Consider the following 56,140-nt stretch of genomic DNA (forward strand, 5'->3'; position numbering starts at 1 on the left):
CCTGAGCCTGTCGGTGGGACTGGTCATGGCCATGACCATGCTCGTGGCGACCCTGGCCGAGGAAGAAGACGCCAACGCCATTTCCGCCAGCTGCACCGTCACTACCGTCGGCCACGACGAGCAGGACGAGGTGGCCGGCGTGCCCAACGGTTGGACGCCGCTCGTGGAGGCGGCCGCCCAGGAGGCCGGACTGCCCACCAGCCTGGTGGCAGCGCAACTGGCTCAGGAATCCGGGTGGAACCCTGAGGTGCTGGGCCCGGTTCTCGAGGACGGGACACGCGCCCAGGGCCTGGCCCAGTTCACCCCCGGCACCTGGGCCACCTACGGCAACGGCGGAGACCCCTTCGACCCGCATGCCGCCATCGCCGCCCTGGGCCGCTACATGGCAGCCCTGAAGAACCAAGTTCAACCCATCGCCGGGAACGATCCGGACGAGCTCGTGCGCCTGACCCTGGCCGCCTACAACGCCGGACCCGGTGCGGTACAGCAGCACCACGGCGTCCCGCCCTACCCGGAGACCCAGCAGTACATCGCGAAAATCCTCGACGGCGCCCAGTCCACCTTCTCCACCGACTGCGAAGCTCCTACCGGTTCGAGGACCTGGGACGGCGACCTCGGTGACGGGCAATGGACGACCCCCCTGCCCGGCGGAGTCTTCACCTCCGGCTACGGCGGCCGCGCCCTGACCGGTGTCCCCTCCTGGGCCAACCAGCACGTGGGCGTGGACATCGCCACCCCCGGGGCCGGCAACGGCAACGGCGGAGTCGTCGTTGCCCCCACGTCCCTGCGCATCACCGGGTTCAACGCCACCGATGGCTGCGTCATCGCCAAGGAGAACGGGCCTGAACCCGACTTCGGCTTTGCCTTCTGCCACCTGCACTCCTGGGACGTGACCAAGGGCCAGAAACTCAAACGCGGGGACATCATCGGCATCGAGGGCAACCGCGGACGCTTCGGCATGGCCACCCACCTGCACTTCGAGATCTACAAACCTGACGCCCCCGATCTCGTCTTTCCCTACCAAGGGCACAACCTCGACCCCGAGCCCATCCTCAAAGAGAAAGGAGCGTGGCCGAGATGACGCGCCACCCGTACCGCCTCGCCGCAGCCCTGCTGCTGTGCGCGGTGCCGCTTGCCGCCTGCGACTCGCCCAGCGAGGCCCACCAGAATTCTCCAGAAACCACCGTCGTTACCGCGCCGCCGCAGCTGGGCGAAGGAGCTTTCACCACCCCGGACGATGCCGACCGCACCGATGTGGAATCCACCGCCGAAGTCGCCGCCCTGATGCTCCACTCCTGGGACACCACCACCGACCGCACCGAGACCGCTGCCGCGATCCGGACCAAGCCACTGATGTCCCCCGACTGGGCCGCGAACCAGATCGAGCCCGAACGCAACGCAGCAGGCGCCCCGTGGCTCGCGGCCGCTGAACACCAGGGGTACAGCGCGCCCAGCATCGTCCCCGTCCAAGGCGACCTCAATCAGGACGTCGCTCCGGACAAGGCCATCCGCGCTTACACCGTGGAATGGACCTGGAAGACCCGCGACGGGACCACCGTCCACGACGTCTGCCGTCGGCAGATCACCCTCTACCTCGAGGAGCACGATGGCCAGTGGGAAGTCGTCGGCCACCAGTCCCGCGACATGAGCAAAACCCCATAAGACCTGCCCTTACGCATCGTCGGCGCGGAACAGCCTTGGAGGTCGGTGATACTCAGAGTGTGATTTGGGGCGGGATTTCCCTCGGGATTCAGGTGGTGACGTGGCATGATGGTGGTATGTCCACCGCACCCATGGCACCCCGGGCGAACCTTCAGGCACACCGCGATTCGCACCGGTGGCCTCTTCCGCAGGTCGTTGAGGGGCTGCGCGAGATCCTCGGGGCGCGCCTGGTGGCTTATCTGGGCGGGGTCAAAGAGACCCGTGCGGTGCGGCAATGGATCGAGGGCACGCGCGAGCCCGGCTCGGAGGCGGTGAAGCAGCGCCTGCGCGATGCCTATTACATCGCCGCGCTGCTGGCCGAACGGGAAGCCCCTGGTGTCGTCCAGGCGTGGTTCGCCGGCATGAACCCGCAACTGGGCGACCGGGCCCCGGCGCGCCTGTTGCGCGAAGGCGATCCGGAGCAGACCGTCGCCGAGGTCACCGCCGCGGCCCGCGCCTTCGTAGCCACGGCCGGATGAGCGCCGGGCTGATCACCGCCCACGGTCCCCGGGGCCCGGTGTGGAGAGTCGGCTCCCGGCCCGAGCCGCTGGCCTGGAGCGGCTGGGAGCACGCCACGGACGGGCGCTTCCACGGGCGTTGGGACGACCCCGAGGGCAACTACCGCACCTTGTACCTGGGGGAGTCCCTACTGGCCTGCCTGCTCGAGGTCCTGGCCTTCGCCCGCAAGGACGCGCACCTGGCCGATGCTCTCGCCGAGATCGCCGAGGATCCCGAAGACGCCCAGAACCATCCCACTGCCGAACCGGGCACCCTGGACCCCCGGTGGCTGGGGCCGCGCCGCGCGGCCTCAGCGATCTTGAGCGGCCGGTACTGCCAGGTGACGACCGCCCGGACCGTGGCTGCCCTCTACCCACGGTTCATCGGCGCCGCCTTGGACGTCGGCTACGACGACTTCGACGCCGCACTGCTGAAAAACGGTGCGGCCCGCACGATCACTCAAGCCGTCTCGGAGTACCTGTATCTCCACGAGGACGTCGACGGCATCGCATTCGCCTCCCGCCACGGCGACGAGCTGCGCCTGTGGTGCCTGTTCGAGCAACCCCACGACGGACGGATCAGCCCCCACTTGCTGCCTCTGGGTGAGACCGACCTCGCCCTGGACACTCCGGAGCTGGTCCAGGCGCTCGAGCTGCTCGGACTGCGCTGGGCCACCGCCTTGTAGGACCGTCTGCGTCCATAGGCCAGGGAGGACGAGTTGTTGCATCAGATGCGAGAACTCCCCACTGACCGTTCGCCGATAATTATTCTTATGTAAAGTCATCAGTGCAAAGGGGCTGATGTGTGGTGTCCACGACCGGCTGGACCTACGCAGCGTCACCCCTGGACCTCGGCCCTCCTCCCCTATGGGCAGGGGGGGCACTGTCGCCTGATGGCGCGGTGGCCCCCCAGGGGTGACGCCGCTCCGCACGGTGGGTATAGTGAGGAAGGCGAGGGGCAGTAGCCCTGAGAAGTTAGCCAGGCAGTCATCCGGACGGTTCGACGAGCCTGGCTCGCGCATTTAAGAGACATCTCAGGTCAGCGTGCAGACCTCGGAGACCAGCGGGCTCGCCATCCCAACCCATGGTCCGCGCTTCTGGTAACACCAGGCCACCGCATCGGAGACCCACAGCAGCGGCTCCTCGTGCGCCTTCGGGAAGGCATAGTGGGGACGGTGCTCATGGCCGGCGAACGTGCGCGCCAGGATCTTCTTGTCGGTCTCGAACGAGGAATCGTCCTTCTCTAGGTAGAGGTGGTCGACCCGACAGACCGCGACGTCTTCGGCCAAGGCGGTCAAGCACAGCGGCCGGGCCTGTTTGTCCTTGAGCCCCCGGGCTACATACACGGACACCGCCAGGTCGAGCCGGGCGAAGTCCGTGAGCAGCTTCTTGCGCCGGTCATCGCGCTCGTCGGTGAAGTGAATCCGCTTCTGCCTCGGCAGCAACAGCGCCCGCACTGCTTTACGGGTGGCGTTTACATCTCCGGCGGCCACCACGCTGGCGGCGACGTAGTACCCGCCGACCTTGGACTCGTCGACGAACACATGCGAGTGGGGGGCATATTCGGGCACCGGGAAAGCCTATCGGTGCCCCAGACGCAGACCCACCAGGGCGAGATCGCGCTGGAAGAGGCTGATCGGTTGAACGGGGTGCGGCAGGACCCAACGGCGTCCGCGGGTCCTGCACCTTTAATCGTCCTGCTGCGAAGTCAGTCGACTGTCGCCTGCGTTTGTGCCGTTCCCACCTCCTATTGGGCCGGGGTCGTCATCTCGTTGAGCCCTGTCCGTCCCAGTCCTACCGTTGGTTGCACGCCACCGCGACGGGGTAGGAGGACGCCATGCTGGAGACCACGGTGCAGGCCGGCACCAATATCGTCACGCTCGAGGCTCACGGCGGGATCACCGCCGGGCAGATGCAGCACATGCGCGCGGTCCTCGACGAGGTGCTCCGCGATCACGAGCGTGTGCGGATGGTCGCGGTGCGCGGTGAGATCGATTTCGGCGACATCTCCCCGAAGGCGCTGTGGCTGGATCTGAAGTCCGCCGGCTACGTGACGAAGCTCGAGCGCCTGGCGGTGGTCACCGACGTGGATTGGGAGGCGAAGGTCTCCGAGTGGACCTCCGAGCTCCTGCACGTGCCCACCCGCCGGTTCCGCCTCGACGAACGCGCCGCGGCCCAGGCTTGGATCAGCCAGCCCTGAGTCCCGTGAGCGGGCAGGGCGTGTGCTCCTGCCGTGATTCGCCCTCGCCCTCCCTCCGCCCGGGTGGCGGTCGAGCGCAGACTTTGATGAGGTCGATCGCTGATCCGACGCCGAACGCCGAAGAGGGGCGATGCGACAGGAGTGCCCGGAAAGCCCCTGTGGCTCTCGCGTCTGAACGACCGACAGAAGGGGTGGGGTGGTGATCGCGGGCCCCGCCCCGCTGATGCCCCCGCCCGCAGGCGGGGGCATCCTCGCCCGTCGGTCAACGACGTACGAGTGGGCAGGCAGTGAGGCTCTGCGAGGGAGGCAGACCTCCATTGCCCGCGGCGCCGGGGGCGGGCCCGGCACCATTGCGAACGTACCGGCTGGTGATTATTACTTGTGGCCTACTCATTCTGGTCCCGTCATGGGCGGTCTTATTCGACCGGATATGCCACCTCACTTCCCCTGCCACCAGGCCGGTGCTACGGCGATCCTCGATCGGCCCAGCCCCGCGGCGGCCGTGAAAACAGCGGCGTTCCGAACGTCAAGGGGCCAGGCGCGGCTCAGCACTTGGCGGGTCAGGGGTGTTCGTTCCGTGGGGTGCCGGTGGCCAGCACCCCGGTGATGATCGCGGCTAGGACGATGATCAGGGGTAGCACTTGGTGGTTGCCGGTGTGCACCGCTGTGGTCAGGGCGATGGTCAGCAGCAGGGCTTCGACGAGCAGCAGCGCCCAGCCCACGACGCCGGGACCGTTGACCGGGGAGGTGACCTCGGGCGTGCCGGTCTCGAACGGGGCGCGGGTCATGCCGGGTCCTGGTCTCATGCCGGCGAGCTGCGGGTCGGTGAGGTTCATGCCGTCACCGCCCCGACGCGGGGCCCTGGGTGCTCTCGACCAGACGGTGCAGTGGTGGAGTGCAGCCCGTGGCCGGTGGCCGGTGCCGCTCCGGGGGCGAGGTGCAGGTCGGCCAGGTGCGCTCCTGGCAACAGGGGCAGGATCCGGTGGGCGAGCAAGTCCATGGCTGCCCGGCAGGCCTGGGCGGTGGTGGGCCCGTGCACGGACAGTTCGACGGTGAACGCCCCGGCGTCCCCGGCCTGCAGCACCGCCCCGGTCTGCCGGGCCACCCGTGCCAGGCCGGCCCTGGCCTGCGCCTCCACGGGGTGGGCCACCCGCACAGCGGCCCGGGCGGTCCAGGACAGGGTGAGCTCCCCACAGGGGGCGGGCCGGCTCACGAGGCCACCGCTGCCGGGACACCGGTGGTCTCCACCGGCTGGTGATGCTCGGCCGCCTCAACCAGTAGCTGGGCGGGCACTCCGTGGACGGTGGCCAGGCGCACGGCATCGGTCAGGTCGAGCTCGGCGGCATCCACGGCCCAGGCCGCGGACTCCTGATCGGCCTCGTACAGCCACTGCCCACCCGGCCCCTCGGGTGCGGGCTGGGTCAAGGCCAGCTGGTCGCAGGCCCACTGCACGGACTCCAACGCCCCGGCGGCGGCGTGCACCCGGCTCAGGAACAACTGCGCGAACACGGGCTGCTCCGCCACCGCGCACAAGGGCTCGGCGGGGTCGGCGGGCAGGGTCAGCAGGTAACCGCACGAGCAGGCGTGGACTCTCTCCCCGGCCAGGGCCGCCTCCACCACGGCCTGGTTGGCCCGGCACCCGGGCACCAACGGGTCCAGACGCCGCACGGCCATGGGCCGGCCACAGTGGGCCGGTTCCGCGTGCTGCCCGGTCCCGGCCGTGCCCGCCACCCCGGAACCGGGGCCTACCGGCGGGGCCGGCCACGCCGGGGTCGCGGCCAGGGGTCCCGGGTCGAGCTCGAGGGTGGGGGCGCGGTGTTCGTGGAGCACGGTCATGACGTACCTTCCGACGGCTTCTCCGCCCTCCACAGCGGTGAAGACCGGCAGAACCTACCCAACCACACTATCGATAGTCTGTCTAACAATTAGTTGATCTACTCGTTAGCTCGCCTATCATCTGGGTATGACGACGACGCCGCGTTCCTCTTCTGGCTACTGGTACGCCGCCGACGGCGCCCACCCGGGCCCGGTGGAGGTGCTCGAGGCCCTGCGCGCCTACCGCGGGGCGGAACAGGACCTGCGCCGGCGCACCCGGGAGTCCATGGGCATGGGTGAGAAGGACGTGCTGGCCTTGCGCTACCTCATGGAAGCCGACCGGGCCGGGGAGCCCATGACCCCGCGTGCCCTGGCGGGCAAGCTGGGGATCTCCTCGGCCTCGACCACTGCGCTGCTGGACCGCCTGGCGCGCAGCGGCCACATCGCCCGCCGCCCGCACCCCACCGACCGACGCTCCCTGGTCATCGTCGCCACCGAGGCCTCCCACGGTGAAGTGCGCGCCACCCTGGGTTCGATGCACGAGCGGATGCACGCCGCCGCCGCCCGGCTGACCCCCGAGCAGGCCGCCACCGTCATCGCCTTCCTGCAGGAGATGACGGCAGCCGTCCACCCGCACGAAACCCACCCCCACGAGGAGGACAGCACAGCACCGCACTCCCCCAGCCACCACAGCCACGACCCCTCCGCGGCGCCGCCCCGGACACACTCGGCCGCCATGTGAGTCGAGCCCCTGCTTGCGGTAAAGACCATGGGCGAAGGTGCGGGGGCCCTACCCCGTCGGGCCCCGGCCTGAGGCCGCGGTATGGCCCGGAATACCGGGGGCGCCGGAGCAGTTCTGGTCGGAGCCCACTCCCCTTGTTTCCCTTGTGAAGGAGCATGCTTCCGCGCATGGCCACCGATTACGACACCCCGCGCACCCGTCCTGAGGACGAGCCGGCCAACGAGTCCCTGGAAGCGATCCGCTCCCGGGCCGCCACGACCACGCAGGCCCCGGCGATCGACCTCGAGGACGCCGACACCGCCGAGGGCATCGACCTGCCCGGCGCCGACCTCTCCCACGAGGAGCTCACGGTGGCCGTGGTACCGCAGCAGGCCGACGAGTTCACCTGCGCCTCCTGTTTCCTGGTCCACCACCGCTCCCAGCTCGCCCGGGAGAAGAACGGGCTGAAGTACTGCACAGACTGCGAAGGCTGACCCCTCCAACCTGGTCCTGAACTGACGGCGCGGGCCCCGGCACCTCAAAGGTGCCGGGGCCCGCGCCGCCCTCGTTGGGCTGCCTGCTGCGGAGGAGACCGGCGGCGCTATGACCGGCCGGCGGCCTTCTTCCGAGCCAGCACCGCCTTGGGGTTGAGCTTGTCGGTGTAGGCGATCGAGCCGTAGCGGAACAGCTGCACCGCCACCCGCAGCACCACAATCCCGAGCACGAACAGTTCGGCGATCACGATCCCGGCCGTGACCGGTTCGAGGGTGCCGAAGGCGTTGCGCAGCATCGCAGTCACCGGGGCGGTCAGCGGGAAGTAGGTGAATACCCCGACGATCAACGCACCCGGGTCGGAGATGATGAGGCTGATGGCGTAGAAGGGAATGAACATCGAGAAGATCAGCGGCCCGAAGATCACCCCGGCGTCCTTGGCGGTGGGCATGATCGCCCCGATCGCCACCAACACCCCGGTGAACAGCACGAACCCACCGACCAACAGCAGCACCCCCACCACCATCGCCCACGGGTCCAGGCGCAGGTCAGACAGGTCGAGGTCGGGGATGGCCAACCGGTCGCGGAAGAACACGTAACCGGCCACCGCCGGGGCCAACGAGACCAGGATCTGCACCGCCCCGACCGCGAAGACCGCCAGGATCTTGCCCACCACCAAGGTGGTGGGATTGACCGTGGTCAGGATCATTTCGGTGACCCGGTTCTCCTTCTCCTCCAGGGTGGAGTTGAGCATCTGGTTGGAGAGCATCACGATCACCAGGAAGAACACCACCAGCAACGCCAGCGGCCCGATTGTCTCGGTAAACCCCCCGGTGACGTCCCCGTCGCGGTAGATCGTGGCCTCCACCGCCACCTCCCCGGCCGCCGCGGCAGCCAGGCCCGGGTCGCCGATGGCGGCCTGGGCGGAGGTTCTCAGCAGCGCTTCGGCCACCGCCTCATAGGCCCCGTTGTCGAACAGGCCCCGGTCGGCCCCGGAGACCTCGACCGGCTCCTCAGCAGGGTTGGCCGGGTAGGCGAAGTAGGCGTCCAATTCCCCGGACCGCACCGCGTCCACCGCGGCCTCCGGATCGGCGGCCTCGCGCCCACCGAAGGCTTGAGCGGCCTCGGCCGGGATGAGCCCGGAGGCATCCGTGTAGGCGAAGGAGATCTCGGCGTCGGCCTGGGCGTCCTCGGAGTCACTGATCGAGCTCCCGGAGACAAAGGACAGGGCGAAAATCAGCCCGATGACCACCGGCACCGCCAGGGTCGCCACCCAGAACCCGCGCTTGCGCAGCGTACGGGTCAGCTCGAAGACGAAAACGGTCTTGAGGTTGTGGCCGCCCATCAGGCACCCACCCCCGCTGCCGCCTCAGCTTCTTGGAGGCTGTCGGTGCCGTAGACGCGGATGAAGATCTCCTCCAGGGAGGTCCGCACCGTGGCGAACCCGGACACCGGCACCCCGGCCCCGACCAGCTCGGCCAGCACCACCGTCTCCCCCGCCCCGTCCGCGGGGGCCAGGTCGGTGACCTGCCCCTGTCCCGCCGGCTCGGTGGCGACCACCGTGTAGTGGTGTGAGTCTGGTACGACACCGGTGTGGTGGACCCGGTAGACGGTGCCGCCGAACTGCTCCTGGACCTCCCGGACCGTGCCGTAGGCGTGGCGTTTCCCGTCCTTGAGCAAGATCACCCGGTCACAGAGCCGCTCGACCTCCTCCATCTGGTGAGTCACCATCACCACCGTCGCCCCGGCCTTCTGCTGGTCCTCGATGATGTCCATCAACAGCCGCCGGTTGACCGGATCGAAGCCCTTCGTGGGCTCATCCAGGATCAACAACTCCGGGGTGTTCATGATCGTCACCCCCAGCTGCACCTTCTGCTGCTGCCCACCGGAGAGCTTGTCCAGGCGGGTACTGGCTTTGTCGGTCAACCCGACTCGCTCCAGATACTCCAGGGACCAGGCCCTCGCTGCGGTCTTGTCCAGGCCTTTGAGCTGGCCGAAGTAGACCATGGTGTCGACCACCGGTTCCTTCTTGTACAACCCCCGCTCCTCGGGCAGATACCCCAACCGGGCACCGTCAGCCGGGCTGAAGGGCCTCCCGTTGATGTGCAGGACCCCGGCGGTGGGCTGATAGATCCCCAGCAACGCCCGCAGGGTGGTGGTCTTGCCCGACCCGTTGGAGCCCAGGAACCCGAAGGTCTCCCCCGCGGCCACGTCGAAGGACAGGTCCTCGACCACCGTGGTGTCCCCGAAGACCATCTGGAACCCCTCGATATGGACGATCGGTTCACCCATGAGTTCTCTTTCGCATACTCACACCTTAGAGAGCCCCTCTTCCTCTTACGCCCAGGACGTGCTCACCCCACCTGGAGGGGTGACCCGACTCCGGTGCGCCAGGGGTCTGCGTCCTCTCCGGGATGGAAGGGACCGGGCGCCCGGGTCGCCAGGTCAAGTCCTTTTGAGTGGTGTACAGATTCGGCGTGATCCTTGTGGGGTCAGGCGCTGAGGGCGCCGAGGGCGGTGGTGTCCTCCTGATCGGTGTCGGCGGTATTGACGAGGGTCAGTCGGGACTTGGCCAGCACGTCCAGGCCCAGATAGCGGCGGCCTTCGGCCCACTCGTCGTGTTGCTCGGCCAGCACCGCCCCGACCAGACGGATCAGGGAGGTCCGGTCCGGGAAGATCCCGACCACGTCGGTGCGCCGGCGGATCTCGCGGTTGAGCCGCTCGTTGGGGTTGTTGGACCAGATCTGGCGCCACAGCCCCTTCGGGAAGGTGGTGAAGGCCAGGATGTCGGCCCTGGCCTCGTCCAAGTGGGCGTGCACGGCCGGCAGCTGGGGCTCGACCATCTCCAGGAGCTTGTCGAACTGCGCCTGCACCGAGGCGTCGTCGGGCTGGTCGTAGACCGAGTGCAGCATCGCCTTCACCGCCGGCCAGGAGGCCTTCGGGGTGGTCGCCATGAGGTTGGCCGCGTAGTGGGTGCGGCACCGCTGCCAGGACGCCCCGGGCAGGGTCGCCCCGATGGCCTCCACCAGCCCGGCGTGGGCGTCAGAAGTCACCAGTCGCACCCCGGCCAGTCCGCGGGCCACCAGATCCCGGAAGAACCCCAGCCACCCGGCGCCGGACTCGGCCGTGGCGCTCTGCACCCCGAGGATCTCCCGGTGCCCGTCGGCGTTGACGCCGGTGGCGACCATGACCGCGACCTTCACCACCCGCCCGCCCTCGCGGACCTTCATCGTCAGTGCGTCAGCGGCCACGAACGTGTAGGGGCCGGCATCGAGCGGGCGGGTGCGGAAGGACTCCACGTGCTCGTCGAGGTCGGTGGCCATGGTCGAGACCTGGGAGCGAGACAGCCCGGTGATGCCCAACGACTGCACGAGCTTGTCCATCCGACGGGTCGAGACGCCGAGCAGGTAGCAGGTGGCCACCACGGAAGTCAGGGCGGACTCGGCCCGGCGGCGCCGTTCCAGGAGCCACTCCGGGAAGTAGGTGCCGGTCCGCAGCTTGGGGATCGCCACGTCGATGGTCCCGGTGCGGGTGTCAAAGTCACGGTGGCGGTAGCCGTTGCGGGAGTTCACCCTCTTTGGCGAGGACGCCCCGTAGGCGGCCCCGCACACCGTGTCGGCCTCGGCCGAGAGCAAGGTGTTCACGAAGGTCGTGAGCATCTCGCGCAGCAGGTCCGGAGAGGCCTGGGCGAGGTGCTCGTGCAGGAACTGGGCAGGGTCGATACTGGAAGGAGCGGTCATCGTGATGGTCCTCTTCGAGAGTGCTGTGGAAGGTTCACTCGAAGGATCACGCGGTGACCGCCTTCGTCTGTGGCGACGCGCTCACCGGGCTACCCGTACACCACTCTGCAGGACGCAACTGGTCGCCACCGATTTTCCCAGGCACATCGGTCCAGGGCCGATCCTTGTCAAAGCACGACCGGGGCGACTCGACTGCTGCTTTCCGGCTATCAGGGCGACAGTCCCGGCCGTTGCGGTGAGCTCACCGATTGCTCCGGCGCAGTCGGTGCGTCCTCATTGTGGCTCGCGATCCCCAGGGGTCTCCGGCGTGGGTCCCAAGGGTCGGTCGGGTCGTCGCCGAGCTCGCATCTGGGCGTGGGTGTGCTCAGCGCGGGCATGGGACTGCGTCTCGAAGCGCACGGAGAAGACCGCCCCCAGCGCCACGATCCCCAGCACCAGCAGCGCCACGAGCGTCCGGCTCGTCGGCTGCCCGGCCCCTACCGAGAGCACCAGCCACACGGCGGCCCCCGCCACCAGGAGACCACCAACCACGGTGGCGATCACGCCAGCTGGGCGCACCACAACCCCTTTCCTGAACCCCTGAGGGCAGTCGCTACCAAGAACCTCATTATGTTGACACATCAACCATAATGGCGCGAATCGTCGCTTGTCCTCCCCTCGGGAAGGGTGGCGCATGGGACGAGTAAGGCCTGGACTCACCGCCTCGATGCATGGCAAGCATACTGTCTACCAGGTAGACTAGGAGACGCGTCGGCTTCTGCGGTCGGCGCACCGGGTGACTGACCTTTGTCGTTCGAGGGCGGGTCAGCGCCTGCGCGCCGGTCGCTCACGCCGGCGCGGGCGCACCCTCGTCTTTTCTTCCCATGGAAGACGGGGGTGTTGTCCTGAGTGCCCTCTTATCGTCCTGCCCGGTCTCGCCTCGCTCAAGGAGTTGCCTGCCCATGACTGCTCACCTCTCCGCGGTCGAGGACACTGCCACCAGCCCGGAGGCACGTGCGGCTCCGCACGAGATCACCTCCGCACCGGATGCGGGGACCGAGACAGTGTGGTCACCGGGGGATCCGGTGGTCGTCCACCGCGACGGGCAGCTGCTCTATGAGGGTGTCCTCGACGTGTTCGCCGGTGACCTGGGGGTGGCCTGGGTTCGGGAGGCCGGGGATGGGTGGCGCCGGATGGTGGCGCTGTCCGAGGTCGAGCTCCACCGCCGGTAATCCGCACCCGTCAGGCACCGCATCCGCGGTCACAGACCGCCGGGATGTCCGCCGGCCGGTCGTACACTGTTGCCCTCCCCGCACCACTGCCGAGGGTCGCTGCGCCCACCGCGCACGGGCCGGTGCCTTGGATGTGCGCGTTGAAAGGACTGCGTTGACCGATTCCACGACCACGACGACGGGGGCCTCACCGTTTCCGTCCTATCCCTCCGTCTCCCCCTCGGTGCAGCTGCACGAGGTGCTGGCCGCTAGCCGGGACCTGCAGGAGTTCCTGGAGGAGTTCACCCAGATCATGGCCGCCCACCTGAGCTCCAGTGGGGTCGAGGTCTGGTGCGCCGTGACCCTGCTGCGCGATGGTACGGCCGGCACGGTGGCCAGCAGCAACGCCCGGGCCGTGGTGCTCGATGAGATCCAGTACGGCTTCGACAAGGGCCCCTGCATGAGTGCTGCCCGCCAGCAGCTGCTCATCCACGCCCCGGACTTCGCCACCGACGACCGGTGGGGCGCCTACACCGAGGCCGCCATGGCCCAGGGGGTGCACTCGGCCGTGGCCGCGCCCTTCGATCTGCCCGGACCGGACCAGGCGGCGCTGAACGTCTACGCCGGGGTGGCCCATGCCTTCGACGAGACCGCGATCGCGACCATCACCCAGGAGGTCGCCGCGACTTCCACGGCCCTGCGCCTGGCTCTGCGCCTGGCCCACTACCAGGACACCGAAGCCGACCTGCGCGCGGCCATGGACTCGCGCACCGCCATCGATGTGGCCGTGGGCATCGTCATGGCCCAGCACTACTGCACGCAGGAGGAGGCCTTCGCCCTGCTGGCCGCCGCAGCCAGTACGCGCCACACCAAGGTCCGGGAGATCGCCACCCAGCTGGTGGAAACCACCGGTGGACAGGCCCCGACCACGCACTTCAACACCTCCCGAGCCTCAACCAGGACCCAGCCCTGAACCCGGCCGGCCACTAGGGGTTCCCTGGGGTCAGGGGCGGGAGAGGCTCGGCGATGGCTGAGTAGTCGGCCGCAGCCCTGATCCCTGCCCGGAGGAGACCCCACCGCCCTGGCTTCGGGGGAAGCGTGGCCCGAGCAGCTGCTGGGACTCCACCTGCTGGAGCTGCAGGTGCTGCACAGCAGGATCAGCCGGCACTTGGACCGGGAGTACCAGAGCCGGGGGGGGGGGCTCGCACCCGTTCTCGTTGGACCGGTTGCAGAGCCTGAGTATGGAGCCTGACAGCCGGGTCCTGGCCGAGACCACCACCGGGGTGCTGCACGGCACGATCGACTGACTGTGAGGATTCCTTGTGCGTCCTGGATCCGCTCCCGGTCGGCCACGGCAGACTGCCCGGATCGCCCGTTGAGCCACCTGTCGGCACCGCCCTGGTGGACTCGGTGAACCTGTCTGCCCTATGCGTGCTGGGCTTGCCGGCGGAGGTCCTGGTGGGTGAGCGCGGGTCCACGCACGGGTGGTCCGGGCAGCGAGGCGGAAACGCGCCGGTGGGCCCGGCGGCACTGTGGTGTGGGAGCGTGAAGGGAATTGATCACCTGCCCGCCCCGCTGCACTGTCCAGATTCCTCGCACGATCTCGAGGCTGAAGGAGGCCCCCCTTGCTCGACGTCCAAGAAGCCCAGCAGGCCCGCGCCCTGCAGCACGCGATGACGCGAGCGGGCATTTCCCCATCACAGCTGTGGTGGCACTACTACAGCCTCAGTGGAGACGCCGATGAACTGGAGCTTGAGGCCTACCTCTACCAGGCGCTGCACCTGCCGCGCCTCGAGCGCCTGATGCTCGACCACGCCTTGCGTGAACTCATCAACGACCGGCCCGGATGACCACGCACAGCCCTACATCTCCCATCTCGCCCCCGAATCCGCCCGGCCCAGGACATGGGAGCGACCGGCGCACGGTCGGGAATGGCCGCACCCGTGGTCGTCGGCACATGAAGGGTCACATCTATGGCAAGTGTGCTGTCGGTTGCGTAGCCTGAAGATGCGCTGTTCCGATGCGCAGCGCAGCGGGGTGTTTGGGGGGTGCCACTGCTGTCGTCCCCATCAGCGCTCCACCCGCCGGGATGAGCACCTGGCGTGAACCCGTCCCCGCCCCGGTCATCGTCTCGGGGCGGGGGCGGCGCCATTCCCACCGCACAGGTTGCCGCCCCGGAGGCAGGGGGTGTGCGAAAGTCGCGAGCCCGCTGTCCTGCAGCTGTGGCAAGGGGCTGCCGGCTCCGGTCCCGGCCCGGGTGATGACCGGAGGGGGTTCACCGTGTGGGCCGGGCGAGGATATGCTGGTGGGTGGCTAAGTAGCTGGCCGCAGTCCTGAATGCTGCCCAGTGAAAGAACCCCTCTTCCCATGCCGTTGTTGCCCTTTGCGCGGGCTGCTGCCTGCGTGCCCCAGCCCCTTCATGCCTGTCCTCATGCCTGCTGTCCGTCTGCGAGCCGGTGCGCCCTGTCGGAAGGTGGGGTGGTCCGGTGACCGATCACCTGCCCTCGACGATGCAGGAACCGGGGCTGGCCCCCGGTGCGGATCCCACCTCGCTGACCCCGGAAGAGCCCTTCCCGGAGGAGCTGCTGGGCCTGTCCTTGGTGCAGCTGCAGGTGCTGCACAGCCGGGTCAGCCGGCGCCTGGAGCAGGAGTATCTGAGCCTGGAGGGTCCGCACCCGCTGACTGTGGACCGGTTGCAGTGCCTGGGAGTCGAACTGGATAGCCGGGTGCTGACGGGCACGACGACTGCGTCCTCTGCCCTGACAGAGAGCTGACCACCCCCACCCTCCCTTCTTTGGGGGGTCGGGCGGCCTGGCCGGCGGGGTCACGCGGTGGGCAGGGTGAGGGTGAAGATCGTGCCTTCCCCGGCTGTACTGTGGCAGGTCAAGGTGCCGCCGTGGTCTTCGACGATGGCTTTGCTCAAAGCCAGGCCGATGCCCAACCCGGGGGTGGTGCTCATGCGGGCGGTGGGGCTGCGGTAGTACTTCTCGAAAACCCTGGCGACCTCGTGTGGGCTCATCCCGTAGCCGTGGTCGATGACCTGCACCTGGGCCGTGGTGGTCTCGGTGGTGGCGATGACGAACACGGGTCGGTGGGGTGGGGAGTACTTCACCGCGTTGGAGATCAGGTTGTCCAGGACCTGACGCAGGCCTACCGGGTCGCCGAGGACCACCAGGGACGGGTGGGCCCACATCGTGAGGGCCACCTCCGCCCGCTCGGCGCCGGGGCGGGCGGCCTCGAGGGCTTGTTCGAGCACGGGCAGGAGATCGACCGGGCCCGAGTGCCGGCGGGCGGGGCCACGGTGGGTGCTGAGCAGGTCCTCGACCAGGTGCAGCAGCTGCTCGGCGTTGCGCTCGATCACCGCCAACCCGGCCTGGGCAGGCTCTGACAGCTGCTCGTCCAGGCTCAGCAGCTCGGTATAGCCGCGGATGGAGGTCAACGGGGTGCGTAACTCGTGAGAGATCCCGGCCACGAACTCGTCCTTGGCCTCCAGGGCCTCGACCAGCTCGGTGACATCGCTGAAGGACAAGACGGAGCCCTCGGGCTGACCCTGGTCATCGTGGAGCACCCGGGCCGTGGCGGACAGAATGCGCTGGGCCGCAGGCTCACCGACCCGCAGCAGCTCCCCGGAGAAGGACTCCCCGGCCACCGCCCGGGCGATCGGGGCCTCCGCAGCCGGCACCCGCTCCCCTGCCCTGTCGTAGAGGTCCAGGGGTGCCTGCTGGTGGCCGTGGCGGCGATGGGCGTAGGCGGCGAGCTGGTCGTTGTTGGCCAGTACCGGGCGGCCGGTCTCGTCCAGGGCCAGGACCCACACGTCCACCGACTCCAGCACGGTGTGCAGCAGTCGTTCCCGGCGGGCGGCTTCGGCCAGCAGCTGGCGCAGCCGGGCGTCCTTGGCCCCGGCGCTGTCCACCAGCACCTGGGCCATCGCCCCGATGGCCAGAACCATCACCGGGATCAGCACCGACTCGCTCAAGGCCGCCACACTCACCGGCTCCGGCCCCAGCAGCACCGGGGCCCAGAGCATGGCCAGGGTCAGCAGCGCCCCGATCGGAGCCCCCAGTCGCCCCAGCTGACCGGAGGCCACCAGCCACAGCATCGGCAGGGTGACCAGGAACGGAATGCCCAGCACATGGGGGAACATCCCCTCGAACAGCAATCCCACTGGCAGAAAATCCAGCACCGGAATCACCAACGACGCCTTCGGTCCCAGGGCTTCCCAGGGCACCAGCACACAGGCCAGCAGCAGCGCCACGGTGAGGCCCCCGCCCCACAGCACCCGGGCATCGGCCAGCAACCCGGGGCGGAAGAGCCCCACGGCGATCAGCAGCACCACCGTGGCGAGAGTCTGGGGCAGCTGACTGATCACCACCCGCGCCCGCGGGGAAAGCTCATGCACCCGTGCGGGCACCAGGCGCAGACCCGCCAGGACAGCATCCACCGCACACCCCTCTTCCTTCCGACCCCGCCACCACCAGCCGGGTTTTCGCCTACGCGAACAGTAGCTTTTGCATGGTGGGCGCTGGGGCGTGCCGGCCGCCGATGCCACGCCGTCACCGACGCCCGCGCACCGCGCCCCCCTCCTGGCGGTGGCGGTCGCGGCAGCCGCCACCCACCCTCAGGAAGCGAAGGTGCCGCACGAAGCGGGTGTTAACGATTGCCAACATTGTTGACGGGTGGGTAGCTTGAGCCCAGCAGCGGTCCTCCGGTCCCGTCCGGGCTCCAGGCAGCTCCACGGGCCCGCGCACGCCCCGGGGACCACGCGGGACGGCCCCGTCCCCTCCGCCCGGAGGAGCCCGGCCCGCCCGCGCGCTGGCACGGCCCCCGCGGGAAGCGCCCGCAGGGCACGACGATCGGAGATCCGGACGCGATGACGACTGCCACCCCCGAGCCACGCCCCGCCCGCCGCCCGGCACGCCGCTGGGCCACCGCCTCCACCACGGCCGCCCTGCTGGCCGGGAGCCTCGTCGCGGGGGCCCCCGCGGCCTCGGCCGCCCCGGGGGCGCCCGCCTGCCCCGAGGCCACCGCCGCCTTCGAGACGGCCGTGGCCGGCACCGGCATCACCCCTCAGGCCCTGGCGCAGGTGGAGCTCTCCGCCGAGGCCGTCGCCGCCGCCGAGGCCCGGTACGCCGCCCTGGTCGGCGGCGCCGGCGGGCCGAGCCTGCAGGAGCTGGAGCAGGCCGCCCAGCAGCTGGCGCTGGCCCAGGAGTCCGGGGACCCGGCGGCCGTCGCGGCCGCCGAGGCGCGCCTGGCCGAGCTCGACGCCCGGCTGGGCACCGCGCTCGAGGGCGTGGACCCCGCCGCCGCGCAGCAGGCGGTGGCCGAGTCCACCGTGGTCCTCGACGGCCTGCTCGCCCAGCTGGGGATCGACCAGGCCACGGCCGCGCAGCTGGCGGGGCTGCTCGAGCAGGCCGCACTGGCCTGCGGGGCCGCCCCGGCCGCACCGGCCCCGGTGGCGCCCGCCCCGGCCGAGGCCGCACCCGTGGCCGCCCCGGTCGAGGCCGCACCCGTGGCCGCCCCGGTCGAGGCCGCCCCGGTGGGGGTCAATCCTGGGTTCGACGTCCAGACGGGCGCCGACGCGCGGTCCTCGGGGACCCCGCTGCTGCTCGCCGGTGCGGGCACCGTCCTGCTCGTGGGCGCCGCGACCGTCCTCGTGCGCCGGCGCGCCCGTTTCTGACCCGTCACACCCCCACCACCACGACGCAGGCCCCCACCAACGGTGGGGGCCTGCGTCGTGGTGGTGGGGGTTATTCGTGGCGTAGGGCAGTGATGGGGTCTTTGTGCGCGGCGCGGGCGGCGGGCAGGGTGCCGGCGAGGAAGGCGATGACGATGACCGAGGCGATGATCAAGGCCACGGTGGTCGTCTGGAAGGTGAACAGCACCAGCCCGGGCAGTCCGGCCAGCAGCCCGTCGGCCAAGCTGCGGCTGAGGTAGGTCCCGGCCCCCACCGCCGCCCCGGCCCCGATCACCGCACCCAGAAGGCCGATGAACACCGCTTCCAGGGAGAAGAGGGTGAAGACTTTCCCGCCGCTCATGCCCAGGGCTTTCATCAGCCCGATCTCGCGGGTGCGTTCTTGGACGCTCATCAGCAGCGTGTTGACGATGCCCAGGCTGCCGGCCAGCAGCGCGATAACCGCGCACACGTTGAGGATCCACACCACCGCGTTGATCACCGCCCGGAACATCCCCAGCTGGTCCTCGACGGTGGATCCGACCATCCCGGCCTCTTCCAGAGCTTCCTGGACGGGTGGGGCCTGGTCGAGGTCTTCGAGCACGGCGCGGGCCATGATGTAGCTGGCGGCCACCGGGGCCGGGGTGCCGCTGACCTGGTAGTCGTAGAGGCGTTCGTTGAAGCTGCTCGAGGGGATCGGGTTCATCGCCACCCCGGCCAGGCTGGCCTCGGTCACTCCGGAGATCGTGGCGGGAAAGGCCCGGGGCTGATCGGCGGCGTTGGTCATCACCACCTCCACCACTTCTCCGACCGCCTCTTGGGCGGAGTCAAACCCGAGCTCACCCACCCAGCTGTCGGGGATCGCCAGCTCGTCGTGGCCTTCGGCGGCGATAGCGCCGGCGACCAGTTGCAGCCCCTCACTGTCGACGGGGATCCCCAAGGTGAGCTGGAACTTCGCCCCGGCGGCGGCCAGGTAGGTGGGGGCGACGTTGTAGACCGGTTTGACCTCGGCCACCCCCTCGATGTCCTCGATGACGGTGATGTCCTCGGCGGTGAGTCCTTCGAAGGAGACCCCGAAGCCGGTAGCGATCGGGGTGGCCTGCGGATTGTAGGGGCGCGGCCCGGACCCGGAGGACAGCTCCAGCAGCGGCTGAGACTTCTGCACGTACAACGACTTCTCGTCCCCGAACGCGGCCACGGTCTCATCGATGTAGCGCGTGACCCCCGAGCCCATTCCCGAGGTCAACGTCAGGGCGAAAGCCCCGATGAACACCGCCAGCACGGTCAATCCGGTGCGCAGCCTCGTGCGCCAGGTGCTACTGATCGCCGTCGCGGCGATATCCACGACCCTCACCGCAACCCCTCCAGCGCCGCCGCCGCAGTGTCCTCGATGACCGGGGCGGACCCGCAGCGCTGCCGGGCGCCGGGTGTGGACTGATGCCCGAGATCGGGCACGGGGGGCTGTTCCGGGATCGGGTCGGCACCGGTGGGCAGCACCCGCCCGTCGCGCAGCCGCACCTGGCGGTCGCATCGGCCCGCCAGCTCCTCGTCATGGGTGACGACCACCAGGGTGGTTCCCTGCTCCCGGTGCAGGGCGAACAAGAGGTCTTCGACCACCGCCCCGGTGGCCGAGTCCAGGTTGCCGGTGGGTTCATCAGCGAAGACAACCTGAGGATCATTGATCAACGCCCGAGCGATCGCCACCCGCTGCTTCTGCCCACCCGATAGCTCAACGGCAGCGCAGCCGGCCTTCTCGGCCAGCTCCAACCGCTCCAGCATCGCCATCCCCCGCCGCCGCCGCTCACCGCGCCCGACCCCGGCGATGCGCAGCGGCAGCACCACGTTCTCCAACACGGACTGATGGGCGGTGAGGAAGAACTGCTGGAACACGAACCCGAAACTCTCATTGCGGATCCGATTCAGCTCCCCGACCCCCAGTAAGCTCACCGGCCGCCCCAAGAACGCCACCTGCCCGCAGGTGGGGGTGTCCAGCAGCGCCAGCAAGTGCATCAACGTGGACTTGCCCGACCCGGACCTACCCACGATCGCCACCGACTCCCCCGACCCGATCTCAAGGCTCACCCCCTCCAGCGCCCGCACCTGACCCGGCCCACGCCCGTAGGCCTTCACCACCTGCCTGGCCTCCAGTACCGCCGGTTCCATCCTCGTACCCCTTACCCCCTGGTGATCCCACCGGGCGTGGAGACCACGAAACCCGGCGGCGAGACCGCGTCTCACCCCCCTATCATGTGCGTTCGCAACAACATCGGAGGTATTGAGGCTTGTCCCCACTCCTGCGCAACACCCTCGGGGCCGGGCTTTCAGCGGCCGTGTCGGGCCTGACCACTGCCTGTTCCTCTGGGGCTGTCCTCTCACCGACGGGGCTGCGCACACCTGTCCCCCACCTCGCGTGGACATGGCTCGAAGGATCTCCCTGAGGTGGGCTACCAACAGGGGTCCCCGTCACTGGGGACGGCGGGGGCACATCAGCTGGTGGACATTGAGCGAGTCGATTGCCGCGGAGGGGGATGTGACGATGCCCCCACCCGAAAAGGCGGGGGCATCCTCGCTCCACGAAACGGAGCGAGTTGAACGGAACAGGCCCGGCCGGCGAGGGAGGCGGCCCTGTTGCGCTCTACCGGGGGCGGACCCGGCACACCCCCGAACCTACCTGGAGGTAATTTTGCTGGGGGCCCGCTAATTCACTTTCTGTCACACCCGCCCCTCCTGGTGGACTCCTCGGTGTCTGGCATTCCGAGGTGGCCACCACAACGGTCGGGAAGGGCACGGATCCATCGTGGGGACCGCGCGCCGGGAGGCCCCTTGGCCTGCCCTTCGCCCCGGTGGCGGGTCGGTGGGTGTGCGCTCAGGCGGCGGCCACGGGGGTAGCCCCTGGGGTCAGGATCGGAGGTGCCGCGGTCAGGTTTGTTCCGCCGAGGTGGACCGGGTGGTGCTGGTTGACCCAGCGATAGTGCTGGTGGCTGTCGTCACCGATCGCCACGACCACCCGGGCTTCTTCCAGGGCCTCGACGCGGGCGCGAGTGGCCTCATCAGGGGTGTAGGTGATCAGCACCCGGTCGACGTGGCGGGCGACCTCGGCCTGGTCGAGGGTGCCCACCTGCACCCCGCGCCGCTGCAGGCGCCGCAGAGGCTCGACCGCCCCCAGGTGGGTGAGGTCCGGGACCACGATGCCCAGCGATCCCCAGGACAGCTCGTCGTGGTGACTGAACGCCCAGGCCACAGCGTGGTACACCGCCACGGTCGCAGCCATCGGCGCCGCCGTATAGGCCCGCGGATTGGCAAACGAGGACCACCATTCCATGACGCGCACCTTCCCGGCCCGAGCATCGTGTCTGAGGCACCCTGGCCAAATGATAAGTGTACTGCTCATAGGGAGGGGGATCCGCGGTGACCCGCCCAGAAAGGCCATGTGCCCCGCCACGTTGGCGTCAGAAACCTGGCCTGCGCACCTGGACACCGGGATGCACGCCCCCCGGATGGGCGAGACGCCCCGCTGGGGTCTGCTCAGGGTTCAGGGGCGGGGGTGCAGGGTGGCGCAGGGCAGGTGCTCGTGCGCCCAGCGGTAGAGCTCCCAGGTGGCATCGGGGGGCCAGTGCAGCTGCCAGGCCAGGGCCAGCAGGTCCTCGGGGCTGAAGTGCTGCTCGTGGTGGTAGAGCTCCTCCAGCCGGCGCAGCAGCAGCTCCCACAACCGCCCGCCCACCAGGGCCCCGGACTGGAGGTGGTGGGTGAAGTAGACCATCGTCCGTCGCACCAGGGCCACCGGCAGCACCACCGCAGCCGCAGGCAGGTGTTGCCCGCCCAGGTGCTCGGGGTCGAAGGCGTCCACCCACGGCTGGAGCACTGCGGCATCGGCGGTGAGCACGATCAGGCGGGTGGCGGTGGTGATCGCCTCCCCTGCGGCCAGTGTGGCCAGGGTGGGCTCGTACACCAGCAGCGGCCCCGGCCACTCCTTCAGCGCCCCCAGCTCAGCAGGGGCACCCACGGTCGCTCCGCGGGCGTGGAGCTGGCGCAGCACCCGTGAAGACTGTCCCACCTCGGGGGTCGACAGCAGGATCCCGATCCGCGACCACCCGGGGGCCTCCGTGCGTGGGCCAGCCCAGGCGCGCGCCCGCTCCACCTCCTCCCGTGACGGGACAGCGCATAGATAGGCCCTCGGGCGCCCCTGCGGGCCGGGCAACGATGGCACCATAATCCGGGCTCCTGTCAGAAGCCGGTCGGCAGGGCGGCGTCCCGGTCGAAGTCCTCGACGGAGGCGACCGCCCCCGTCCCGTCGAGCAGCGTCACGGCCCCCGCCCGCCCGTGCTCGCCCGCCGGGACGCGGGCGCCCGCGTAGGCCACCACGTTGACCAGGACCGCGCCCGCGGGCACGTGCACCCCGTCGAGCAGCACGCAGTGGCGCACGACGGCGCCCGCCTCGACCACGACCCGCGGGCCGAGCACCGAGTGCTCCACGGTGCCGGCCACGACCGCCCCGGCGGCCACCATCGACCCGCGCACCTCGGCCGAGGCGGCGACGCGGGCGGGCACCAGCTGCGGCTGGGCGGTGAGGATCGGCCAGTCGGGGTCGTCGAGGGCCACGCCCTCGCCGTCAAGCAGCTGCAGGTGGGCGGTCCAGTACGACTGCACCGTGCCCAGGTCCATCCAATAGCCCTCGAGCCGGTGCTCGACCACCCGGGCGTGCTCGACGAACCACGGCACGAGGTCGTTGCCGTAGTCCTCCAGCTGCCCCTGGCGCTCGTGCAGCTCCTCGAGCGCCTCGAGCAGCCGGGCGGCGTCGTAGAGGAACATCTCGCCCGCCACGAGCCGGCCCCGCGGGTCCTCCGGCTTGTAGTCGAAGCCGGTCACGACCCCGTCGTCGTCGACCTGGACGACCCCGTAGCGGGAGGGGTCCTCGGCCACCTCGGTGGTGACCATGGTCAGGTCCGCGCCCTGCTCGAGGTGGGTGTCGACGACGTCGAGGAAGTTGATCGTGTAGAGGTGGTCGGCGCTGAGCACGAGCACGAGGTCCGGGGCGAACTCGCGGATCAGGTCCTTCTGCCGGTAGATCGAGTCGGCGTTGCCCTCGGCGAAGCCCTCGCCCTCGGCGCCCTGGTACGGGGGCAGGACCTGCAGCCCGCCGTGGGTGCGGTCCAGGTCCCAGGGGCGGCCGTTGGCCAGGTGGGCGTTGAGGCCGTGGGGCAGGTACTGCTGAATCACCCACACGTCGGAGACGTGGGCGTGCACGAGGTTGGACAGGGCCACGTCGATCAGCCGGTAGGTGCCCGCCACGGGCAGCGCGGGCTTGACCTTGTCCTCGGTCAGGGCGCCCAGGCGGGAGCCCTTGCCGCCGGCCAGGACCAGGGCCAGGATCCTCGGAAGACGCATCCACCACTCCTACTCCCCCACCCCACGCACGACCAGGGGCGAGCCATCAGGACCACAGCACCGAAACCCACCGGCCGGCACCCGGCACCATCCGGGAGCGACACGCGCAGGTCTTCAACTCGGCGGCCAACAGCCCAACCACTATTATTAATAAGGTAGCTTATTATAAAGGTGGGAATGCCTCCACACCCAACGCGCGCCTGCCCCTGCGGGCCAGTTCCGACCCGGTCGCCGAGGCTGCCGCGGGGGCCGCAGTACTGCGATCGGCGTCGCAAACACAGGGAGCGGCTCGCCGGAAGAAATTCCGGGCACGGGACCGCGAGCACAGTGACAAGCATGCTTCCTATCTATAGGCTTCATGCTTACGCTGGTCCCCGTGGCCGGCGTACGGGGTGATCGCACGGTCAGGTGTGACGGCGCCAGCACTCCGGGAGCCCGCCGATACTCCGCGGCGAGGTTGTCGTAGCCATGACGGCGCGGAGGCGTTCCTCGGTGAGCACCCACCCGGCAAGGCCACCTCAGAGACACTGTTCTGGAGCGGCCGCGACAGCAAGAGTCCGCACGCCCCCCCCTTGCCACGTAGAGGATCCACTCGCGGCTCGACCATTGATCAGCAGGCTGATGGTCAGTAAACTGACCACGAGCAGCCGAATGCACCACTCCGCCCCGCGGTGGGCGCCGCCTGCGCCGAACTCCATCCCATGAGTTCGTGCCGGTCAAGCCCCCGGGAGTGGTGTAGCGATCCTTCGTGCGGGGATCAGGCGGTGAGGGCGGTCAGGGGGTCGGGGCTCACCTCGCTTCCGGTGTCGGCGACGGTGGTGAGCCGGCAGCGGGTGAGGACCTCCAGGCCGAGGTAGCGGCGGCCCTCGGCCCATTCGTCGGTCTGCTCGGCCAGCACCGCGCCGACGAGGCGGACGATGGCTGCGCGGTTGGGGAAGATCCCGACCGCGTCGGTGCGGCGCCGGATCTCCTTGTTCAACCTCTCGGCAGGGTTGTTGGACCAGATCTGCGCCCAGACGTCCTTGGGGAAGCTCGTGAAGGCGAGGATGTCCTCCCGGGCATTGGCCAGGTGCTCGGCCACCGCCGGGAGCTTCTCGGTGACGTAGTCGATGAGGCGGTCGAACTGGGCGTTCACGGCGGTGGCGTCGGGCTGGTCGTAGACGCTGTGCAGCATGGCTTTGACGGCCGGCCACATGCTCTTCGGGCAGATCGACATGAGATTGGCCGCGTAGTGGGTGCGGCACCGTTGCCAGGCGGCACCGGGCAGGTTCGCGGCGATCGCGTCCTTGAGCCCGGCATGGGCATCAGAGGTGACCAGCCGGACCCCGCCCAGTCCCCGGGCGACGAGGTCGGCGAAGAACTCGTTCCAGGCCGCCCCGGTCTCGGCCGTGGCCACCCGCATCCCGAGGACCTCCCGGTGGCCGTCGCCGTTGACCCCGGTGGCCAGCAGCACGACCGCGTTGACCACCCGCCCGCCCTCGCGGACCTTCATGGTCAGTGCGTCGGCGGCCACGAAGGTGAACGGCCCGGCCTCGCCCAGGGGCCGGTGGCGGAAGGACTCCACGTGCTCGTCGAGGTCGGTGGCCATTCGGGAGACCTGGGACTTCGACAGGGAGTTGATGCCCAGGGTCTTCACCAGCTTGTCCATCCGGCGGGTCGAGACCCCGGCGAGGTAGCAGTCGGCGACCACGGTGATCAGGGCGGATTCGGCCCGCTTGCGGCGCTCGAGCAGCCATTCCGGGAAGTAGGTGCCAGCGCGCAGCTTCGGGACGGCCACGTCGATCGTACCCATCCGGGTGTCGAGGTCGCGGTGCCGGTACCCGTTGCGCTGGGTCACCCGCTCGGGAGCGGGTCTGCCCCACTCGGCGCCGACCACCGCGTCCGCGTCGGCGGAGAGCAGCGCGTTGATCACTGTCTGCAGCAGGGTCCGCATCAAGTCCGGGGAGGCTTCGGTCAGGGCTTCGCCGAGCAGGCCGGCAGGGTCGACAATATGAGGAGCGGTCATCGTGATGATGTCCTTTCGAGGGTGCTGTGAGAGGTGAACTCGAAAGATCTCACGGTGGCCGCGCTCTCGTCCGGGACGACGAGCAGGGCCACCGCGCTACACCACTATCGGGGGCTCAACTTTCGTGCCACGTGAATCACATAAAGGAGCTCTCATGGCCACCTATGACGTCAACGCCCTTCTCTCCGCTACCGCCTACGGGTCGGACGGCGACAAGATCGGCAAGGTCGAGCAGGTCTTCCTGGACGACAACACCGAGGAGGTCACCTTCGTCACCGTCAACACCGGCCTGTTCGGCACCAAGGAGAGCTTCGTGCCGGCCGACGGCGCCCGACAGGACGGCGACCGCCTCGTTCTTCCGTACACCAAGGACGTCGTCAAGGACGCCCCCGGCATCGACGCGGACCAGCACCTCTCCCCGGCCGAGGAGGAGGAGCTCTACCGCTACTACAAGATGAACTACTCCGGCACGGGCGGGCGCGAGGATCGACACGCCACCGAAGCCGATCACCACGCCGTTCCGGCGGCTGGGTACACCCGGAATGATCAGTACACCGGCGACACCGCAGACCGTCAGGACACCGCCGCTCGCACTGATCTCGACGACAACGAGGTCATCCGTCACGAGGAGCGCCTGCGCGTCGGCAAGCAGCGCGAGGAGTCGGGTCGCGCCCGTCTGCGCAAGTACGTCGTGACCGAGCACGAGACCGTCGACGTCCCCGTCCAGCGTGAGGAGGTCCGGGTCGAGCGCATTCCCCTCGACGGCACCGAGGTCACCGGCGGCACCATCGGCGAGGACACCGTGGAGGTCACCCTCCACGAGGAGCGTGCCGTGGTGGCCAAGGAGACCGTGGGTGTGGAGAAGATCGAGCTCGAAAAGGAGACCATCTCTGAGACCCAGCGCGTTGACGCCGAGGTCCGCAAGGAGCAGGTCGAGATCGAGGACGACACCGATCGCCGCGATCGTATCTGATCGCATCCGACCGACTGTGGGGCCCCCGTCACCGCCATGGTGACGGGGGCCCTGTCCTCGTGCCGAACATGGCTCTCTTCTATAAAGTCCCCTCCAGCGAGCCCCACGAGAATCCGCTCACGCTCAACAACGGTGCGACACCTTTCTCGCACGTCCCACCAAACAGCTTCGCGCCGAGGTGCTGACCAGTGAGCGCCATGACTCCGGTCATCGGCGAGCTACACCTGAATTCCGGGGTTGCCGCATAGTCGGTGACAACCGAGCTGACTCAATGTCCTTTATCCGGCCATATGTAAAGCGGTCCCTGCCCATCAACGTTGCCGTTCAGCAACCACCTTCGCGGCAGACTTCAAGGGCCAATCTCCTCGCGATGGGACCCGGGTGAGGCGAACTGTTGCCGGTCAGCTCGCGCCCCCATCAGGTAGCTGAAGCTCATCAGGAAGAACGCCAGGAAGGCCCCCAGCGACGGCCACTCCCGCGCGATTGCGGAGAGCACACCGAAGGCACCGAAGAGCACGGAGCCGACCACCCCGACACCGATCATGGCCTGCACCCGGTGCGGACGGGTGGTGATGAGCTGGGCGTAGCGCTGTTGCTGCCGCGGTTGCTCGAACAGTGCGGCCACGGGGAACGCCACCAGGAAGGGGAACAGCGCGACACCGGCCATGGCCGGCTTCTCCCAGCTGCTGAGCAGCATCAGCACCCCGGCGATCGGCCACCACACCAGCATGATCCGGGTGGACCGTCGACGGCTCAGCTGCCGGGGAGCCCGGCGGAGAACACCACTGATGAGCAGGACGCCGAGAACGACCGCCATCGCCCCGGTGAGCACGCCCAGCCACGGGGCGAAGAGTTCCGAGGTGGCCGGCGAGGTCAGGTGCCCGATGCTCCACCACAGGGGCACCGCCCCCACGGCGATCATGAACAACCCGCCCAGCACCGCCAGCTGCGCCCACCGTCGCTGTTGCACTCGCCACCCCCAGGTCTGGGCGGTCTTTTGTCTTACCGCCCGGTACAAACATCCATCATATGTGCATAAGTGAACGGCTGTTGTGGCGGCGGAGAGAACACCACGCCAGCCATCGCGGCACGTCAACAGCCCCTACTGCAGTGCTGGGCCCTGGCTTTCGACAGGAGTCCAGCAGGCCCAACAGGTTGCGGATCACTCTTCCTCCGCTGCATTACCGGGCACCGAGGTCGACGCCCTCTCCCCCACGGACACAGCCCTCAAGACCCGCACTGCCATCACCGCTGTGAATGCCATCCCGAAAAGACCCGAGCCGACAAAGGTCTCAGCGAACCAGGGATCAGCCCAATGCCCGAGAGCTGATGACGCTCAGGTGAAACTCCCCAGACCTGCTCACTGAAATTCCCCACCCGTGTGGCTCCGCCAATGACGGCGGGGCCCCCTCGATGATGGCGGTCTCTGACCTCCGGCCATCGATTCGAGGGAGCCCCGCTGACCATGCTCACACGGGAGGAAGACATCGACGCGCACGCGCTGGCCCGTCAGGGCTGGACGATCTCCGCGATCGCCAGGCACCTGGGCCGTGACCGCAAGACCATCCGCGCCTACCTGGCCGGGAACCGCACTCCCGGGGTCCGCCAACGCGGCACCTCGGACCCGTTCGCGCCGTTCGTGGATCTCTGCCGCGCCCGCCTGGCGGAGGACCCGCATCTGTGGGCCACGACGCTCTACGACGAGGTCACCGATCTGGGCTACCCCGGGGCCTACCAGACCTTCACCCGTCAGTTGCGGCAGCGCCAGTTGCGCCCGGTGTGCCAGGACTGCCGCCCGACCGCCGGGCGGGCCGTGGCGGTGATCGAGCACCCGCCCGGGGAGGAGACCCAGTGGGACTGGGTCGAGCTGCCCGATCCGCCCGCGGCCTGGGGTGTAGGGGCGAACGCGCACCTGCTCGTCGGAGCGCTGGCCCATTCCGGGGCCTGGCGCGGGGTGCTGTGCGAGTCGGAGGACCAGGCGCACCTGATCGCCGGGATCGATCACATCACCCACGCCCTGGGCGGGGTCACCAAGATGTGGCGCTTCGACCGGATGGCCACCGTCTGTCACCCGCCCACCGGGAAGGTCACCGCGACCTTCGCGGCGGTGGCCAAGCACTACGGGGTCTCGGTGGCGATCTGCCCGCCAAGGCGGGGCAACCGCAAGGGCGTGGTCGAGAAGGCCGTGCACTCCGCGGCGCAACGCGTCTGGCGCACCCTGCCCGACGACGCCACCGTCGAATCCGCCCAGGCCGCCCTGGATCGGTGGTGCGCCACCCGCGGTGACGCCCGGACCCGCACCACGAGCGAGGGCCGTACGACCGTCGGCGCCCTGGCCCGTGCCGAATCCCTCGGGGCGCTGCCGCCGGTGCCGTTCCCAGCCGTCACCACGGTGGAACGGAAGGTCTCGGCCCAGGCGCTGGTGGCCTACCGGGGCAACTCCTACTCCGTGGCCCCCGAGCTGGCCCACGCCACGGTCACCGTGATCGCCCGCCTCGGGGAGCCCCACCTCGACATCGCCACCAGCAACGGGGCCGTCATCGCCCGGCACCGGGCCGCGGCCCCCGGCACCGGGGCCATGGTCCGCGACCACGGCCACGTCACCGCGCTGAACACCGAGGCCATGAAGGCCGCCACCTCGGCGGTGCCGCACCGGTCCAAGGTCCGCATCCCGCCCGGGGAGGCGTCCCGGGCCGAGGCCGCGAAACTGCGCGGCACCACCGACCCCACCATCGCTACTGGCGCCGTCGAGGACGGCGCCGTGGTGATCGATCTGTCCCGCTACGCGGCCGCCGCCGCCGGAAGGAACACCCTCACATGAGCACCCCCACCACCGAGCCCGTGAGCATCTCGCAGGCCAGCCTGTACCAGCGCCTGCGCGCCCACCTGACCGAGCTCAAGCTCACCACCGCCGCCGAGCACCTTCCCACCGTCCTCGAGGAGGCCACCGCCGAGGGCCTGTCAATGACCGCCGCCCCGGAGCGACTGCTGGGCCTGGAAGTCGAGGCCACCGAGGCCCGCCGGCTGGCCGGGCGGCTGCGCTTCGCCTCGCTGCCCTCCCCGGCGACCCTGGAGGGCTTCGACCTCGAGGCCGCCCCCGGACTGGACCCAGCCCTGATGAACGAACTGGCCTCCTGCCGGTACCTCGAGACCGCCACCAACGTGCTGCTGATCGGCCCGCCGGGCGTCGGCAAGACCCACCTGGCAGTCGGTCTGGCGCGCAAGGCCGCCGAGGCCGGCTACCGCACCTACTTCACCACCGCCGCCGACCTGGCCGCCCGGTGCCACAAGGCCGCAATCGAGGGCCGCTGGGCCACCACCATGCGCTTCTACGCCGGACCCACCCTGCTGGTCATCGACGAGCTCGGCTACCTGCCGCTGCCCGCCGAGGCCGCCTCGGCACTGTTCCAGGTCGTCTCCCAGCGCTACCTCAAGACCTCGATCATCCTCACCACCAACCGCGGGGTGGGTTCCTGGGGCGAGGTCCTGGGCGACACCACCGTCGCCGCGGCCCTGCTCGACCGGCTCCTGCACCGCTCCGTGGTCCTCAACCTCGACGGCGACTCCTACCGGTTACGCGCCCACCAAGCCCGCGCCGACACCCTGCGCCGGACCACCACCGGAACCCCACGACCGCTACAGTGACCACAACCACCGGGTGGGGAAACTCAACGAGCATCCCTGGGGAATTTCAGAGAGCGCCATCAGAGCCAATCCCATCAGCGCGAGCACCACGCTGGCCCCACCCAGGAAGAGCAGTATCCGGTGAGCCTTCTTCCGCCCCGCAGGAGTGAAGCGCAACGGCCCCTTCCGCCGCGGCGCCTCGGATCCTGCCGGCACGAACAGCATGCACACGGCAAGACCCACCAACCACGCGGCACACCCGGGCAGAACCAGCGGACCCACGTCCTCGCCCTTCCCGGCGACGGGGCGGGCGAACACCACGAAGGACGCGAAGTAGACCACCGCCATGACGGCCCAGAGCCCCAAACGCCATGGGTGGTCCGAGAACACGAGAGGCTTTCCGCGCCACCGGCCCACCACCAGCCACACACCCATGAGTGCGGTCACCGCCCCCAGGGCCAGGAAGATCCATCCCCAGCCCTGATCGGCAGGTGCCAGGGCAGGGAAGGCCGGCCAGGTGAAGGCCACCGCGACGCCGCCCAACCCGAGGACGAGGCAGCCCAACAGGACCCGCAACCGGATACCCGTGCGCTGCGAGATGACCGCCATGTGCGCTACCGCCCGTCTGCTGCAGGAGTCCTCCAGAATGTTCGGATGCAAACGGGACTCGTGTACTGCACATCTACCGGACCAAATAACTCGTGGCCAGACGCTCTTGCACCGACACGCTGTGAGGCACCCCCACGACCATGACACCCGTCCCCACTTCAAGGTCACGCAGCCGGCATGCCCCGGGCACCGGCGATTGCCACGGAGTACTTGTACGGGAACCCCTACTGCATCGCTGTTGGCCCAGAGGTCGACGGTCGTTGCGGGAGCTCCCTCAGGGGCATGGGTTACTCCACGGAGGCAGGGATCAGGGTCCGGGGTGCCAGTCGATAGTCTCCAGCACCGAGTGTTCCCGCAGCTCCTCGATCAGCGCGGCAGAGCCGTAGACCTTGGTTCCCGATAGGTCCCAGTCCGTCCACACCAGCCAGGCCCGGTCCTGGGGCCACCACCAGTGCGGGGCCATCGTGGTGCGATCCCTGCTAGAAATTGCCAGCAGGTCCTCGACCAACCGGGCCAGCGTGAAGGTGAAAGCCGGCGACCGCTCGACCGAGCGCAAATCCCGCCACTGGAAGTCGAACTCGGAGAGCACCCCGATGGCCTGGGTGCTGCTGGTGTGGCGGTCCAGCACCGGGATCAGCTGCTCGAGCTCCTCCTGGGACGGGGAGCCTTCACTGGCGGCCCACTCATGTGCCGGGTCCTCACGCAAAGCGCCCCCGGTGACGTCGCTGTGGAGGTAGCCGCCCCACCGATAGCAGGGCGGAACCGCCCGCACCTGATACGAGCCACCGCCCATCACCTGGCCGGTGGCTTCGGCCACCTGCTGCCATCGCACCCTGGCCCACGGAGGCGGCGGCGTGGGGAGGAACCCCAGCCCTTGCCGGACCGCGGAGGTCTCCAGGTCCTGCTCAGCCGGCAACAGGTACTGGTGGTGCAGCACCCAGGTGGAGTCAGCACACCCGGGAGGCATCACGTCGGTCTCCGGGGCGCCCGTGACCCCGGACTCGACCAGCCAGGCCAGGGCTTCGGCCGCAGGTTGACCCCAAGTCCAGTCCGGTGGCGGAGTGTCGGTGGTCATGTACTGCTCCTCGATCAATCGGTCGGTGTGCTCCACGTCCGTGGCAGTAGACCGCCGCCGGCGCGGTGATTGCCAGTCAACCGCATGCCGGGGCTGCGGCGGCGCACACAACGGAACCCCTGCTGCAACGCCGCAGCAACTGCGGTCTCGAGGAGCCCCGGCCGTCCCGGCTCACAGTACGGTTGTTCCTGTGGTGATGTCTGCAAACAGCTTTTTCCTGACGGTACAGTCCGGTGAGTTCAACGGAATCGATACCTCTTACGAAGAGGTGCTCGACACAAGCCTGCTCCGGTCCTTAGTCGAGGGGCACTCAGACGGAGGCAACGACCTCGACGCGGCCCTTTCCCTCATGGACCTAGTTCGAGACGACTTGCTCCTTTCAGGAACATCTGGCGGTGAGCGACTCTCGGACTCCGACATGAGGCTGGCCGTACGTGCGTTGGAAAGAACGTCGACGCGTGCTGGCCACCCATTCCAACTACCCTTCCGTGACCACACCTCATGGCGCACGTTCTGGATCAGGAAGGGTGCATCGGGAACCGGAGGGTGGCAGGCCCGACGAGAGCTTTTGAGCGACTTGTTCGACGAGCCTTACGCGCAGCTCATGGCCGCCCAAAATCAGACACTGGACTCGACATTGGCCGAAGCAGTCTCGCCTCACCGGATCCTTGGTTGGGCCGAGATTGACACGGAGATAGGCGAGCTTAGACGACATTTCCGCACGGCTAGAACGCCTCAGGACTACCGCGCCGTGGGCAACGACTGCGTACACGTCACGGAGGCTTTGAGCCGGAAAGTTTACGACCATCCCAAGCACACCCCGCCAGGCGAGGACGAGCCCAAGGTGGCCAACACGAAGCTGCGGCTGGAGCGATACATCGAGGCTCGCCTTCCCGAATCGAGTGATAAGGAGATGCGGAAGTTTGCACGTGCTGCTATTGAGCTCGCTCAGGCGGTGAAGCACCGTGGAGCACCTACGCGCACGGAGGCTGGGGTACTCGCGGACGCTGTGATCATGCTGGCGAACATGCTCCGCAGGCTGGACGAGGCGTAAGCGGCGGCTTCGCATGCAGGCGTACACGCCTCCAAGGCGAACACCGCGGCCCGGGTGAGGCGCCTCTTCATAACCCCGTCTCAAAGGAGCCCTTACTGCACCACAGGGTGGGGGCGTCCCCAATGTTCAGCGGACGCGGGTCACTCGATCCGGGGCGCCGCGGATGAACCAGTTCGTGTTGATCGTCTGCGCCACTCGCATCCCGGTGTCCGGCAGCACCCACCGGGACCGGATGAGGGTGCCCTTGCGGATCCAGTCCTGACGATCCACCCGCCGCAGCAACTGACGCTCCAACCATTTCCCGGCCAGGGTCCCGTAGGTGCCCGGCTCCTCGTGCAGACCGAAGACGGTCAGCCCATCACTGCTGTACACGTGGCTGTCCAGCAGGTACTCATCCCCCCACTCTCCTTCCAGGGCCCGGCGTCCTTGGTGGTCGTCCCAGTAGCCGATCTGCAAGGTGCACCGCTCCGCCGGCACGTCCACGCCCGGGACCTGGGTCATCACCACCAACGGATGCACTTGAGCGACCACCTCGAAGGATTGCGCGGACACCCCGAGAATGACCCAGTCGGTGATGTACGCGGCGAGAGCCTCGAGGAACTCCTGCTCGCCGGAGGTACGCGAGTCATCGCCTCTGAACGGATTCACAGATGTCATGGCCTCACCGTAAAGCTCCGAGCCGAAGACGGCAGTCGGCCATCGTCTGAGGAACCTCCACAGCACCGGCACGTCCAGCAGTCAGGATTGCAGCATGGGAACTGATGCATGGCGTAACTGGCGAGCTGCACTCGAGAATCCTTTGAGCAACCCCGAGAAGCACGAGGAAGCCCTTTACTCGGATGCCCGGTTTATCGGGTCCAAGCTGCAGCTGGGACCCTACACCGTTCTACCAACGATGGCCCGGGACGTGCCCATGCCCATGGCCCTGATAATGCGGTGCGAGAGGCATACGTCATTGATGCCGGAGCTAGTCGACTACAGGACCAACGAGCTCCTACCCGCCGACGATAGCGGCTATCACGGCGGCACCGTGTCTGACGAGATTGCAGCCCTGGTATCCCTGGCTCTGGGGGTGCGTTGCCGTGCTGGCGGCATCACCCGAGTTTGGGGTCTGCGCAGCGACGATCCAGCAGGTGAGCCGGTCGAGTTCGACCGCCAATACCTGAGTCGCCCCGGCCCACCAGGAACAGAGATCTTGCCAGCTATGAATCGTGAGGTCCGCTTCGAGGACGCAACGGAGACGCTGGCAACCTTCCCAATTCTGCAGAAGAAGGCTGCTGCACGGCTTGCCCGGGCTGCACGCCTGTACTCAAACGCCTTGTGGTGGGCCAACGAGGACCCGAACTTCGCTTGGTTGCAACTCGTGGGCGCCGTGGAGGCCATTGCCGCCGGGCAGAAGAGTGTGTCGCGGCCGCCCGTCGATGTGCTCGCTGACTTCCACCCCAACGTCTGGGAGGCGCTGGGGGACGCATCTACGGGGACGAAGGAAAAAGTGGCGAAGGCCCTGGCTCAACAAGTGGGAGCTACGCGGAAGTTCGTGGACTTCGTGGAGAGCCATGCACCGGAGGCCCCGCAACCACGTCCGGAATACCGAGTGGACTGGAGCACGATGCGCCAGCACATGACGGTTGTCTACCGGCACAGGTCCCGAGCTTTGCATGACGGCAAACCATTTCCTCACCCAATGCTTGATACGCCCACAAACGGGCCGGACGGCCTGCCCAGTGAGACGCCTGTGGGAATGTCAGCAGCTGCCAAAGGAGGATCCTGGATGGCGCAGGACATGCCGATGTTGTTGCACACCTTCGAGTACATCGTCCGCGGCTCCATCCTGAACTGGTGGACCAGAACCGCACGCAAGAATATGACTCCATAGCGACCCAGCAGCGGTGGGGGCCCGAAGCTTCTAGACTCCTGCTCCGCGCGCATAGCCTCGGTCGTCGGCGCGGCGGGTTCAATTCTCAACCCCAAGCGCACGGAGTCGGCCACAAGACCCATCAACGCTTCAACAGTTTGCCTGGGTTGCGATCAGTAAACAACGAGGGCGGACACTCCAGCGATGAGAAACATCAAAGACCCCACCAGGAGAAGGTAGGAGTACTTCTGCAGTAGATGCACTGCCTCTTCCATGGTCACAGTGCCATCAAATGCGCGCAGATACTGGGCGGTTGACTTCGTCGTGGCCCACTTGCGGTTAAAAATGAAAAATCCGAGCAAGTAAATGAAGAAGGCGCCGAACAGCATCCAGGCCGCTGTCTCGTTTCCACCGTTCCAAGTGGTACCGGTAAAGACGAAGACTATGGCGGCGGCAGCCATGGCCACGAAGCATCCATACGTCATGAGAGTGATGCCTTTTGCGCTCATCATTCCCCTCCCCGAGGATTAGGCCCATCAGCGCGCTGGCTGCTCCGCATCTGGCTGCGGTCCCGCTCAGCTTCCGCACTTACCTGGTGTGGCGTGACGCATCGCCGTCCCTGTCTGCACCGCCCCGCGCGGTCTTTGAGGTTGTCGCTCCCACTCTTGCTGATAGATATCAAAAAGGGTAGGTGTGCATCAGTTAAGGGGACGGCCACAACCCCCATACTCCGACTTCCGGGCATGCCAAGTAGCGCTTTCGGAGGGGCCACCACTCCAGCCCGCTACCAGGCCCGTGTGAACACCATGATGGGTACACGAGCCCGGAGAGAAACCTCTTTCAGAACATGGCGGCCCGCTCGGTTACACCGGCGTGTGGACCGGACCGGTCGACACGTCACAGACAGTCCAACCGCGGGCAAACGGCGTCAGGAGAGCCGTGAGTCAGACCCGCCGGACCAGCACCATCATGGTCCTCACCTAATAGACCCCCACGCCCTCACGGTGTGAGACCAACCGGCCTCACACATCCATAATGAAAAGCCGAACAAGTCCTGTGGTTAGTCCCTTAAGCTGATGGCCGTCTTAGCGTACTAAGCGAGATTCCCTGGCGTTCCTGTTGAGACAGGTAGGGAAAGTCCCAATGTCCCGTACAGCGCAAAAACCGTTTCTTGGATGGCACTGGACTTGAAAACGATCCCGAGATCGATCATGTCGTCGAATGTGGCGACTCCAGCTTTGACCATCTGCACGACTCCGTTGACTTGACGGGTATGAACGGCCGCGACAACGCCGAGAAGTGCCATTCGGGTGCCGACACGCGTCACTCCATCGCGAGTTGTGTAGGTGCCGCGGTCATAAAGCACAACCGGGCTACCACTTGACCCCGGGAATACCGAAGCGTCGATCAAGAAGGCCGGCAGGTTGTTGTAGTCGTTGAAGATCGGTGTCGCAGTCTGCCCACGTCGTGCGATTGGCAGCATGGAAGCTTGGTCGAACAGGCCGTTTGGGTATCCAATCATCGTAATTTGCTCGATAGCGTCGAGTGAGTCCGCGGTCTCTTGTGTTGCAAGTTGCTCTGGGTCAAACCCTCGATAGAACGGGGCGGCACCGTTATCTACCATCGCTTTTAGAATTTCCCCAAAGAGCATGGCGCCGATGTCGACGTTTGAGTCAGGGTGGCCCAACCAGGTTTGGGCGTTGAATCCAGTAACCACCATGCGTGTACCACGGCTGGCTGGCTGGCTGGCGTTCTCCGCGGCAGCCATGGTGAAAGCAACTTGATGCGCCCCGTCTAACACATGTTTGTTTGTGATTAGAACTGGCAGTGTTGAGCCGTTTTCGCCGGGATAATTAATAATGAAACCAGTTCCGGTGGACCTGGCTGTAGGGGTAAATGCTTCGATGAACACTGTCGTGAAGAAAAGCTGATCCGCGATTGTTTCAACTGGGGGTCGCACCATGAACACAGCATACGTCTTGTCAGTGGATTGGCGCCGTCGCCATCTACACAGGTCACCGCTTTGGCCGTTGATATACCCCGCTCCGTGACATTCCAGGTTGGAGGCGACATCGGCCCATAACGGGCCCGTTAGCCGGACCCCAAGCGGGCCCGGATGCGCCCGTGCGGAGCGCCCGCAGCCAGGCGTGGTTGTCATGCCCGTTTACCCCGCGCGATGAAAAGCCCGCACAGGTGCGTCATACGCACCACGGTGTCCACAGGTACCGACGAATTCAGATGGTGGTCGCTTGCGGGAGCTCCCGGATCCGCCGGTACAAGGTCGCGCGGGACATGCTGAGATCGCGGGCCACCTGGGTCGCTGGCTCCCCAGACTCGATCAGCCGTAGGGCGTTGCGGATCTGGGAGTCGGTGAAGGTCTGGCGCCGCCCGCCGAGGTCCTTGCCGGCAGCCCTTCGCTTGGCCACCGAGTCGGTGATCCGCTCCCGCTTGATCTCCAGCTCCATCTGCGCCAGAGCAGCCATGACCGTGAAGACCATCGACCCCATCGGGGTCGCGGTGTCCACGTCTCCCCCACCGAGATTGAGCACCCGCAACCCGGCGCCTCTCCCCCGCAGCGCCTCGGCGAAGGTCAGCATGTTCTGCGTCGAACGGCCCAGACGGTCCAGTGTCGTGATCACTAGCGTGTCGCCCGACTCGAGGGCGGCCACCGCCTTGTCGAAGCCGGGACGGGACGCACGGCTTCCAGACACTCCACTGTCTACGTACACGTCATCACGTCGCACGCCGGCACTCAGAAGGTCAGACACTTGGCGGTCTGCGTCTTGTTGGCGCGTCGACACCCTGGCGTACCCGATCAGCTTCCCCATGTCCACCTCATCTGTCTCGCAACTAACGTTGAGTATCCGATTCTAGGGTCATGGATAAAGCACAAGGATGCGAGACGGGCCGAACCGCGGAATCATGCGGGCGCAAATTTTCGGGACGAGACGTCTCGCATCCCCTGCCTAGAGGAACGACGAGTTGCGCGTCCTCGTGGCAGCCGCCTCGTCGGCGCCCCTGCTGCTGATGCCTCCGGAGTTGGTGGGACCGACCGTGCTAGCACCGGAGGTCGGCCTCACGGCATGGTGCTGATCCTGGTGGGCCTCGTGAGTTAGCACGATTGACCCCCTGTCCTACGCCGGGTCGGGGCGCACGGTGGTGAGGCAGAAGGGGTGTCCGGCAGGATCGATCAGCACCCGCCAGAGTGAAGGGGCGGGCTGATGCCCGGCCATCGTGGCGCCCAGGGCCATAGCAGCTGCTACGGCCGACTCGAGGTCCTCCACCGCGACGTCCAGGTGCAGTTGCTGGTGCTGCGGCCCCTGGGGCCAGGACGGGGCGACATAGTTCTCCGACCGCATCAGCGTGAGCATGGGCCCGGCGCCGGCCAGCGCAATGACCCCACGGTCATCGCTGGCAAAGGCTTCCTCCAGCCCCAGCAGCCGGGCGTAGAAGCCTGCCAGGTACTCGGGATCCGGGCAGTCCAGGGAGATCGAGGCTAGTTGCCCCACGGGTTCGGTCATGACCACACGCTACCGTCGCGCCCGTCAGCACCGATCCGTCTCATCGCCACCGTCCGCGCTGCGACTGCTGGACCGCTCATCACAAGGCAGGATGACCGACCGTGACCGCGTCATGGCGCCCGCCAGCGGCTTCGCCGGGAACAGCGGCAAGACGAGCTGCTGCCCCGCGCATGGAGGGTGCCACACCGCAGCCGATATGCTCGATTCCGACAAGTACTTGTCATTATGGAAAGTAGTTGCTTGGATGGTGCTGTCATTACGTCGTCCCCAGGAGGACCCCTTGAGCGATCACCTCACCCCCGAGCAGGCCCGCGAGCAGCTGGCCACCCTCCAGGCGCGCACCCTCGACACCTCCCGGGATCGCACGATCCATGCCAGGGCGACGGCGGTGTTCGGAGTGGTCACGGCCCTGTACATGGCCTCACAGAACATCCTGGCCGGCTGGGTCGGCCACACCGTGGGGACGGCCGTGTTCCTGGCCGCCTGGCTGGTCACGGTGTGGTGGATCGAGCGGTTGGCGCGCACCGTGCCGCGCCGGGCCAAGGCGTGGTCAAGAGCCGGGATCGCGGCCTCCTTCGTGCTCACCCTGACCGTGGTGCTGCCGTGGTTGAACCTCTCCGCCCAAACCTCCCCCAACACCTGGCCCATGGTCGCCGCCGGGGCCGCCCTCGCCGCCGGGGCCGCCCTCGCCGCCGTTCCCGCCCTGGCCGCCGCGGCCATGATCCGCTGGGGGACCAAGTGAACACCACCGAAGGACGCCACGCCCGGCACCGGCTGGACGAGCTCATCCACGCCCCGGTGCGCCTGAGCATCGTCGCGACCCTGGCCCAGGTCGACGAGGCCGAGTTCGCCCATGTGCGCGACACCGTGGAGATCTCCGACTCGGTGCTCTCCAAACAGGCCACCCAGCTCGAGGCCGCCGGCTACGTGAAGATCCGCAAAGGCTACATAGGCAAGCGCCCCCGCACCTGGCTGTCCCTCACCCCCACCGGGCGCACCGCCTACACCGACCACCTCGAGGCCCTGCGCACCATCGCCGAAGGCCGGTAGACCTCCCGCCGACCCTGTATCGGGGCCGCTCCTGCAGGAGACAGCTCCATGTGCGTACCCAGACAGGAGAATCTGACCAAGCTCCTGCCCGCTCAGCTGCCTCTTAGGCGGTGACTCCTATAGCTTCGCCGAAGTAGTAGAGATCAAGGTGCGGGTGGCGACTCCGGAGGAGAATCTGCGCAATCCATGTCGTGTGCCTGGTTGTCCTTAGCGGCCGCCTCGTTCTTCTCGATGACTTCCAGGATTGCCTGGAGCCCCTCGGGATCGACCTGGCCGAGGGCTCGGGCAGCGAAGTTGCGTACTTCCGCCCGTCGAAGGGCTCGGACCGTGGCCAGCTCCTGTTCGACCTGCTGAGGAAGCGGGCCGTCTTCCTGCACGAGGTACCGCGGGTCCACTCCGAACACCTCGCCTAGCGCTCGAAGCAGTTTCTCGTCGGGGCGCACCCGAGTGTCGGCGGTCTTGAGGTAGTGCCATTTCGTCCGTGAGATGGCCACGCCGAGGTCTTTGAGGCCTTGCTGGATCGTGGTGAAGTCGTAGGTCTGGCCAGCTTCGGTGCGCAGGGTGTCCAGCAGCAGGTTGAGCTTGTCGGCCAGGATCTGTGCTGACCGTTCCCGGTTGGCGTCCCCCACGTCTTTTCTCCTCATGTCACGATCCAGGCGTAGATGCTGCCCAAGAAGGTCAGCCCGTAGATGAAGCCTGAGATCACTTGCGGACCGGTGTGGTCCTGGAGCCGGATGCGACTCCAACACACCGCAAGTCCCACCGGGACGAACAGCAGCCCGACGACACCCCAAGATGTTGTCAGGGCAACAATCGTTCCGCCCATCATCATGCCGTGCCCGGAGATCTTCCACCACGGACTCACCACAGCGATGACCAGCCCGGCCAAAAACGTCGCCACGAGCAACGCCACGATCTCGATCGGTCCCTGCAGCAGGATCGCCGCCGCGAGATAACTAAGGACCAGCACCAGCACCCCGGCCATCACGGGCCGGCGGTGCTCCTTCACACTCACATGATGGTCAGTGAGAACTCCACGGCGCACCAACAGCAGGACTGCCGCCAGTGGAATCCCGCACACGATCAGGGCTGCGCTGATTCCCCACCACAGCGAGGCCGCGGTGGGGTTCGCCCCCCAGGGCAGGGCAATGAGCAGCGCCGCCAGCAGGACGGGAGGCTGGAAGGCTTCCGTGGCGGTTCTCTCCCAGCGGGGGACGACGATCGAGGTGCTCATGATGTGAGTTCAAATCTCCTCTCGGCGGCCCGCAGGGCGCACCGTTGCTTCTCCGGCAGGCCCACGTCCTCCGCCCGCAGGGCGTCTTCGACGGCAATGACGGCTCTGTAAAGGGCCTTCTGGGGATCAGCCGACAGGGCGCTGCGCCAGCCCGGAGGGCGCCCACCAGGGCTCCACCGGTCCGCGCCGAGGTGGTCCCACACCGGGGCCATCCTCAGGATGTCCATGCGCAACCCGATCTTCAGGCGCCGGCCTTGAGCGCACAGCCCCAGCCACGCCACGGCCGAGCACACCAGCACAGCCCCGGGCAGGAAGACCAGGCCGAATGAGGCCTGCAAGACCGTAGCTACAGCATCCCACGTGTCCAAATGCCCGAGGAGGGCGTAGCCAGCCTCGAGCGCGCAGCCAAGCACGAGCAGAGAACCTCCTACCCCCAGACCAAGCAGACCTGGCCGCAGCAAGCGGTCATGCCCCTGTCGTCGCAGCGTGAGCTCCCGGAAGCCGACACGGGCAACATCGGCGGCGTTCCACCCACCCATCACCATGATGAGCAGCGTGTAGACCAGTGTGCCGCCCTGGGCGAGGTGGTTAGGGATGAACGCCCCCGAGGTCGGGCCCCGGTCGATCGAGAAGAACGCAGCCGTTAGCCCCAGCAGCAAAACACCCCCAATAGAGGCCTCCCGCAATGTCCGCGACCGGCTCCAGTTCCTGCGTTGCAGGGACTGGACGAGGGCCGCCCGCAGGCACCACACGGCGCTGAGCGCGAGCAGATTGCGCACCAGGTGGAAACTGTTTTCCCCACCCAGCCACGCATCCACGGTCCGTTCACGAAACATGCTTCCGTTGGCCGAGAAGGCCAACGCTGCCAATGCCGTGCCCACCCAGATGAAGTCCACGCGACGCTGCCGCACTACCCGGGGCAGACGAACGACCACCGCCACGGCGGCGAAGAGGCACGCCATGGCCTTGAGCAGGCTCAACCCCGCGCCGAGGCTCATCAGAAGGCCTCGAGCAGTGGATCCACCTTCTGGGTCAACCGGGAGGCCAACCGCGTGGCAGCGTCCTCAGCCGCGACCTCCTGAGCCGTCCAGATCGAGGACCGCCCGAGAAGAGTCTTGATCCGACGGGATCCCCCGATGTGGGAAAAAGCATTCCCCAGCGTCAGCTCGCACCCACCGTGCATGAGCAGAATGTGTCCGTACTCGTGCAAGATCACGTGCCGGCGCAGCAGCTCGCTCTCCCCTGCAGCATGGAAGATCCAGGACTGCTCAGCCTTCTCCAACCACAACCCTGTGACATCCTGACCCAACCCCGCCGGCGCTGGCACGATGTGGATGGGCTTACCGTGCCGACGCTGCACCTCCAGATGAAGACCCTCCCAGGTGACATGGTCCGGCAGGTCGGCCAACACGTTGGAGCCGGAGCAGGGAACAGTTCCCTCTAGCCAAGACATGACATCCAGCGTACCCGCGCTTTGAACATGTTTATGTTGAACATGTTCAAATAGGAGTATGGTGGGACCATGTCTGAGCACGAGCTACGCCTCACCGTGCCAGCTGGCGCCGCAGCGGGCATGCAGATTCCCGCAGACACGCGCGGATTGTCTGGCGCATGCGCATGCGGCATGTAAGACTAGCCACCATGATCGACTACAAACCCCCGAAGATGCAGGGGAACAAGGTGCCCTTCAGCACGCGCCTGACTCCAAAACAGCATCGCTTAGCAGCAGAAGCTGCTGCTACCGCGGGGTTGTCGATGGCGGAGTACATCGGCGCACTGATTGAGCGCGACGCAGAGCTCCCGAACAAACTCGACAACAGGGAGGATCCGCACTTGCCGATCTCCAGAGCGTCTTAAACGACTGACGGCCCGCCTTGCCGGGCGGGCCGTCGAAGTCATCCGGCTGTCTCCGTCGCCAAACTGCGACAGCCGTTCCAACAGCTAACTGAATCGGAACTGCTTATGTACCCAATACCAGGGGACTGTTGTGTCTCCTAGTGTACCCGAGGCGTTCCCGCAAGGGGAGCCTGCGCGGCTGAACGCTGCCAATTTTCGCTCACAGCCCTTATCTGAGGCTGTTGAGAAGGCCGAAACGGACCTGCCCTCGCGGCGTCGGCGGGTGCGGGTGGCCTATGAACGCTCCAAGGCCGTGGTGCTGCGGGCGGTGCCGACAGGCTGCCAGCTGGCCCGCCACGTGGTGGCGTGGAAGCGCGCTGTCGTGGAGCACCCGGCTCTGGAGTTGATGCGTGCTGATGGGCGGGCGAACATGCTCGGGTTGGTGGAGATCATCGCCGTGCAGCAGGACCCGGCCTCGCGCACCTGGCGCACCACCTGGGGATGGGTCGCCCAGCGGCTGGGGGTGCATGAGGACTCGGTGGGGCGGATGATCCGCCGGCTCAAGAACTGGGGGCTGCTGGCCGTGGTCGCCACCGGCCGCTCCGCGGCCCACACCCCGCGCTCCACCGGCAAGAAGCAGGGCGAGGCCCCCGTCTACGCCCTCACCACCCCCACTCCCCCCACTCCCCCCACCCCGGGCGCCGCCTCCGAGGACACCGGGGCCATCCACAAGACAGAACAGGAGCTTGGGCCTGTGGACATAAATGTCGGCCCGGTCCCCCCGAAGGGGGCATGTCCTCCCCCGCACGCGCGCGAGAGCCTTTCCCCGATGGACGCGGCTACGCCGCGACCCTCTGCCAAGGCCGCCGCGCAGCGGCGGGAGGTCCAAGCCGCCCTCGCGAAGCGGACAGCTCCGCTGTGGCCGGCTCATGCGACGGTGAGGCCTTCGAAGGTCGGGGCGGCCCGGTCAGAACGGAAGCAGGCTTATCGTTTGGCGGGGCTGGAGATCCAGCACCACGCCCTCGTGCTGCGCCAGATCACCACCGCCTACGTCGTCTCGGTCGCTAAGCCCTATTTCGAGGCAGGCTGGAGCATCGCCGATGTCCTCCACGCCCTGGACTGGACCCCCACCGGGGTCCGCTACCCCCACGACGCCGTGGCCGGAATCACCCACCCCGGGGCCTGGTTCACCGCCCGCCTGCGCGCCTGGACCCATGCCGACGGCACCCCCCACCGCTCCCCCGACCAGCGCGCGGCCGCCGAAGCCGAGCAGCGCCGGGCTCAAGCCGTGGCCGCCGCGGCCCGCCATGCCGCCCACCAGACCCACGCAGGGTCGGTGACCGTTAGGTCCGATGATGAGGCGCCGGCGGTCCGGCGGCCCTTCCGGGAACGCTGGGCCGCCCACATCGCCGCCGGCCGCGCCCAAGCCACCGGCAATAGCCCCTCGAACCGCCAGCTCCACCCGTGACCCCCCAGGACGCGCACGAGAATCCACACCACCCGGGCTGGCCATACCGCCCTTCAGCACTCATGCGTACTGGATCATCCGCCCCTAACCGGAAGACCTCAGCCGCGATACGACCTCCACCTCCAACCGGGGCCTCCGCCCCGAACAGGTCACGGTCCAAGACGCGGGCAAAAATCGCGACGGAATGCGCGAAGAAGCTGCCCACCACGCACGGGGTGGTCCACTGGGACCAAGCCCCCGACGGATACTGGGGCCGGCTCATGGAAGCCCTGCCGGTCACCGAGGTTTGGGGCGTCGCCGGGCGGCTGGCCCAGCGCCTGGAGGCGATGGGGGTCGAGACCATCGCCGACCCGGTGGCCATCCGCCACACGTTCTCCGTGGTGCAGATGCGCACCGTCCTGGAACTCAACGGCTTCCCCGCCATCCCCGTGGAGGACGAGGTGGCCACCAAGGCCCAGATCCTGGTCTCCCGATCCTTCCCGGACCCGATCTGGGATCCAGAGATCGTCGGGGCCGCGGTGGCCGAGTTCGCCCAATGCGCCTCCCGCCGACTCCGCACAGAAGGCGAGGTCACCGGGCGGATCACCGTCTCCGCCACCACCTCCCCGCACCGGCCCGGACCCGCGCACCATGTCTCCGCGCACGTGCGCCTGGCCGTGCCCATCAACGAGCCCACTCCCCTGGTGGCCGCGGCCCGGGCCGCCCTGGTCCCCAAGCTCCTGCACTGGACGCAGTACATGCGCGCCGGCATCCTCTGCACCGACCTCGCCCCCGAAGGGGCCGTGCCCGTGTTGCCCGGGGTGCTCGAGCAACCCGCCCCCATTGGGGAACTGATCGATGCGGTGAACCGCCGCTTCGGAACCGGCACCCTCGCCCTGGGCCGACTCGGCGCCCACTCCCCCGACCCCTGGGCCAACCACCAAGCAGACCTCTCCCCGCGCTACACCACCGACTGGAACGAACTGCGCACCGTCAGCTAATCGGTCGCTCACCATATCCGGCACTGCATCGAGGCGCGGCATCCACCACATGCTCTATGGTGCTGGCGATTTCCTGAAATGGCGTGGGCACTTCTCACACCCAATCGGTACCATGTTGGTACCGCACTGGTACCGCACTGGCACCACGTCTATTTAGTACCAGCGTGGTACCAGCCTTGGACGACGGTTCCTTCGCTCTACCAGGACGGGAAATCTTCCGCCTCGTATCTGCAGGGACTACCACTTCGCAAGTTTCACCTGGATAGGGACGATGGTTCGTTTGATCAGTCCGGTCTTAGTGCGATATCTAGGTACGGAGGTGCCGCGCCAACAGCAGCCGGCGCGGCACCATAACTGTACTGGTGTAGTACCAACACCACACCAGTGTGGTGACGTAGCGGGGGTCGGGGATATCGCTGTGGCCGTAGTGCTCCTCAAGCACAGGCGGTGCGGGCTTTTCGTTCAACTTCTGTTGAGAAGTGTCCATGGAAGCGTCTGGGAATGAAGGTGCCGTGCCGACTACTGTCGACACGGCACCATGTTGGTACTTGTGTAGTACTAACACCACACTGGTGTGGTATGCCGGGAACTACTTGAGCGGCACGTTCTGGCCGTAGCGCTCCTCAAGCACGGGCCATACGAGCTCTTCAATCAACTTCTGCTGGGAAGTGTCCTCAGCTTCGGCGGCGTAATTGAGCAAGGCATGCTGGGTGTTGTTGAACCGGAAGTTGTACCCCTTCACCTTGGCTCCATTCCGCGCCCGCCGCTTCCACGGCTTCAGGGGTGGCCCCTGATCGGGAGTGTCTGAACCCGAGCGTTCGGCTGCCGCTGCGAACCGCTCGATCTCTTCCTCTCGATTGGAGGCAATCGGTCCACGTTTCCTCACCATGCGAAGACCTCCTGGGTCAGCAGTTGAATCTCGGCCTTGGCCTTGGCATCGCGCATTTCTACGACTCCCTTGCCGTCGGCCAGGCAGTCAGCGAAAGCTTTGCGCTGATGCAACACGGTCTGAGCAAGTCGCACACGAGGAAAGTCCTCGAGGTACGACTGCGCTTCCTCCCGCTCCTTGGTGAAGACATTGGAGGAAACGAAGTTGAGAACCAGCATCGATTTGAGGTCCTCGTTGAAGTCCTGGGCCCCTTCAACCGTCTCCAGGAGGCCGGCCACGGCGTCAAGGTCGGCTTGGGTGGCGCGCGTGGGGCTGATCAGCATGTCCGCAGCAGTCAGTGCTGTGCGCATCTCCTTGGAGTCCTTGCCTGGGACATCGACCAGGATGTGATCGAACTTGGGTCGGAACTCCTCCAGGAACTTATGCAGCGATCCTGACTTCTGCACGGACTGCAACGAGGGGAGCCCGGCTTCCTCTCGGTCGGTGGTGAAGTTCGAAGTGGTGCGGATCGTCGGGTCGGCGTCGACTAGCAGCACGTCCTTCCCCTGTCGCTGCAATTCAACGGCCATGTTGACGGTGAGAGTCGACTTGCCCGTTCCGCCCTTCTGATGCCCAAAGACAATGATCATGGCACCACAGTAACACCAATATGATGTTGTATAAGTACCAGTGTGGTACTACTTCGGTGCGCCATGGTGTGGTACTTGTGTGGTACTGAAACATGGTCACACATGGCGGGCCCATGCACCCTTTGGGTGCCTCAAGTCTCGCGGTGCTCAGCGGGTGGCCCCCCCAACCTGTGGGTGATTCCCTCGGCCCGCAACGTCTCCAACCGGGAGGCGGACCGGGCCGATCATGCGGAGCTGCGGCCGAAGATCTCCCTGACCGGTCTGTCGGCGGATGTGGTGGTCATTGACTGCCCGAACCGGCAGGGTGGGCCGCTGACGCTGTCGGCGTTGAACGCGGCGGACACCGTGGTCTACGCCGCCACCGCGACCAGTGATGGCATCGACGGGGTGGAAGGGGCCCGGCGCACGGTCGCTCAGTTCCGCCGGCACCGCCAGCAGCTGGGCGCCCCGGACACCCTGACCGAGGCTGGCATCGTCGTTGGCGGGGTGAAAAAAACGATCATGAGCCGGGCGGCGGTGGCCAGCCTCGAAGAGCTGCGGGCCACCGGGTTGTTCCTGGAGCCGTTGATCCCGGACCGGGCCATTGTCCAAGAGGTGCGGATTTCGGGGGAGTGGTACGGCCAGTACCGCAACGGGGCCCGCGTGCTGGACGCTTACACCGCGATCGCGAAGAAGGTGCTGCGATGACCGAGCAGCCCGAGCGCCCCGCCTCACTAGCCCGCCGCCGGCCCCGCCCGGCCCCGGATGAGCACATCGACCCGGTCGACTACACATCCCCACGCGTTACCTCACCCCAGCCGGCGACACCGGTGGTGTCGTCCCCGCCGATGCAAGCGGCACCGGCGGCGGAGCCTGCGGTGGCCGCACCCAAGCGCGGGCGTGGCCGGCCGCGCCGGGAACCCACGATCCAGCTCGGGGTGCGGGTGGCCCAAGACGTCTCCGATCTGATCGAGGAGCTCACCGAGCACGACGGCACCGCCCGCGCGGTGATCGAGAACGCCGTGCGCGCCTACGCCCAACAGCTCAACCGATAACAATCCCTACCCCCGGCGGGGGAGGGGGACGGCCGCGGGCGGCTTTCCCATGGTCGGCGAGGAAGGAACCCGGCTCACCGTTGCTGGTGGGCCGGGTTCTCTTCATCTGGGGACGGGCGGCGGGATGGGGTGGGTGGTCCGGTGGGTCTTCGATTGAGGCGGGTGCCCGCGCTCGGTCCGAAAGCTGCCAGGGCCAACCCCCAGCGGGGGCAGTTGTCGGGCGCCAAAGGGACGACCAGCGCTGTCCAGGTTGGACGTGGGGCGTCCCGGCAGCTCCGTATCGGACAGGGAAGTCAGCCCGTCACCGGCTGCTGATCGTGCGGAAGGGGCCGCGGTGAGGGTCCTCGTGCTCGAGCCCTGCCCGAGACGTTCCCCGGTGATGCCGCGACCGTGGCCGCCGGCATTAGACCCCACTGTCGCGGAGCACCCGGACAGGCACAAGGCGGTGTCCGGGTGGGGGAGTGGGGGATCTACTGGGCGGCGTAGTAGGCGTCCTTGACGGACTGGTGGACGCGGCCGCGGTCGGAGACCTCGTACCCGTTCTCCTTCGCCCAGGCCCGGATCTTCGCCGTCTCCGGGTTACCACCGGAGGAAGACCGGGTCCCGGTGGCCCGGGCGGACTTGGACTGGGCCCGCCGGCCAGCAGCAGCATAGGGTCGCAGGGCCTCCCGCAACTTCTCCGCGTTAGCGGTCGACAGGTCGATTTCGTACTGCCGGCCGTCTAGACCGAACTGGACGGTCTCATCAGCAGGACCACCCTCGAGGTCGTCCTCCAAAATAATCTGCACGCTCTGGGCCATTTAAACACCTTTCACGATCATGGAGTAGGTTGAAATCATTCGCGATCAAGTCGATGATCTCATGTTACATTACACCCTTTCATGGGTGTAGGCGTCTCTGCGACAATTATTGGTGCCACTTCTCTATATAAAATTGCCACCTTGTTGCTTTACTATACAAGGTCCCAAATGTTGGGAGGTGGCATCGAGTCTGGAAAATCCTCCAGAGTCTTCCGCATTAGATCGGAGACCTCGTGGAGGTTTGTCACGCGAGATAGGCGTCCGTCATTACCAATCTCGAAGACTTGAGCTTTAAGATGGAGTAGGTCGACTTTGACCACCTGGGCAAATGACTCGCCGTCCAGGGGTGATATTAAATTGGCTCGATAAGTGGCATAGCGGATTCGGTTCTGGCCGCGACCCAGGCGTGGCACGGATAGATCGCCGGAGCGAGTAATGCGGCACGAGCGAGGACTGATGGACGCTTTGCTGTTTATCGTCATCAACCGGCCGTTCGGATCGATGGCGATGAAGTCTTCTGGGTGTGCGTGAGTGGATTCTCCCAAAACTTCGGAAACCATGCCTAAAAAATCGTCCTGAGATCCAAGTAGTTGGTAACCTAGCGACAGCAAGAGGCGGCCGGTGACTTGTTCGCCCAAATTGCCGATAGCAAGATGATTTCTTGACTCCTGCCACCGCTGCAGTCGTTCCGGGGGTGATCCGATGACTATTCTCAGCGCTTGGAGGCCATGTGCCGTTTACTCCCAGCTGCAAATGGCTCCTGGGAGAAACTCCCTATAAACAAATCCTCGTTGAGCAGTTGAAGGACAGTCTTGACGTTGGTATCTGTCACGCTGAGGTTGTCACCGTCCATCAGCTCGGTGGGATTGTATCCGCTGCTCAGAATTACGGACCTAAGGGTGTCTGGTGTCAGGGTCTGGATGTGTGGGCGCCGCATAATTGCCTGAAACTTTTTGCGCAGGTGTTGGTTTCGCTTTAGTACCGTTTCGAGAATTTCCTGACTTCCATCTGTCATGGAGACCACCGACGACACTTCCTGCACCCACTCCGTCGTCTTCGCCAGGACGGCTGGCGACTCCTTGAAGAGGCCTTCAAAACTGCTCTTGTCGAGAACGTAGACCTTGCTCTTGGTGATGATCGCGTCGTACCTGTTGTCAAACGCAAAGATCGGAGTTTCGATTTTGTCAAGAGTATTATTGAGCAGTGTGGCAACGACCGATTTTTTTCCTAGTTGGATAGGCGAGCGTTTTTTCACAAAAATTGTTTCCGCGTCGCCACGTCCTATCACTGCTGCGTGACAAAACAAAGCTTTTGTCTTCAGTTCTTGCTCAGTAGCCAGTTGAAGGGAAGCGCCCTGACGCAGGGTTTCTATCAAGCTCGTGTCAAAGAGCTCTTCAGGATCCGCTTCTAGATGCGTATTGTCCTCCATGTCGGTATCGGGACTATATGGTGCAGGGTCAGTCATTTCTGCAACCGCACGCTCGGCATGGGATCGGAGGGTCTCTTCTACGTCGTCCGCAGTTTTTATGCATCGTCCAATGGTTGCCTTCCCCGATCTCCAAGCAACAACGAGCTGTAGTGAGCCTTCGGTGCTCGGCAGTTCATCGGCCATTGGGGGGTGCCCTCCTTGGTAATTGGAAGCAGGTGGCATAACTTATGCTTGCAAAAGCACGTCGTTGGTCATGCGATAGGCCCGTACAGTATCTCCGGAAACTACTCTTGCCCTGCTGATTATATGCCCCTGTAGTCCTTTGGAGTCGGTAAATGCGTAAATGCGCCAGCCGAATATGAAAAGTGTAGGGTTTACCTGAATAATTTCAGTCCGCAGATGTACGAGTAAAGCGACTAGCAAGAAAAGGCCATAGGCAACTAGATCAGTAGTTGTGGGTCGGCTCACTGTCAGAAACGGCAGCAAATAACCGGCAAGATAACTTGAAGCACCGGTGCCACCGGTTTGAACAGAGACAATTATGTGCTCACCAGGGGATCCCCTTCTCTGATGAGACATTACAACAGGCAGGGCGATAGCACCGGCGGTCGCGATTAGGGTGCACCAAAGTCGAAGAGTGGAGTCCTCGAAGCGGATCGCGAGCATGACGAACAAGGGTGCGTACGAGGAGAGGAACATCAGAGGCTTTGTCAGCCAGCCCGCTCCATCTGTCATGCCACCACTGTAGGCGGCAGACCAGACCATTCTGGGAACATCGGACTGAATAGAGTCAGTTCACATTACGATCGCTCTCCAGCGACCTCAACCCCGGGCGCATCGTGCCGCGCAATGACTGGTGTCTACTCGTCCGGTTTCACCTGCCGTGGCTGGCGCGTATGCGCGTACTCGCGGGCGCTGTAATTGACAAGCATCGGGGTGTTGCGTCAGACAAGCGATACAGGTCATGTTGCTCACAGTTGTAGCTTGCCAGACAGCGCTGGATCCGAGAGTCATTCTCCTTCGTGGACGGCCAGTTCTTTGCCGGCGTAGCGTCCGCGGGCGTGGACGTGTTCGGAGACCGGGGTGGCTTCCAGGACCGTCTCGATCAGGGAGGCGAAGAACTGGGGTGCTCCGAGGTCCTCGGGCACGCCTTCGCTGAGTTCGTCGTCGGGGCCGGTGGTGTGGTCGAGGACCCGCACGGATTCCCCGGGGTTCGCGTCGTCCCATTCCAGTAAGAGGAGGCAGGTGGCGTTGTAGCCGTTGCCGTCGCCGCGGTCGCGCAGTTTGCGCATCATGTCCACGGTCTTCTCAAACGCGGCCTTGTCCTTCTCACCCAGGATGGTGGCGCGTTGGACGAAGAGGAACCCGACTCCGGCCAGGGGGTAGCGGGCGCGGAGGTTGCCGGCGTCTCCGTAGGCTTCTTCGAAGCGGTTGGCCACGTTCTTGCCGAAGGAGGCGGTCATGGCTTTGGTGGAGATCAGCAGTTCCGGTCCGCGGTCCCAGCGGGCCATGGCCACATCGACCTGTTTGACGTAGGCCCGCCCCAGGAACCGGGCGTCGGAGGGCGCCACACTGGTCAGGGCTGGCAGGCGGCGGGCGATCTCCGCACTGAGGGTCTTGGGCAGCTTCTCCATCAGCAGCCGCACGTCCCGGGGCAGCACCCGGGGTCTGGTGGCTCGGGGCCAGACATCGTCGGGATCGAAGCCGGCCCGGCGCAGCTCGTGAGCGACCCAGGCGTCGATGCCTTTGGCCAGGCGCCCGCTCTGGGTGGTGGCTTCATCGGCGATGGGTAGGCGCACCAGGTCCTGCAGCAGGTCCGTATCGATGCGATACCGCGGTTTACCCCTGGTGTGGTCCCACGGATTCGCGGCCAGGTCCGCGGCGGCCAGGACAGCGTCGAACTCCCCGTGCTCGGCGGCCACTTACTTCACCGACTTGGAGCGGGCGACCCGGCGGGCCTTGAGCGTGGCCCGGCCCTGGGCCAAAGCCTCCAGATCCTCTTGCGCCATGCCGAGCCCGTCGACGAGCAGGACCTGGTCGACCAGGGCGGTGGCCCGGCCCCGCTCCCCGTCCTCTAGCAGGGCGGTGACCTTCGGTTTGATCGCCAGCAACGCTTCCCGGTGCTCCTCCAGCAGGTCGGGGGAGGGGACGTGCCACCGGTCGGCTTCGCGGGGTTCGATCTTGAGCATCCCGCCCCCGTAGGCCCGGCCCACGGTTTCCGCGCTTAGGGAGGTGACCGTGTTCAGCGCGGCCAAGGGCAGCAGCTCCTGTCCCAACTGGTGGTAGGGGTCGGCGAGGTAGACCCCGTGTACGGAGTTCAGATGCCGCACCCGGGCGGTGTTGGTGGCCAGCTGCGGTATGTCGGCGTTCATGTAGGTCAGGAACAGGTCCGGGGCCTCCAGCAGGGGGGTGCGCCACCACGGGGTGCGGACCCGGCACTTATAGGCCTGATCCACCCCGGCGGCCTCCCCAGCGGTGATCTTCACCTTCGCCGCCGCCGAGGGGTTGACCCCGGGGTGGAAGAGGTAGGTGGCGGAGCCGTTCTGGGTGAGTTTCTTTAACCGGGCCGGGGTCAGGGCCAGGTGGCGCAGGTGGCTGGAGCCCGGTGGGGAGATCCGCACGACCTCCCCGCGTCCCAGGCCGAGCTCGGCGACCTCCTCGGCGGTCATGGTGAAGTACCGGTTCCCACCGGTCACCGCCCCGAGGCTGGTCTTACCCCACATCCGCAGTTCGGTGAAGGCAGGGGAGTCGGCCACGGTGTGGAACAGGGCGCTGGCGATCGGGGAGACCATCGCGGCCGTCCACTTCTCCCCGGTGCTGGTCGGCACCCAGGTGGCCGGGGCCCCGAGATGGGCCAGATCCGCGGCGTTGTGAGCGTGGAAGAGCTGGAACCGGTCCGTGGGTCCCTGGCCCCAGCCGCTGGCCAGCAGCAGCACGACTTCTTCCTGGACCGTGGGAAAGACCCGTTCGGAGAACAGCACCAGGTCGACCTCGGCGAAGTTCTCCATCAAAAAGGACCGGACCGGGGCGGCATAGTTGGTCGACAGCAGCTCGGCCGGCAGCACCAGCCCCAGCTTGCCGCCCGTGCGCAGGAACGCGGTGGAGTGGGCGACGAACGCCGCCCAGGACGAGGCGAGCTCGGACAGCTCCACCCCGGCGGCCGCAGCAGCGGCACGGGAGGCGGCCCGGGAGGCCCCGGCGTGGGCCTGGTAGCGGATGTAGGGGGGATTGCCGATCACCGCATCAAAGCGCGGGGAGGCCGGCACCTCGAAGAAGTCCGAGGCCTCCAGGTGGGCCTGTACCCCGTGATCGGCCAGGAACTCGCGGGCGAAGGCGGCCGAGGACTCGTGCAGCTCCACCCCGACCAGCTCCACCGTCCCGCCTATCTCCTGGGCGCGGGTGGCTGCGGAGAGCAGGAACGCTGCTTCCCCGGCGGCCGGCTCCAGCACCGCCTCGGTGGTCTCATCAATGGCCCACTGGGCGATGAAGTCCACGATCGCACCCGGGGTGAAGAACGCCCCCCGAGCCTTGCGGAGATCGACGGTGTCCCCGTCACGCAGTACATCAAGAGCCACAGCTTCGGTCATGGGTTCATCCTAGGGCGGCTCCCCGTCACGCTTAGCCAGCGGCGATGGTGACCCCACTCGGGTCGTCCATCGGGAAGCCGACCTTGTCAGTCCGAGGCGATATTTCGGGGTCATAGAGATGGGGGCGAAACGATGTAGGAGAACGCACAGGGCAACAGCTCCTGTGGTTAGGGCAGCCCAGGTGCTGCGAAACCTCTTGACCAGGGATAGTTCGTCTCCTGTGCGGCGTCATAGATGTTGGTTCTGAGGATCGACTTGGTATGTGCGGAAGTGAACACGGTTAATTGAGGGATAACAGGCCCTTCACAGATGAGCATGGGCAGCCGGGGGCGCGCGGGCTTCTCGAGGGGTGTGTTGTGAGGGCTGGGTAGAGGTCGAGGCCTCCAGGATGGGTAGCGACCAAGCAACCTGATCCATGAAGGCCTCGACGTGTCTCATGCTATCTGCGCGCCCGCGTGCGCGCTCTTCGACCTGTCCGACGTCCACGTCCTGGCCGTCGAGCGTGGTCCGCGCTCGTTCACTCTGGTGGTGGAGACCGTGGCGACGCTGGTGGGCTGCCCCTCCTGCGCGGTGCTCGCCACCGGGCACGGCCGGCGGCAGGTCCTGCTCCACGACCTGCCCTGCGCTGGGGTGCCGGTGCGGGTTCGCTGGCGCAAGCGGATCTACCGCTGCCTCGAGGACGCCTGCGGGCTCACGACGTTCAGCGAGGTCCACGATCTGGCCGCGCCGCGGGGCAAGCTCACCACCCGCGCGATCGCCTGGGCCGTGGCCCAGCTGCGCTCCCACGACATCGCGGTCTCGGCCCTGGCGGAGATGCTCGGGGTCGCCTGGAACACCGTCTGGGACGCCGTCGCCCCGGCCATCGAGGACCAGTTGGCCGCGGAGGATCGGCTGGCCGGGGTCAGCGCCTTGGGTGTGGACGAGCACGTCTGGCGCCATGTGGGTCCGCCCGGCACCGGGCTGGTCACCGGGATCGTGGACCACTCCCGCGGTGAGGACGGACGGCCCCGAGCCAGGCTGCTGGACTTGGTCAAGGGTCGCACCGGCGCCGCCTACGGCGACTGGCTCACCGAGCAGGGGCCGAGGTTCACGAGCGGGATCCGCACCGCGACCCTGGACCCGTTCCACGGCTACGCCAACGCCATCCGCGACGAGCTCCCGGAGGCCATCACGGTGCTCGACGCGTTCCACGTGGTCAAGCTCGGCGGACAGGTCGTCGACGAGGTGCGCCGCCGCGTGCAGCAGGACACCCTGGGCCACCGGGGCCGGGCCGGGGACCCGCTCTACGGGATCCGCCGTACCTTGCAGATCGGCGCCGAGCACCTCACCGCCAAGCAGATCACCCGCCTGAACGCGAAGCTGGTGGCTGGGGACCCGCACCATGAGGTGACCTTGGCCTGGCACTGCTACCAGAAGCTGCGCGCCGTCTACCACGCCCGCCCCGAGCAAGGGCGCCGGCTCGTTGCCGAGATCCTCGCCGCGTTCCCCACCTGCCCGATCCCGGAGATCGCCCGGCTCGGGCGGACCCTGCGGAGGTGGCGGTCGGCGATCCTGGCCTACTTCGACACCGCCGGCGCCTCGAACGGCCCCACCGAGGCGATCAACGGGGTCATCGAGACGATGCGCAGGGTCGCCCGCGGCTTCCGGAATTTCGACAACTACCGGCTACGTGCCCTGCTCGCCGCCGGCGGCCACCGGCCCTGGCGAAAGGCTCCTACCCATGCTCATCTGTGAAGGGCCGGATAACCTCCCGCGCCCCCTGACCGAAGGGCCCTCCCATGGATTCCCCCCGCACACCTTCTCAGCGTTCTGCCCTGCCCAAGTCGTTCCAGTGGGTGCTGTGGCTGACGCTGCTTGCCCTATTCCTCGGCACGGCCACCGGCCCAGGCCTACTACTGGTGGTGCCGTTCCTGGCCTGGTTCGGATACAAGGCCTACCGGGACTACCAAGAGCTGGCCGGCGCCCCGGCCGACGGGTTCGGCATCAACCCGCCCAACGCCTACCGCCACCCGCACGCGAGGATCCCCGAGGTGCCGGTGCACGGGCTGCGCATCTTCGCCCAGGAGGTCGTAGCCACCAACACCCAGCTGCTCGATGACCTCCACCGTGTCGGGGCCATGGACGTGCTCACCAAGGAACAGGCCGCCCGGGACGCCGACGCGGCCCGCTTGCGGATGAGCGCCGAGGTACGGACTCTCCAGGAGGAGAAACGGGCCCTTCAGGCCCAGATCGTGGATGTGCGCGAGGTCGCCGAGGTCCATAACGTCGGGTACTACGACTTCGAGCACCCGGCCGAGGCCTCAGTGAAGCTGGCCGGGGAGCTCGATCAGGTCCGGCGGCAGATCAAGGACGCGATCCGGGCCAAGACCGCGGTCCGATCGGTCACCGGGTTCACCTTCAACAACTCCGAGAAGGAAGGAACCAAGTTCGTCCGCGACCTCACCAAGCTGCTGCTGCGGGCCTACAACGCCGAGGCCGAGAACTGCGTGAAGACCGCCCGGGCCGGCAACTACCACGTGGCTCAGAACCGGCTGGAGAAGGCCCGCGAGCAGATCCGCAAGGCCGGTGCCATGATCGGCCTCGACGTCACCGAGTCCTTCCATCGGCTGCGGCTGCGCGAGATCGAGCTGGCCACCCTGCACCTCCAAGCCGTGGCCGCGGCCAAGGAGGAAGAACGCGCCCGCCGCGAGGAGGCCCGCGAAGCCGCCCGCGCGTTGAAAGAGCTGGAGGCGGCCAAGGCCAGACAGCAGAAAACGGTGGACCATCACCTCAACGTGCTGGCCAAACTCGAGGAGACCGGCGACACGGAAGGCATGGAGCGGGTGCGGGAGCAGCTGGCCGAGGCCCAGGCCGCCCTGGCCGATGTCGACAACCGGCTGGCCAACACCCGCGCCGGCTACGTGTACGTGATCTCCAACCTCGGGTCCTTCGGGGAGCGGATGGTGAAGATCGGCATGACCCGACGCCTGGACCCGATGGACCGGGTCAAAGAGCTCGGCGACGCCTCGGTGCCGTTCAACTTCGACGTCCACGCCCTGTTCTTCTCCCAGGACGCCGTGGGCGTGGAAACCATGCT

The 56,140-nt window shown here is 67.1% G+C and carries 58 protein-coding genes and 1 pseudogene (2 of these 59 only partly in view); 26 read left to right on the top strand and 33 right to left on the bottom strand.

Annotated elements, in window-relative coordinates; all coding sequences use genetic code 11:
- From AS188_RS15925 to AS188_RS15940, 4 genes are all read left to right on the top strand, one after another.
- Window positions 1-1,081: the 3' portion of a transglycosylase SLT domain-containing protein gene (locus AS188_RS15925; RefSeq protein ID WP_058860043.1), read on the top strand. 47 nt of this gene lie to the left of the window's left edge; only the last 1,081 of its 1,128 coding nucleotides appear in the window; the start codon falls outside the window, past its left edge; the stop codon is at window positions 1,079-1,081.
- On the top strand, window positions 1,078-1,662 hold the full coding sequence (locus AS188_RS15930; protein WP_058860092.1) for a hypothetical protein: 585 nt from the start codon (window positions 1,078-1,080) through the stop codon (window positions 1,660-1,662). Before AS188_RS15925 ends, AS188_RS15930 begins: the two co-directional genes overlap by 4 nt.
- A 116-nt stretch (window positions 1,663-1,778) precedes the next feature.
- The gene (locus tag AS188_RS15935; RefSeq protein ID WP_058860044.1) at window positions 1,779-2,180 is read left to right on the top strand and encodes a hypothetical protein; all 402 of its coding nucleotides are present in this window, start codon (window positions 1,779-1,781) and stop codon (window positions 2,178-2,180) included.
- The gene (locus AS188_RS15940) at window positions 2,177-2,884 is read left to right on the top strand and encodes an RES family NAD+ phosphorylase (RefSeq protein WP_083529626.1); all 708 of its coding nucleotides are present in this window, start codon (window positions 2,177-2,179) and stop codon (window positions 2,882-2,884) included. The genes AS188_RS15935 and AS188_RS15940 overlap by 4 nt, the downstream gene beginning before the upstream one ends.
- Before the next feature lie 348 nt (window positions 2,885-3,232).
- On the opposite strand, the gene AS188_RS15945 is transcribed toward AS188_RS15940, so the two are convergent.
- Window positions 3,233-3,769, bottom strand: coding sequence for a hypothetical protein (locus tag AS188_RS15945; protein WP_143709972.1), 537 nt, complete (start codon window positions 3,767-3,769; stop codon window positions 3,233-3,235).
- A 266-nt stretch (window positions 3,770-4,035) separates the two neighbouring features.
- Here AS188_RS15945 and AS188_RS15950 point away from each other — a divergent pair, with 266 nt between their 5' ends.
- Entirely contained in the window at window positions 4,036-4,398 is a 363-nt protein-coding gene (locus tag AS188_RS15950; protein WP_058860047.1) for a SpoIIAA family protein, read from the top strand.
- Window positions 4,399-4,958: 560 nt separating this feature from the next.
- Here AS188_RS15950 and AS188_RS15955 read toward each other — a convergent pair.
- From AS188_RS15955 to AS188_RS15965, 3 genes are read right to left on the bottom strand one after another with little or no spacing between them, the layout of a single operon-like run.
- Entirely contained in the window at window positions 4,959-5,234 is a 276-nt protein-coding gene (locus AS188_RS15955) for a hypothetical protein (RefSeq protein ID WP_143709973.1), read from the bottom strand.
- Complete coding sequence (locus tag AS188_RS15960) at window positions 5,231-5,611, bottom strand: hypothetical protein (protein WP_058860049.1); 381 nt, start codon at window positions 5,609-5,611, stop codon at window positions 5,231-5,233. The genes AS188_RS15955 and AS188_RS15960 overlap by 4 nt, the downstream gene beginning before the upstream one ends.
- Window positions 5,608-6,234, bottom strand: a complete 627-nt coding sequence (locus AS188_RS15965; protein ID WP_058860050.1) for a hypothetical protein — start codon at window positions 6,232-6,234, stop codon at window positions 5,608-5,610. Before AS188_RS15965 ends, AS188_RS15960 begins: the two co-directional genes overlap by 4 nt.
- A gap of 127 nt (window positions 6,235-6,361) precedes the next feature.
- Between AS188_RS15965 and AS188_RS15970 the strand changes: the two genes are divergently transcribed.
- Both AS188_RS15970 and AS188_RS15975 read left to right on the top strand, forming a co-directional pair.
- Window positions 6,362-6,955, top strand: coding sequence for a MarR family winged helix-turn-helix transcriptional regulator (locus AS188_RS15970; RefSeq protein ID WP_083529627.1), 594 nt, complete (start codon window positions 6,362-6,364; stop codon window positions 6,953-6,955).
- 167 nt (window positions 6,956-7,122) lie between these two features.
- Window positions 7,123-7,428, top strand: coding sequence for a DUF4193 domain-containing protein (locus AS188_RS15975; protein WP_058860051.1), 306 nt, complete (start codon window positions 7,123-7,125; stop codon window positions 7,426-7,428).
- A gap of 107 nt (window positions 7,429-7,535) precedes the next feature.
- On the opposite strand, the gene AS188_RS15980 is transcribed toward AS188_RS15975, so the two are convergent.
- The 4 genes from AS188_RS15980 to AS188_RS15995 all read right to left on the bottom strand — a co-directional run bounded on the left by AS188_RS15980 (window position 7,536) and on the right by AS188_RS15995 (window position 11,727).
- Window positions 7,536-8,771, bottom strand: coding sequence for an ABC transporter permease (locus tag AS188_RS15980; protein ID WP_058860052.1), 1,236 nt, complete (start codon window positions 8,769-8,771; stop codon window positions 7,536-7,538).
- Window positions 8,771-9,718, bottom strand: a complete 948-nt coding sequence (locus tag AS188_RS15985; protein ID WP_058860053.1) for an ABC transporter ATP-binding protein — start codon at window positions 9,716-9,718, stop codon at window positions 8,771-8,773. The genes AS188_RS15980 and AS188_RS15985 overlap by 1 nt, the downstream gene beginning before the upstream one ends.
- Window positions 9,719-9,918: 200 nt before the next feature.
- Window positions 9,919-11,166, bottom strand: coding sequence for an IS256 family transposase (locus AS188_RS15990; RefSeq protein WP_058857745.1), 1,248 nt, complete (start codon window positions 11,164-11,166; stop codon window positions 9,919-9,921).
- Between the two features lie 273 nt (window positions 11,167-11,439).
- Window positions 11,440-11,727, bottom strand: coding sequence for a hypothetical protein (locus AS188_RS15995; protein ID WP_058860054.1), 288 nt, complete (start codon window positions 11,725-11,727; stop codon window positions 11,440-11,442).
- Between the two features lie 380 nt (window positions 11,728-12,107).
- Between AS188_RS15995 and AS188_RS16000 the strand changes: the two genes are divergently transcribed.
- From AS188_RS16000 to AS188_RS16015, 4 genes are all read left to right on the top strand, one after another.
- On the top strand, window positions 12,108-12,377 hold the full coding sequence (locus AS188_RS16000; protein ID WP_058860055.1) for a hypothetical protein: 270 nt from the start codon (window positions 12,108-12,110) through the stop codon (window positions 12,375-12,377).
- Between the two features lie 154 nt (window positions 12,378-12,531).
- Window positions 12,532-13,329 (top strand): GAF and ANTAR domain-containing protein, encoded by a 798-nt coding sequence (locus AS188_RS16005; RefSeq protein WP_083529629.1) that lies wholly within the window; start codon window positions 12,532-12,534, stop codon window positions 13,327-13,329.
- Window positions 13,330-13,981: 652 nt separating this feature from the next.
- On the top strand, window positions 13,982-14,206 hold the full coding sequence (locus AS188_RS16010; protein WP_058860056.1) for a hypothetical protein: 225 nt from the start codon (window positions 13,982-13,984) through the stop codon (window positions 14,204-14,206).
- A gap of 636 nt (window positions 14,207-14,842) precedes the next feature.
- On the top strand, window positions 14,843-15,130 hold the full coding sequence (locus AS188_RS16015; RefSeq protein WP_058860057.1) for a hypothetical protein: 288 nt from the start codon (window positions 14,843-14,845) through the stop codon (window positions 15,128-15,130).
- Between the two features lie 50 nt (window positions 15,131-15,180).
- Here the strand turns inward: AS188_RS16015 and AS188_RS16020 are convergent, their stop codons facing one another.
- A complete protein-coding gene (locus tag AS188_RS16020) occupies window positions 15,181-16,755 on the bottom strand; it encodes a sensor histidine kinase (RefSeq protein ID WP_147050731.1) in 1,575 nt (524 codons plus the stop codon).
- Between the two features lie 471 nt (window positions 16,756-17,226).
- Between AS188_RS16020 and AS188_RS16025 the strand changes: the two genes are divergently transcribed.
- Window positions 17,227-18,033, top strand: a complete 807-nt coding sequence (locus AS188_RS16025) for a hypothetical protein (RefSeq protein ID WP_058860059.1) — start codon at window positions 17,227-17,229, stop codon at window positions 18,031-18,033.
- Between the two features lie 70 nt (window positions 18,034-18,103).
- Here AS188_RS16025 and AS188_RS16030 read toward each other — a convergent pair whose 3' ends face one another.
- From AS188_RS16030 to AS188_RS16055, 6 genes are all read right to left on the bottom strand, one after another.
- Window positions 18,104-19,372, bottom strand: coding sequence for an ABC transporter permease (locus tag AS188_RS16030; protein WP_236945155.1), 1,269 nt, complete (start codon window positions 19,370-19,372; stop codon window positions 18,104-18,106).
- Between the two features lie 5 nt (window positions 19,373-19,377).
- Entirely contained in the window at window positions 19,378-20,190 is an 813-nt protein-coding gene (locus AS188_RS16035) for an ABC transporter ATP-binding protein (RefSeq protein ID WP_083529630.1), read from the bottom strand.
- Window positions 20,191-20,893: 703 nt separating this feature from the next.
- Window positions 20,894-21,298 carry a hypothetical protein gene (locus AS188_RS16040; protein WP_147050759.1) on the bottom strand — a complete coding sequence of 135 codons (405 nt, stop codon included), beginning with the start codon at window positions 21,296-21,298 and terminating at the stop codon, window positions 20,894-20,896.
- 261 nt (window positions 21,299-21,559) lie between these two features.
- The gene (locus AS188_RS16045) at window positions 21,560-22,063 is read right to left on the bottom strand and encodes a hypothetical protein (RefSeq protein ID WP_058860062.1); all 504 of its coding nucleotides are present in this window, start codon (window positions 22,061-22,063) and stop codon (window positions 21,560-21,562) included.
- Between the two features lie 188 nt (window positions 22,064-22,251).
- Window positions 22,252-23,412, bottom strand: a complete 1,161-nt coding sequence (locus AS188_RS16050; RefSeq protein ID WP_058860063.1) for a glucose-1-phosphate adenylyltransferase family protein — start codon at window positions 23,410-23,412, stop codon at window positions 22,252-22,254.
- A 757-nt stretch (window positions 23,413-24,169) separates the two neighbouring features.
- Entirely contained in the window at window positions 24,170-25,417 is a 1,248-nt protein-coding gene (locus AS188_RS16055; RefSeq protein WP_058857610.1) for an IS256 family transposase, read from the bottom strand.
- Between the two features lie 154 nt (window positions 25,418-25,571).
- Between AS188_RS16055 and AS188_RS16060 the strand changes: the two genes are divergently transcribed.
- Window positions 25,572-26,390 carry a DUF2382 domain-containing protein gene (locus AS188_RS16060; protein WP_058860064.1) on the top strand — a complete coding sequence of 273 codons (819 nt, stop codon included), beginning with the start codon at window positions 25,572-25,574 and terminating at the stop codon, window positions 26,388-26,390.
- Between the two features lie 349 nt (window positions 26,391-26,739).
- On the opposite strand, the gene AS188_RS16065 is transcribed toward AS188_RS16060, so the two are convergent.
- Window positions 26,740-27,360 (bottom strand): UbiA prenyltransferase family protein, encoded by a 621-nt coding sequence (locus tag AS188_RS16065; RefSeq protein ID WP_058860065.1) that lies wholly within the window; start codon window positions 27,358-27,360, stop codon window positions 26,740-26,742.
- Window positions 27,361-27,855: 495 nt separating this feature from the next.
- On the opposite strand from AS188_RS16065, the gene istA reads away from it, so the two are divergent.
- Together istA and istB are read left to right on the top strand one after the other, a co-directional pair.
- A complete protein-coding gene (istA, locus tag AS188_RS16070) occupies window positions 27,856-29,211 on the top strand; it encodes an IS21 family transposase (protein ID WP_058860066.1) in 1,356 nt (451 codons plus the stop codon).
- Window positions 29,208-30,035 (top strand): IS21-like element helper ATPase IstB, encoded by an 828-nt coding sequence (istB, locus tag AS188_RS16075; protein WP_058860067.1) that lies wholly within the window; start codon window positions 29,208-29,210, stop codon window positions 30,033-30,035. The genes istA and istB overlap by 4 nt, the downstream gene beginning before the upstream one ends.
- On the opposite strand, the gene AS188_RS16080 is transcribed toward istB, so the two are convergent.
- Window positions 30,027-30,623 (bottom strand): hypothetical protein, encoded by a 597-nt coding sequence (locus AS188_RS16080; protein ID WP_058860068.1) that lies wholly within the window; start codon window positions 30,621-30,623, stop codon window positions 30,027-30,029. The two genes, istB and AS188_RS16080, sit on opposite strands and share 9 nt — an antisense overlap.
- A gap of 307 nt (window positions 30,624-30,930) precedes the next feature.
- On the bottom strand, window positions 30,931-31,734 hold the full coding sequence (locus AS188_RS16085; RefSeq protein WP_058860069.1) for a hypothetical protein: 804 nt from the start codon (window positions 31,732-31,734) through the stop codon (window positions 30,931-30,933).
- Window positions 31,735-31,894: 160 nt separating this feature from the next.
- Here AS188_RS16085 and AS188_RS17015 point away from each other — a divergent pair, with 160 nt between their 5' ends.
- Complete coding sequence (locus tag AS188_RS17015) at window positions 31,895-32,752, top strand: hypothetical protein (RefSeq protein WP_147050485.1); 858 nt, start codon at window positions 31,895-31,897, stop codon at window positions 32,750-32,752.
- A 126-nt stretch (window positions 32,753-32,878) separates the two neighbouring features.
- Here the strand turns inward: AS188_RS17015 and AS188_RS16095 are convergent, their stop codons facing one another.
- Window positions 32,879-33,409, bottom strand: a complete 531-nt coding sequence (locus tag AS188_RS16095; RefSeq protein ID WP_147050483.1) for a hypothetical protein — start codon at window positions 33,407-33,409, stop codon at window positions 32,879-32,881.
- 94 nt (window positions 33,410-33,503) lie between these two features.
- On the opposite strand from AS188_RS16095, the gene AS188_RS17020 reads away from it, so the two are divergent.
- Window positions 33,504-34,628 (top strand): hypothetical protein, encoded by a 1,125-nt coding sequence (locus AS188_RS17020; RefSeq protein ID WP_147050481.1) that lies wholly within the window; start codon window positions 33,504-33,506, stop codon window positions 34,626-34,628.
- A gap of 152 nt (window positions 34,629-34,780) precedes the next feature.
- Here the strand turns inward: AS188_RS17020 and AS188_RS16100 are convergent, their stop codons facing one another.
- The 4 genes from AS188_RS16100 to AS188_RS16110 form a co-directional block, all read right to left on the bottom strand.
- The gene (locus tag AS188_RS16100; RefSeq protein WP_147050479.1) at window positions 34,781-35,074 is read right to left on the bottom strand and encodes a hypothetical protein; all 294 of its coding nucleotides are present in this window, start codon (window positions 35,072-35,074) and stop codon (window positions 34,781-34,783) included.
- A 626-nt stretch (window positions 35,075-35,700) separates the two neighbouring features.
- The gene (locus AS188_RS16700; protein ID WP_169798031.1) at window positions 35,701-36,570 is read right to left on the bottom strand and encodes a S1 family peptidase; all 870 of its coding nucleotides are present in this window, start codon (window positions 36,568-36,570) and stop codon (window positions 35,701-35,703) included.
- Between the two features lie 271 nt (window positions 36,571-36,841).
- A complete protein-coding gene (locus AS188_RS16105; protein ID WP_058860073.1) occupies window positions 36,842-37,435 on the bottom strand; it encodes a recombinase family protein in 594 nt (197 codons plus the stop codon).
- A gap of 306 nt (window positions 37,436-37,741) precedes the next feature.
- A complete protein-coding gene (locus tag AS188_RS16110; protein ID WP_058860094.1) occupies window positions 37,742-38,128 on the bottom strand; it encodes a VOC family protein in 387 nt (128 codons plus the stop codon).
- A gap of 196 nt (window positions 38,129-38,324) precedes the next feature.
- On the opposite strand from AS188_RS16110, the gene AS188_RS16115 reads away from it, so the two are divergent.
- Entirely contained in the window at window positions 38,325-38,870 is a 546-nt protein-coding gene (locus tag AS188_RS16115) for a hypothetical protein (RefSeq protein WP_147050477.1), read from the top strand.
- Window positions 38,867-39,178, top strand: coding sequence for a winged helix-turn-helix domain-containing protein (locus AS188_RS16120; protein WP_058860075.1), 312 nt, complete (start codon window positions 38,867-38,869; stop codon window positions 39,176-39,178). The genes AS188_RS16115 and AS188_RS16120 overlap by 4 nt, the downstream gene beginning before the upstream one ends.
- Before the next feature lie 143 nt (window positions 39,179-39,321).
- On the opposite strand, the gene AS188_RS17285 is transcribed toward AS188_RS16120, so the two are convergent.
- The 4 genes from AS188_RS17285 to AS188_RS16140 are packed head-to-tail and all read right to left on the bottom strand — an operon-like array spanning window position 39,322 to window position 41,823.
- On the bottom strand, window positions 39,322-39,807 hold the full coding sequence (locus AS188_RS17285; protein ID WP_058860076.1) for a hypothetical protein: 486 nt from the start codon (window positions 39,805-39,807) through the stop codon (window positions 39,322-39,324).
- Window positions 39,808-39,818: 11 nt separating this feature from the next.
- Window positions 39,819-40,412: a hypothetical protein gene (locus tag AS188_RS16130; protein WP_058860077.1), complete on the bottom strand. Its 594-nt coding sequence runs from the start codon at window positions 40,410-40,412 to the stop codon at window positions 39,819-39,821.
- A complete protein-coding gene (locus tag AS188_RS16135) occupies window positions 40,409-41,410 on the bottom strand; it encodes a hypothetical protein (protein ID WP_058860078.1) in 1,002 nt (333 codons plus the stop codon). The genes AS188_RS16130 and AS188_RS16135 overlap by 4 nt, the downstream gene beginning before the upstream one ends.
- On the bottom strand, window positions 41,410-41,823 hold the full coding sequence (locus tag AS188_RS16140; protein WP_058860079.1) for a hypothetical protein: 414 nt from the start codon (window positions 41,821-41,823) through the stop codon (window positions 41,410-41,412). Before AS188_RS16140 ends, AS188_RS16135 begins: the two co-directional genes overlap by 1 nt.
- 230 nt (window positions 41,824-42,053) lie before the next feature.
- On the opposite strand from AS188_RS16140, the gene AS188_RS16710 reads away from it, so the two are divergent.
- From AS188_RS16710 to AS188_RS16150, 3 genes are all read left to right on the top strand, one after another.
- Window positions 42,054-42,269: a hypothetical protein gene (locus AS188_RS16710; RefSeq protein WP_083529639.1), complete on the top strand. Its 216-nt coding sequence runs from the start codon at window positions 42,054-42,056 to the stop codon at window positions 42,267-42,269.
- Window positions 42,270-42,537: 268 nt separating this feature from the next.
- Window positions 42,538-43,716 (top strand): hypothetical protein, encoded by a 1,179-nt coding sequence (locus AS188_RS17025; protein WP_147050475.1) that lies wholly within the window; start codon window positions 42,538-42,540, stop codon window positions 43,714-43,716.
- A gap of 215 nt (window positions 43,717-43,931) precedes the next feature.
- Entirely contained in the window at window positions 43,932-44,696 is a 765-nt protein-coding gene (locus tag AS188_RS16150; RefSeq protein ID WP_169798032.1) for a DUF4113 domain-containing protein, read from the top strand.
- A 589-nt stretch (window positions 44,697-45,285) separates the two neighbouring features.
- Here AS188_RS16150 and AS188_RS17030 read toward each other — a convergent pair.
- Together AS188_RS17030 and AS188_RS16155 are read right to left on the bottom strand one after the other, a co-directional pair.
- The gene (locus AS188_RS17030) at window positions 45,286-45,585 is read right to left on the bottom strand and encodes a hypothetical protein (RefSeq protein ID WP_139318660.1); all 300 of its coding nucleotides are present in this window, start codon (window positions 45,583-45,585) and stop codon (window positions 45,286-45,288) included.
- The gene (locus tag AS188_RS16155; protein WP_058860082.1) at window positions 45,579-46,214 is read right to left on the bottom strand and encodes an AAA family ATPase; all 636 of its coding nucleotides are present in this window, start codon (window positions 46,212-46,214) and stop codon (window positions 45,579-45,581) included. The genes AS188_RS17030 and AS188_RS16155 overlap by 7 nt, the downstream gene beginning before the upstream one ends.
- A 174-nt stretch (window positions 46,215-46,388) precedes the next feature.
- On the opposite strand from AS188_RS16155, the gene AS188_RS16160 reads away from it, so the two are divergent.
- Complete coding sequence (locus tag AS188_RS16160) at window positions 46,389-46,901, top strand: ParA family protein (RefSeq protein ID WP_058860083.1); 513 nt, start codon at window positions 46,389-46,391, stop codon at window positions 46,899-46,901.
- A 170-nt stretch (window positions 46,902-47,071) separates the two neighbouring features.
- Window positions 47,072-47,248, top strand: coding sequence for a hypothetical protein (locus tag AS188_RS17035; RefSeq protein WP_154676738.1), 177 nt, complete (start codon window positions 47,072-47,074; stop codon window positions 47,246-47,248).
- Between the two features lie 470 nt (window positions 47,249-47,718).
- Here AS188_RS17035 and AS188_RS16165 read toward each other — a convergent pair whose 3' ends face one another.
- From AS188_RS16165 to AS188_RS16175, 4 genes are all read right to left on the bottom strand, one after another.
- Window positions 47,719-48,048 (bottom strand): histone-like nucleoid-structuring protein Lsr2, encoded by a 330-nt coding sequence (locus tag AS188_RS16165; protein ID WP_058860084.1) that lies wholly within the window; start codon window positions 48,046-48,048, stop codon window positions 47,719-47,721.
- Window positions 48,049-48,760: 712 nt separating this feature from the next.
- Window positions 48,761-49,660 carry a Kiwa anti-phage protein KwaB-like domain-containing protein gene (locus AS188_RS16725; protein ID WP_169798033.1) on the bottom strand — a complete coding sequence of 300 codons (900 nt, stop codon included), beginning with the start codon at window positions 49,658-49,660 and terminating at the stop codon, window positions 48,761-48,763.
- Window positions 49,661-50,487: 827 nt separating this feature from the next.
- Window positions 50,488-51,399 carry a hypothetical protein gene (locus tag AS188_RS16170; protein WP_058860085.1) on the bottom strand — a complete coding sequence of 304 codons (912 nt, stop codon included), beginning with the start codon at window positions 51,397-51,399 and terminating at the stop codon, window positions 50,488-50,490.
- Window positions 51,400-53,064 carry an HsdM family class I SAM-dependent methyltransferase gene (locus AS188_RS16175; protein WP_058860086.1) on the bottom strand — a complete coding sequence of 555 codons (1,665 nt, stop codon included), beginning with the start codon at window positions 53,062-53,064 and terminating at the stop codon, window positions 51,400-51,402.
- 429 nt (window positions 53,065-53,493) lie between these two features.
- Between AS188_RS16175 and AS188_RS16180 the strand changes: the two genes are divergently transcribed.
- Both AS188_RS16180 and AS188_RS16185 read left to right on the top strand, forming a co-directional pair.
- Entirely contained in the window at window positions 53,494-54,798 is a 1,305-nt protein-coding gene (locus tag AS188_RS16180; protein ID WP_236945156.1) for an ISL3 family transposase, read from the top strand.
- Between the two features lie 440 nt (window positions 54,799-55,238).
- Window positions 55,239-56,140 (top strand): annotated as a pseudogene (locus AS188_RS16185) (SNIPE associated domain-containing protein); its annotated part runs 79 nt beyond the window's last position; the annotation flags it as partial.

The sequence above is a fragment of the Kocuria flava genome (assembly GCF_001482365.1).
In the GTDB taxonomy this organism is placed as follows: Bacteria; Actinomycetota; Actinomycetes; order Actinomycetales; family Micrococcaceae; genus Kocuria; species Kocuria flava.

Bases quoted from the DNA above. Each gene is read 5' to 3' on its own strand.
- AS188_RS16060 (WP_058860064.1), top strand. From the start codon at position 25,572: ATGGCCACCTATGACGTCAACGCCCTTCTCTCCGCTACCGCCTACGGG.
- istB (WP_058860067.1), top strand. From the start codon at position 29,208: ATGAGCACCCCCACCACCGAGCCCGTGAGCATCTCGCAGGCCAGCCTG.
- AS188_RS15990 (WP_058857745.1), bottom strand. From the start codon at position 11,166: ATGACCGCTCCTTCCAGTATCGACCCTGCCCAGTTCCTGCACGAGCAC.
- istA (WP_058860066.1), top strand. From the start codon at position 27,856: ATGCTCACACGGGAGGAAGACATCGACGCGCACGCGCTGGCCCGTCAG.
- AS188_RS15935 (WP_058860044.1), top strand. From the start codon at position 1,779: ATGTCCACCGCACCCATGGCACCCCGGGCGAACCTTCAGGCACACCGC.
- AS188_RS16105 (WP_058860073.1), bottom strand. From the start codon at position 37,435: ATGGGGAAGCTGATCGGGTACGCCAGGGTGTCGACGCGCCAACAAGAC.
- AS188_RS16165 (WP_058860084.1), bottom strand. From the start codon at position 48,048: ATGGCCCAGAGCGTGCAGATTATTTTGGAGGACGACCTCGAGGGTGGT.
- AS188_RS16115 (WP_147050477.1), top strand. From the start codon at position 38,325: ATGCTCGATTCCGACAAGTACTTGTCATTATGGAAAGTAGTTGCTTGG.
- AS188_RS15955 (WP_143709973.1), bottom strand. From the start codon at position 5,234: ATGAACCTCACCGACCCGCAGCTCGCCGGCATGAGACCAGGACCCGGC.
- AS188_RS16725 (WP_169798033.1), bottom strand. From the start codon at position 49,660: ATGGCCGATGAACTGCCGAGCACCGAAGGCTCACTACAGCTCGTTGTT.
- AS188_RS16000 (WP_058860055.1), top strand. From the start codon at position 12,108: ATGACTGCTCACCTCTCCGCGGTCGAGGACACTGCCACCAGCCCGGAG.
- AS188_RS16080 (WP_058860068.1), bottom strand. From the start codon at position 30,623: ATGGCGGTCATCTCGCAGCGCACGGGTATCCGGTTGCGGGTCCTGTTG.
- AS188_RS15965 (WP_058860050.1), bottom strand. From the start codon at position 6,234: ATGACCGTGCTCCACGAACACCGCGCCCCCACCCTCGAGCTCGACCCG.
- AS188_RS15940 (WP_083529626.1), top strand. From the start codon at position 2,177: ATGAGCGCCGGGCTGATCACCGCCCACGGTCCCCGGGGCCCGGTGTGG.
- AS188_RS16130 (WP_058860077.1), bottom strand. From the start codon at position 40,412: ATGAGCACCTCGATCGTCGTCCCCCGCTGGGAGAGAACCGCCACGGAA.
- AS188_RS16055 (WP_058857610.1), bottom strand. From the start codon at position 25,417: ATGACCGCTCCTCATATTGTCGACCCTGCCGGCCTGCTCGGCGAAGCC.
- AS188_RS15980 (WP_058860052.1), bottom strand. From the start codon at position 8,771: ATGGGCGGCCACAACCTCAAGACCGTTTTCGTCTTCGAGCTGACCCGT.
- AS188_RS17030 (WP_139318660.1), bottom strand. From the start codon at position 45,585: ATGGTGAGGAAACGTGGACCGATTGCCTCCAATCGAGAGGAAGAGATC.
- AS188_RS17015 (WP_147050485.1), top strand. From the start codon at position 31,895: ATGTCTGCAAACAGCTTTTTCCTGACGGTACAGTCCGGTGAGTTCAAC.
- AS188_RS15930 (WP_058860092.1), top strand. From the start codon at position 1,078: ATGACGCGCCACCCGTACCGCCTCGCCGCAGCCCTGCTGCTGTGCGCG.
- AS188_RS16710 (WP_083529639.1), top strand. From the start codon at position 42,054: ATGATCGACTACAAACCCCCGAAGATGCAGGGGAACAAGGTGCCCTTC.
- AS188_RS16035 (WP_083529630.1), bottom strand. From the start codon at position 20,190: ATGGAACCGGCGGTACTGGAGGCCAGGCAGGTGGTGAAGGCCTACGGG.
- AS188_RS17020 (WP_147050481.1), top strand. From the start codon at position 33,504: ATGGGAACTGATGCATGGCGTAACTGGCGAGCTGCACTCGAGAATCCT.
- AS188_RS16050 (WP_058860063.1), bottom strand. From the start codon at position 23,412: ATGCGTCTTCCGAGGATCCTGGCCCTGGTCCTGGCCGGCGGCAAGGGC.
- AS188_RS16155 (WP_058860082.1), bottom strand. From the start codon at position 46,214: ATGATCATTGTCTTTGGGCATCAGAAGGGCGGAACGGGCAAGTCGACT.
- AS188_RS15950 (WP_058860047.1), top strand. From the start codon at position 4,036: ATGCTGGAGACCACGGTGCAGGCCGGCACCAATATCGTCACGCTCGAG.
- AS188_RS15970 (WP_083529627.1), top strand. From the start codon at position 6,362: ATGACGACGACGCCGCGTTCCTCTTCTGGCTACTGGTACGCCGCCGAC.
- AS188_RS16175 (WP_058860086.1), bottom strand. From the start codon at position 53,064: ATGACCGAAGCTGTGGCTCTTGATGTACTGCGTGACGGGGACACCGTC.
- AS188_RS16135 (WP_058860078.1), bottom strand. From the start codon at position 41,410: ATGAGCCTCGGCGCGGGGTTGAGCCTGCTCAAGGCCATGGCGTGCCTC.
- AS188_RS15975 (WP_058860051.1), top strand. From the start codon at position 7,123: ATGGCCACCGATTACGACACCCCGCGCACCCGTCCTGAGGACGAGCCG.
- AS188_RS15985 (WP_058860053.1), bottom strand. From the start codon at position 9,718: ATGGGTGAACCGATCGTCCATATCGAGGGGTTCCAGATGGTCTTCGGG.
- AS188_RS16095 (WP_147050483.1), bottom strand. From the start codon at position 33,409: ATGACATCTGTGAATCCGTTCAGAGGCGATGACTCGCGTACCTCCGGC.
- AS188_RS16110 (WP_058860094.1), bottom strand. From the start codon at position 38,128: ATGACCGAACCCGTGGGGCAACTAGCCTCGATCTCCCTGGACTGCCCG.
- AS188_RS16700 (WP_169798031.1), bottom strand. From the start codon at position 36,570: ATGGTGCGACCCCCAGTTGAAACAATCGCGGATCAGCTTTTCTTCACG.
- AS188_RS16025 (WP_058860059.1), top strand. From the start codon at position 17,227: ATGACGACTGCCACCCCCGAGCCACGCCCCGCCCGCCGCCCGGCACGC.
- AS188_RS16040 (WP_147050759.1), bottom strand. From the start codon at position 21,298: ATGGCTGCGACCGTGGCGGTGTACCACGCTGTGGCCTGGGCGTTCAGT.